The sequence below is a fragment of the Exiguobacterium sp. UBA1053 genome, assembly GCF_002316465.1.
GTDB lineage: Bacteria > Bacillota > Bacilli > Exiguobacteriales > Exiguobacteriaceae > Exiguobacterium_A > Exiguobacterium_A abrahamii.
Genome location: NZ_DCDO01000018.1, coordinates 268,361 through 322,688, shown reverse-complemented (window position 1 = coordinate 322,688; position 54,328 = coordinate 268,361). Strand labels below are relative to the sequence as shown.

The window sequence follows — 54,328 nt, the reverse complement described above, 5'->3', positions numbered from 1 at the left end:
AAGATGCTGTGCAACAGGAGACCGGCACAGCCATTCCCGACGAGAAAGATCGTCATCGCGGTCATGTCATTCGGTTGAACATGTTGAACGTATGGTAAACAGAGAATGAGTGCAATCGTGAAGATTATCGGAAACGAGATGAATCGATCCGGTGCTTCATTTTGTAAGTACAAGACAACGATGCTGACGATCAGATACGTACCGATCAGCCAATAGGCATGAGCGGAATCAAAAACGAACGTTTGAAGGGAAGCGAAGACGAGGGTCGTGATGAAGCCGCTACTGATGCCTCCATAAATGAAAGCGATGACGATCAAGGTAATCGACAAATCGAAACGGAATCCCTCATAGGTGATGGCATTATGGATGACCCAGTAGCCGGCACCTGTCGCAAGAGTCAGTACTAACAGATTTTTCTTCAGCCAGCTGTCGAACGTGTTTCGAAACTGAAATCGTTTAAAAAAGAACAGGGAGATGAGCACGAAGAAAAAGGTCAGAGCGACGTTGAGGATAAGATAGTTCAGCGTATTCCACATATTCGTGTTCCTCTCAAATGAGTTCTGAAAAATAACTACAAAAAAATGTTTCAGTCAATGAATATTTATTCTTTATAGCCAACGATACCCTAAAGATGTATAAAAATATCTTGATTTCCGTATATTTTAAAAAAGATTAGATTTCTTCAACTAAGTCAATAATACTCGGAGATTTTTTCACGTGAAGACTCGATTAGATAATCAAGTGAGACGAAATTACGAATGAATGCATACGAGCCGATTTCCTCGATCGATACTCCTAATCTCTCTGCCTGTTGATTGCGGTCATCTTCTTGCGATTGCAGAATCTCGAAGCCTGCTGCTTGCATCCGCTCCCCATCGAATTCGAGCGTAACGACATCTCCATCCTGCCACTCATTTTTTAATTGATGAAAGTGAGTTTGATACGCTGCGCTTGGAGAATCGACTTCAAAGGCGATCCATCCTGTTGGTGCATCGATTTGGAATGTCGGTGACAATCCACCGCGCGTCACGATTGATTTCATGTGATGCCGATGTGTCATATGACGTAATAGCATGGTCAGACCACTCCTTTTTTTATCTATTATTACGCGACAGCGTCAGAATATCGAGAAAAATTTTCAAAAGAGATGGAAGACTCTTGGATTTTTCTGATATACTACGTTTTCAGAAAGCGTTTGCACAAAAAGGGGGAGAATATATGCAACCATATGCCGTCAAAGCAACAGGACTAACGAAACACTATCAAATCCTCCAACGGGAACCGGGACTACGCGGAGCAATCAAAGCGTTGTTTCACCGAACATTTCGGACGAAAGAGGCGGTCAAAGCGATTGATTTGACGATTGCACCAGGAGAACGGGTCGGCTATATCGGTTTTAACGGTGCCGGGAAATCAACGACGATCAAGATGCTCGCTGGAGTCTTACGTCCGGACGCGGGGAACGTCCGGGTATTCGGACTTGATCCACATGCCGACCGCGTCAAGAACGCATCGCAAATTGGAGCCGTCTTCGGTCAGCGGACACAACTGTTCTGGGACATTCCGGTCCAAGAATCGTTTGAGCTGTTGAAGGAAATCTATCAAGTACCGACGTCAGAGTTTGCCGAGACACTCGCGTGGTTTCGGGAGAAGCTTGATCTGACACCGCTTCTAGACGTACCGGTCCGACAACTATCGCTCGGACAAAAGATGCGATGTGAACTAGCCGCAGCCTTCCTGCATCGACCAAAAGTCGTCTATCTCGACGAACCAACGATCGGGCTTGATATCGAGATCAAGGAGACGATCCGTCATTTCATCCGCGAGATGAGTGATCGCTGGGGGACGACCGTCATCTTGACGACGCACGACATGCAGGATATCGAGGAAGTCTGTGACCGTGTGATCGTCCTCGACGACGGTAAAATCATCTATGACGATACGATCGATCAGTTAAAGGCATCGTTCAGTCACGAGCGGACACTTCGAATCACGCTCGAAGAACCGGTGCCGTTCGCTTTACCGACAGTGTTGATCAATCGTGTGATCATGTTTGAGACGGATGAACTAACATATGAGCTCGCCTTCGACGACCGAGAACTGTCAAGCGGTCAAGTCATCAAGGAAATCGTTTCGCTGTACGCCGTTCGGGACGTCTCCGTGTCCGTACCGAAGATGGAGACGTTAATCCGCAAGCTCTACCAAGCGGGGATCAGTGCATGAGAATCCGTAAATATACCGCGTTGATGCGGTCCCAAATCAAAGTTGATCTCGCCTACACAGCCTGGTACTGGGCAAGCATGTTTAGCGTGACGATGCGTCTGTTCATCCTCTATTTCTTCTGGCAAGCCGTGTATGCCAATAAGACCGATGTTTCCGGTATCTCGCTGTCAACGATGCTGACGTATGCGGTGCTTGCGACGATGATCGATCAGTTCCGCGGGGGTGCCGGACGCGATCTCGCCCGGATGATCAAACAAGGGGCGATCGCAATCGAGTTACTCCGTCCGTATCACTTGCTCGATAAGTTACTCGCCCAAGACATCGGCTCAAAAGTCTCGGTGTTGTTCCGCTCGATCCTACCACTCGTCCTCGTCTCGATTTTGTTCATCGGCGTGGATCGACCACAGTCATGGCTAGCTGGCATTGCCTTCGTCGGTAGCGTGATTTGTGCCGTGTTGCTCGCGACATTGATTGATCTGCTCGTCGGCATCTTTGCCTTCTATACCGTCAACATTTGGGGACTGTCCGTCTTACAGGACGCCATCATCACGATCATGTCCGGTGCGATCGTCCCGTTGACGCTGTTTCCGGACTGGTTTCAGACGATCAGTCTGTACTTACCGTTTGCTTCACTCGTCTACGTCCCGGTTGCGATCTATACGGGAGAAATTGGCGCAAGCGGTATCCTGCAGGCGTTACTGATTCAAATCGGCTGGTTGATCGGATTCTTCGTCATCTTGCGGATCACGTTCGCGCTCGCAATCCGGAAAGTGACGGTGTTCGGCGGATGAAACGATACATAAAACTCTACTGGTTGTATGCCAAAAGTCATTTTAAGGTCATGATGGAATATCGGATCGATTTCCTGATTGGTGTCTTGTCGGTCTTCGGTCAACAGTTCGCCTCACTATTTTTCCTGTCGGTCGTCTTTCAGCATATCGAGACGCTAAACGGTTGGGACTTTTATGAGATCCTATTCATTTACGGGATTGCCTTTTTAGGGCGAGCCTTACACCATATCTTCTTTGATAACTTGTGGACGATCGGCTGGCAGTACATCCGGACCGGGAATCTGGATCGGTTGTTGATGCGCCCGGTCAATCCACTGTTTCAAATCGTCGCCGAGCGCGTTCAGCAAGACGGGTTCGGTCAACTATTGATTGGCGGGGGGGTGCTCTATGTTGCTTCCGATCACCTCGACATGATCTGGAGCTTCGGTGATGTCTTGATGTTGATCGTACTTGTTCTTTCGAGCGGATTGCTCTATATCGCGATCAACCTGTTTTTTGCGACGTTCTCGTTCTGGATGGTCGACAGTTTACCGGTCGTCTCAGCGGTCTTCAGTCTGAGTGATTTCGCCCGTTATCCGATGACGATCTACTCGAAGGTGTTGATGTTCGTCTTGACCTACATCATCCCGTTCGGCTTTACTGCCTTTTATCCGGCGATGTATTTCTTTGACGGAAGAGGCTATGGTGTAATAGCAGTCGCGACACCACTCGTCGCGATCATCGCCTGTTTGATTGCTTATCGGTTCTGGTTGTTTGGACTGAAGGCATTCGCGAGTACGGGATCTTGAAATAAGAAGAACCTTGAAGTGTTGCGACGCTTCAAGGTTCTTTTTGTTTCTAATCAATTTAGATATGGATTTCTTTATGTAAAATATGAAACTTTTGTTATTAAATGACAGTATAAAATATTGAGACGTGAATCTGAGGGAGGGGTTACATTGAAAAAGGGATGGCTCGTATTACTGTGTTTGGTCTTGGTTACCTTATCGGGGTGTACCGTTTGGGAAAGGACAGAAAACTTCTTTTCACCGAACGACGAAACGATTAAAAACAAGACGATCAAGATTGGTCAAGAGGATCAGGTCAAGATTGTTCCGCTCTATACGCAATACAATCAGTACTTAGAAGAAGCGATGCAGACAGGAAACTCAGACGACAACACGAACAGTTACCTAAAACATGTCTTAGGTTACATCGATGAAATCGGTGAGCAACAGAATCTCGATCTAACATATATGAAAAGTTACTTTATGCTACAAGCAACTGAGTATAAAGAACAATTACTAAGTCGGACGAAAGAGCTGATGAAACAAGATACAGAGATCAAAAAAATCATTGAAAAAAGTTACACTGCTTCACATCGGGCATTACCAAAACAAACGAATACGATATTCATCGTGCCTGTTAACTCGAAATTCATGGAGCGTATGGATGTCATGGGAGGGGTCGCAGGATTGGCAACTAGAGATTGCTTCATGCTATTCCTTACCGCTGACTACGATAAGAAAATGTTGGAATATGCAGTAGCCCATGAATATCACCACACTGCTTTATATGATCGGATGAAGCTAGATACTTCCTTAGGAGAGGAAGCTAGTCCACTGATCCATTCACTCCTCCTTGAAGGGAAAGCGGATCAGTTCGCGAAACGCGTCGTTAAAGGTGTGACACCAGCTTGGGTCGAGCCATTAGAAGAAGAGACGAAACAACGTGTTCTACGTTTAATGAAAAATGGTGAGTTAACGCAAGATGATATCATGGACGGCAATAAGGAACAGGATGTACCTATGTGGAGTATGTACCGATTAGGTAAAGATATCATGGACGCATATCTTGAAAAACATCCTTCAGAATCGATAGCAGATTGGACGACTAAAGACGCGGAAACGATTTTAAAGGATTACAAGTATAAAAATGATCTACTTTGATTCAAAAAATAGACCCGTCAGCATAAAGAAGCTGATGGGCATATTTTTGTACTTTTGAAATTTTTCGAAATTAAGTCGAACGCTTTTGAACGATGGATGAACAGAAATAAAACGGCGAACGTGTTTTTTAGGAAATATCAGTTCGGGCGAGTGAACGGATAGCGTTTGACATGGCAGGGGAGACAGGATGAATCTGTTCGATGTAATCGAGGATCACTAGTGCAGCCGTTTTATTATGTGAATAGCCTGGCATCATCTCTGAGAATCGGTTGACCATTTCTGGGAAACGTTGCTCAATCCGACGTTCCGGAGCAAACGGATCAACAGATGTCGTTTCCTCTTTTTCAAATGAGGACAGAACGTGTAACAATTGACCAACGGCAAATTGTTGAATCAAACGGAAGGCTGATAATGTTTCGCCACGTGCTTCGCGACAGAGCCCGACATATAGATTCGTCAGTGCTTCATGGATGGCGTAATCGACGGATGGATGTTCGCTCGAACTGTTACGTGGTTGTGGGACTAAGCGTTCAAACGCGTCGAAGGAAGGATCGCACCACACGATACGACCAGCGGAAAATGCAATTTCAGAAAGTTCATCTAGTTCGAAGATGGCGAATTCGGCATAGATACCGTCGTCAAACATGACTTTATGTCCATCCTGCGTATTTTGAAATTGAAAATGTAGAGGGTATGTGTTTTCTAACCAGTCGAGTTGCTCGATGAATCGAGCCTTTTTACCGGGCTTTGCGATGACGAAAAAGTCTAAGTCCGAATAGTCATCGAGTCGTTCAAGTTCTTGACCGACAGAACCGAGTCCGAGCAGGACATGCGCATCATCTGTTTGTGCAAGCGTTTGCCCAATTGCGTCTAATCGTTCCAATAATACGTCTCTATGTGTCATCTCTGTTGCTCCCTCTTTATGGTGTTTAAATGTAAGAATTGCGGACACCTCATTAGGGAAGCGTCCGCGAGTGTCGGTAGGGCGATCAAAAATGATCGCTTTGCATCTTATGGAGCAATTGATCGAACGTCTCGTGGTCCTTTGATGTAAAGGCACGGAAATAGCGATCATCAATCTCTTCGATCTCTGGAGCTGAGGTCTGAATCAGCGCTGCACCATCTTCCGTCAAGAGAATCCGTTTTTCCCGGTTGATTCGTTTTCGGATGACGAGGTGTTCCGCCAGCAACTTCTTGACCGTTTGCGAAATGGCACCGCTTGAGAGTTCGAGCGTGCGTTCAAGTGATTTTTGTGTCGCACTCTCTTGATGATACAGGGTCATCAATAAATCGAATTGGGATTTTGAGAGCCCTTTTGGTTTCAGTACATCGTTGACTTCTTTCGAATAGCGAGAATGGATTCGCTGAATGGCGTTCCAGTGTTGCATTGAAGATTCGAATGTGAAGGTCATGATTTTTCCTCCTCTTCTGTCACGCAGGGTTGAGCTTATCGAAGAAACGGATTAATTCTTCCTGTTGTCGCGCAGTCAAAGCAGCGAATTGTTCTTGTTGAAAACGTTCGTAGGCGGGCAACACTTCTTGCAGAATGGCTGCTCCTTTTTCCGTCAATAGCAGATAGTTCGTCTTCCATTTGCGCTTGCGGGTGATGAGTTGCCGATCAAATAAACGTTTGATTCCGTGTGAAATCGTGCCATCGGTCACTTGGATCCGTTCCGCGATTTCCTTCTGGCTCGTGCATGAGGTCGTTTGTAGGCAACGCAATACTTCAAGATTCGTATGGGAGAGATCCCATTGTTTCAAGAAAGCATTAACGCGCTTGATTTGTTGATTATGATACGTCGAAATCGTATGCCAGCATGTCATGGGATATGTCTCTGTCATTGTTGTCATGGGGAACCTCTTAAATGTAGAATGTACTGCTGATGAATTACTTTTACCATACCATATTAAAAATATGTAGTGCTACTAGTTTGAACGCAAACCCATCACTTCCCATCATTGCCTAGGAACTGTACAAAAAAGACCTGAACGTGTCAGGTCGGTTCAGGAAGGAATCCCATTCGAAAGCGTGAGATAGGAATCCGTTAACTGGAATCCATATTTCGTAAAACAATGATCTGAGACGCGTCCTTGTAAGGTGATCGTCGCATAATCGCCACGAATCGCGTAATGAGTGTACTTTTTTTCAATATCATGAATCAATGACTCAAGTAACAGACCACGCTCGCCGAGTCCTTCCTCGCGAACGTTGATCTCAAGTAAACAGAATGTACCGTATTCGGTGAGGGACGTGCGCTCCGTTTGTTCATGAAGCACGGTTAAGAACGAACGTTTTGAGATGAGAGATCGACTATTAGGTGGCTCAAGAATCGTAACGTAATAACTGAGCGCTGGTGGGCGTAAATTACGCGTGACTTCGACGACTTGCCGCTGATTGTTGTACGCGAGACCAACGATTTGTTCTTGCGGATGATGCGGCACGGTCAGTCCTTCTTGCTCACAAACGGTTTGCCACTCGGCTTCTGGAATCCAGACAGCCTCTTCGGTTTTCGCTAAAGCTTTAAAGAACTTCACGTTGAACGGATGACCTCCTATAGGGTATGTAAAATGACTATTCCCATCATGCCTGATGGCTAGACAAAAAACGAGTTACAATCTGACGACAAATGATCTTCCTTTGCTATAAGTATACCGTGAAATTTCGTTTTGAAACAGACTACACCTGAATGAATCGACTGTCTATACTAAATGTATCCAGTCAGGAGGCGAGCGTATGAAACCAGTCGAAGGTCCGTTTTTCCATGGCACGAAAGCCACGTTGCGAATCGGTGACGAATTGAAACCAGGGCACGCGTCGAATTTTCGTCAACGACCGCTCCAGCACGTCTATTTCACAGCAACACTTGATGCAGCGAAGTGGGGCGCGGAGCTCGCACAATCTGACGCTCCGGAGCACATCTATCTCGTCGAACCACTCGGAGCGTATGAGGATGATCCGAACTTGACGAACAAACGGTTCCCAGGCAATCCGACCCGGTCGTATCGTTCGACTGAACCCGTGAAGATCATCGCTGAACTCGGAACGTGGGAACGGCATACGGATGAAGAGATTGAGACGATGAAAGCATCCCTGCAGCGGTTACGCGTAGAAGGGAAGGATACGATCATCGACTAAACGAACGGGGGAGAAGACTTGCCTGTATATGATTTTAAATCGATCCAACCAACGAACGTGAACGTCATTGATCAATTATTAGTTAATCACTTGCATGCCATCCGCCTGAATCAACAGGACGAGCGATTGATCACGATTCTGGAAGATCCATGCGTTCCACCTGTTGAAACGATCGTTGGAGTCTATTGTGTCTACCGGAAATCAATTCTCGACCTGTTGCAAGGCAGGATTTCCTCCATCGATTCGTTTGACTTTCAGAAAGTATTTGTGAAAGACAAACTCCTGACAGCAGAAGGTGTCGAAGGAGTGCTTGATATGGCGACATTCGTCGTCATCGCTTCAGAAGACACCACCTATATGTCTCACTACTTCATCGGCGGTGAGGCAGAGAAACTCAATTCGATACTAAATGTATGCTTTGGTCATCCGAATTTGATTGACGATCAATCGACGAAGCGTTGCATCAAACGCTTCGAGCAGGATGTTTTGATCGTTGCAAAGATGGGATTCATGAAATTGCTTCGAAATGAATAGAGAAACTAATTGAATGTAAGATAAGCACTACCACGTATTTTTTTGTCAGAATGTACTGCAAGGTGAAGATGGGATGGTACAATATGTAAAAAGGGGGCGTTTATATGTCTCGCTTCAAACAAGAAAAGAAACAACCGCTCGATCATCTACGCGATGGTGTTGATCAAGGTCTTGGTAGTGCCGTACCTCGTGGACAAAACGACGGAATGCGCGGACTTGAGATGCTTGCAGTCGTCGTAATCCTTGGTGGAGGATATTTGCTATACCAATGGTTTTTCTAAAGTAAGAAGCATCATCCTTTCGAGGACGATGCTTCTTTTTGTTCGATTTCATTGACGATATCATCAAGCGTGACATGAGCCAGCACCTTCTCAAGAGCAGATTGCGCAAGCTCGAAGATTGGCGTGACCGTCGATTGGATGTTTCGTCCGACCGGGCAGTCTGGATTCGGTGCCGCATGGACGCTGAACAATTCCTTGTCCGGGACGACAGCGACAGCGTGATAAACGTCAAGCAGCGTGATGCTAGACAATGGACGAGCAAGCCGTGCACCGGCAACACCCGGACGAACTTCGATCAAACTGGCTTTTTTGAGCATGCTCATGATTTTACGGATGACAACCGGATTCGTATTGACGCTGCCGGCAATCAAGTCGGATGTCATTTTCTCGTCGGTCGCAATCAACGATAGAATGTGGATACCGACGGAAAAACGTGTACTGATGGCCAACGGATGACCCCTCCTTCTTAACAACAGTGTTCTCTCATTATACGTCGTATTGTTCATTTGGCAAGAAACGGGGAATAGAGACAATAATGTTGACAAACACTTCAATTGTAACTATGTTGATTACATGTAATCGAAGTAGTTACATATCAAAAGGAGGAATCATCATGAACATTGGAGTTATCGGTGCAACAGGAAAAGCAGGGCAATTGATTCTACAAGAAGCAATCGAGCGCGGGCATGACGTCACAGCAATCGTCCGTAATGCGGCAAAAGTGACGGCTAACGTCACGATTCTCGAGCGCGATGTCCTCGCGCTGACGAAAGACGACTTGAACGGGTTTGACGCAATCGTCAATGCGTTTAACGCAGCACCCGGTGAGGAGACGAAACATATCGAAGTCGGGCGTCACTTGATCAATCTGTTAGCAGGTAGTACGACGCGCCTATTCGTTGTCGGTGGTGCTGGTAGTCTATTCGTTGACGAGAGTCACTCGACACGCGTCATGGAAACACCTGATTTCCCGGAAGCGTATTATCCGACAGCCTCGAACATGGGGAAAAATCTGATCGAACTACAAGGACAGCAAGACGTGACGTGGACGTATCTCAGCCCCGCTGGATTCTTTGATCCGAGCGGTAAACGAACAGGAACGTATTCGGTCGGCGGCGAGCAGATGATTCTAAATGCAAAAGGGGAGAGCTATATCAGTTACGCGGATTATGCCATTGCTGTAGTGGATGAGCTTGAGAACGGACAACACCTCAACGAGCGGTTTTCCGTCGTTGGTGAACAAGGATAACGTTGTCAGACCGACGTATCTAGTCGGTCTTTTTTGATGGGCGGAGTGAGAGATACAGCGGAGGACGGATGGTGAATCAGCGCAGTTTGCTTAAAATGAGAAAAGAAATAACAAAAGGAGCATACATTATGATACGACGATATTTTAGTATCATCAGTCTGTTAGCTGTCTTGATCGTCTGTACGACGTCAACGCAACCGTCTCGGTTCGAACGTTCTGAACCAATCGCGACAATTGAAGATCATTACGCAGGACAAATCAATTGGCCGAGTGACACCGATCCGTTGCTAGAGCTTCATGCCAAACCGTGATCTACATATGACCGATCAAAGCCCGTCTCCTTAAAGAAGACGGGCTTTTTGGTGACGTTAAATGACAGTCATTGCGCTCAAGAAGACGAAGAAGAACGTGATGCCGCTCGTCAAAATCAAAAAGGGAAGGACGATCAGTAATTCGAGATGCGGACGAAGACCGTAGTAAAGCAGAAAGAACAAAGTTAAACAGGCGGTCGTGATCGTCAACGCAAGAGAAGTCATCAAAAGATGAAGGGGTTCGAAAAACGGAAGGTGAGACGATCCTGTGATCGTATCGAAAGCTAAACCAAAGGACAGAAAAATGAGTAAATACAGAAGCGATTTTTGACGAAACATGTGGCATGTCTCCTTTTACTAAACGATACATTTAGTATAAAGCTTAGGTCTTCTTGTTTTACCTAACAAAAATGTAAGAAAGTGGCTGATTTCAAACAGCTGAATCTTTCTTGTATAACAATGTCAAACGCGTCATCAAAAAGTAGAGGAAAGCAGCGCTACTCGCGATTGCCTGAAAATAGATCGGTTGAAACAGACCTTTGAATACAAGTAACAGTACGCCACCGAGTAATAAGGCGATGCCTTGATTCAGGAGGAGGTGTGTTATCCAAGGTAGTGGACGTGAGCGAAATCGGAAGTAACGAATCGCGTCAGTCAGGATGCCACCGACCGTGATGACGATCGCAAACGACAGCAAGGTTTCGAAGACACCTGGATAATAGCCGACGTCCGGATCGGGCTTGAGACGTGGTGACGACAGGAGGTGTTGATAAAGCATCAAAAAAATCCAATTACTCATCAGTAGTCGAAATGACAGACGCATCATGGTACTCCTCCTTCCCGGTTTTCATGACGATGAATAGACGGGTGATCATTACATATAAACAGGCAGCGACTACGTTTCCGATGAAAAATAGCGCGGGAAGTGAACTGAACAAGATGAACACACCGGCAAACACGAAGACCGTACCTTGATGAACGAGGAGATGCGTCATCCACGGTAGCGAACGTTTCGTGAAGCGGACAGCTACTAGCATGTCAGCAATCACGGTACCGCTGAAGAATAATAGCATCACAGCATCCAACTGTTCATTGACGAGCTGCACCGCGTGAGACAAACACGGAACAATCATCGTCATCGAGCCAAACAATTGGAGAAACAGAAAAAAGCTGAAGACGGTCCGACCGAACCACCCGAACAGATAGGGGAGGAATGACGGATACTTTCGCGCCGACTCGGAGACGATGAAATAGAGCAACGCTACACCAGAACAGAATAAGATGAGAACGAGCGAAAACGAATTTGGTTGCATGAGCAGATAGAGGACGATGCTTGCGAATAACGCGATGATTTGATTGAGGATGATCCGTTTTACGAAAGAAATATTCGAACGAAATAACAGGCGTGGAAGTCCTTCTGTCAAGAGTGCGCCGGTCAGAATGGCGGGACCGGCAAACAATAGACCAATCATAAAGAAGTCAGTTAAGGAAGTGCCGTATATTGCTGGATCACCCATCTCAAACCCAGCAATGAGTGCATACAAGAAAGCGAACAATATCGCGGAAATGAAACTGTTCTTTACGATAGATAACATGAGATAAGCCCTTTCCGACTGACGTTCAAAATAGTTTATACCAATACAATGTCAGGTCAATATGTGGATTGGCGAATTGTTTTAAACTATCGACACCGCCGAGCACGAAACCTTCTCGTTCGTAAAAACGGCAAGCAATCAAGTTATCGTCCTGTGCTTCGAGTGACAGACCACTCAACTCACGTTGCTGTGCCCATTTTGACGCAGCGACAAGCAATTGGTGTCCGACGCCTAGTTTACGAAACGCTTGTTTGACCGCGATGTTTTCGATGTAGGCGAAACGGTTCCAGTCACGAACAAGACGAATCTGTCCGACACAAGAAGTGCCGGAAAAGGCGAGGAGGACGATTCGATTCTCGTTTTCGATATACGTCGCCCAATCGAGTCGATCGTCAGGGAAACGGGTTTCAGTAGCGGTTTCATAGAGTTCTTCCGTATAAGACCATGCGGTACCAGAAAACTGCGGAACGATGCGTCCGATGATCGGGAATGGATCGTTGGCATGATTGACGAATGGAATGCTCTCGAACGATAGCGGTTGAATCGTCAGCTTTTCAGTCTCTTTCATTGTCATCCTCCTTCTTTCTATAGAGATCTACTTCACACTATTCATCATCTCCTACAGACTGAGCATTGTCACGAGGAGAGATGCGAGAACAGGTCAATTTTCGAATGAACCAGGTTTTAATTTTTCTAAAAAAGGAATTGCTTCATCAGGAACGAATACATAGTCAGAAGACGTTGAAACAGTACAGAAAGACAGCAGTAGAGGACGTGACAACATGAATATGGATACGGTCAATCAGTATCTCGATGCCTATGGATATGGCGTTATTTTCATTTTTTTATTTTTTGGCATTGTCGGGATTCCAGCACCGGAAGAATCCTTACTCGTCCTGATTGGTATCTTAAGTGGTCAAAACGAAGAACGTTTAATTTATTCAATCTTGACCGCGTATGCTGGGACGTTCGTCGGTATGCTGACGGCATATGGAGCGGGGCGCTTCTTCGGACCGACCGTCCTACGGTACGGTCGATTCCTCGGATTGACGAAGGAACGCTGGGAGCGGGTGTCAAACGGCTACATGGAACGAATCAATCGAACGATCATCGGCGGTCTTTACATTCCGGGGGTGCGGCAGATCAATCCGTATTTTGCAGGCATGAAGCGGATTTCGTTCGGTCGGTACTTCTTTGTGTCAGCAATCGGTTCCGCGCTGTGGGTCGTCCCCTTTGTCTTACTCGGTCACTTTGCAGGAAAGACATTTCATATCAAGCCGGAAGTCGTACCGTATTTCGGACTTGCCTTACTCGTATTGTTCCTGCTCGGAGTGCTCGTGAAATGGCTCAAGCGGAAGCGACTTGAGAAACGCGTCGTTTCAGGGAAAAACGAAGCGGGAAAAGAAGACTAAACGTTACTTCTTTTTTGAAGGATCGTCGGAACAGTTTGAAGGAGTGGACAAACGATGCAAAAAATAGTGATCTTTCCTTTTTTAAGGATGCGATCCGGTCATCATCTGGTTGCCGAAGCGATCGCCGAACGACTGCAAGGTCCAGGGGTTGAAGTCAAGGAAGTAGAATTGCTCAGTACGATCAGCCCGTTTGCGGAATGGGTGACATCGAAGTTTTACCTGAACTGGATCCGACACTTCTCAAACGGCTATAGCCGTTTTTATCACCAGCATATTGCCGGACGTTCGAGCAATGCGCGGTCGACAGGGTGGACGTCGCATTATTTCCAACAACAGATGTTACGGATCATCCAGACGGAACAACCGGACGTCATCATCTGTACACATGCGTTTCCCTCCTATCTCTTGAATCAATTAAAGGAACGAAACCTTTGTGACGTACCGGTCATCAATGCCTATACCGATTTATTCGTCAGCCGCGTCTGGGGAAAGACGCATATCGAGTATCATCTGTTGCCGAATCGTGAGGCAAGGCAAGAATTGCACGAGCATCATGCTGTACCCATTGAGCGCTTGTTCGTGACGGGTATCCCCGTCCATCCAGCAATCGCTGGCGGTTCCATTTTTCGCTCGACGCAGTCACGCAAACAAATTCTTGTCGCAGGTGGAAACGGTGGACTAGGTCAACTCGAGACCTTACTGACGCAGATCGAACAATGTCCAGAAGCAGATTTCCATGTCTTATGTGGGAAGAACCAAACATTGTACAAACGACTAGCTTCGCGACGTCATCCACATATCCATCCGCTCACCTATATCGATTCACGGGATGAGATGAATCAGCTGTATGAACGAATGAATGCGATCGTTACGAAACCGGGTGGCGTGACGGTCAGTGAAGCATTCGAAAAACGTGTACCGTTGTTCATTCAGCACGTCCTACCGGGACAAGAAGAGATCAATCGTACGTATTTGATGGAGAAAGGACTTGCGTTCGCATTTCATCAAACGGATACACTCGCGGACGTCATCCGTCGGACGCTTGAGAACCCAGACGTCATGCATGCTTGGCAACAAGCAGTCACAGTGTATCAAAATGATCGCGTCATGGCCGATCAGCGGTTCTTCGCGGAACGGATTGCGGGTTGCCTGCAAGACCGTCGCCGAAAAGTAAATGAATAAAAGGGAGTTAGTTTCTATGCGTTCACGTCTTATCACAGCAGGAATTCTCGCGACACTCGCCTATACGGTCGTCCCGTACGTGGCATCACGCGTCTTTGGATGGCGCGTGACAAAATCACTGAACTCACGATACGTCGCCTTAACGTTCGATGATGGTCCAGATCCCGTCTATACGGCAGAACTGCTCGATCTCTTAAAACAAGAAGGCATTCAGGCGACGTTTTTTGTCGTTGGTCATAAAGCAGAAGCACATCCGGACCTCATTCGCCGGATACACGACGAAGGGCATCAACTCGGTATCCACAATTACGTCCATCGACCGAACTGGTCGATGCGACCGTCGACGGTCCGGTCAGGAATCGAGCGGACGGCTATGATCATTGAACGGATCACCGGTGAACGTCCGACGGTCTATCGTCCACCGTGGGGTGCACTCAATGCCGGAGATGTCCTCTGTCCAACCGCTTACAAGATGATTCTCTGGTCGAAGATGGCGGAAGACTGGAAGGTAGAAGGCGGGACAGTAAAAATCAAGAGGCTACTATCGAATGTGTCAGAAGGAGATATCATCTTGCTCCACGATAACGGGGATACGTTCGGCGCGGACCCACAAGCACCTGTGCAGACGATTGAAGCGCTTCGTGAACTCTTGCCGAACTGGAAAGCACGCGGCTTACAGTTTCGTCGCATTGATCAAACGTAAAAAAAGAGGAGCTATCCGGTGCCGGATAGCTCCTCTTTTGCATGGATTATGCTTCGCGTGACAAGTCCTCATCTTCTTGACTATGATGGAGAATCAAGCGCCGCACGACGAACGAGCGTAAGAATAGGATGAAGGTGATGACCGGAAGCAGTAACCACCAAGATTGCGTCAAAAATAAGTCATCGAACGTCGTGATCATGACGAAATGACGACCAATGTAAAGCCACATGAAAAAGGAACTGACGAATAGAATTGCTTCCGATGTCGTCATGAACTCAAACTCATTTTTCATTGAACTACTCCTTATGGATGGATTTGGTTTGTTTTACACTATCCACCATATCACAAGACCGATACCAATGCCCCAACAACCTAATACGAACGCTAGACCATAACGTCGGAGCAATGGAAAGGAACGCGTTCCTCGTTGTTCAAGTCGTCGTTGTGCTTGTGTCAAGATCTCTTTAGGAATCGAACGGATGATGAAGTAGATACCGAGTGGAACGAGTAAGAGATCGTCGAGAAGACCGATGACAGGCAGAAAATCTGGTATCAAGTCGATCGGACTGACAGTATAGGCGATTAAGGCGATGATTCCCCATTTGATATGACGAGGTAAACGAGGATGTTCGATGGCATAAGAGAGGACTGATAATTGTTGCTTCATCCGTCTAGCGATGCGTTTCATTCGCTCTAACATAGGCGAGTACTCCTTTCTTATGAGCGAACCGGTTCCCGTTCGTTTGTCGTGACGGCTGCCTCGTCATCCGCTTCATACAGAATGACACGATTTCGTCCTTGTTCCTTTGAGGCATATAATGCGTCGTCCGCAAGAATATTCATTCGTTGAATGGCGATATGTTTTCCGTGAGCGATCCCGACGGATGCCGTGATGGCAATCGACGGGGATCCGTCGAGCTGAAAGTGTGTGTTCGCGATCCGTTCTCGAATCCGGTTAGCGACTTTCGTGACTTTTGGAGGCGTGAGATCATAGATGAGGACCATGAATTCTTCGCCGCCAATTCGAGCAGTGATATCATGCGGACGTGTCTCTTCCTGCAAGATTCGTGCAAACTGTTGCAAGACGAGGTCACCGTTCGCATGACCGTACGTATCGTTGACATGCTTGAAATGATCGATATCGAGCGCGAGCACATTGTAGACGCGTCCTTCTGCTTCAAGCAATGTCGTCCGTTCGTCCCAGACACGCCGATTGTACAGTCCTGTCAAGTGATCGAGTTCTGCTGATTGTTTATAACGCTGGACCTGTTCGTTGAGCAACTGAAAGTCGATCGTCAAGAGACTCGATAACAGTCCAACTGCAAGTCCGATCGTCCACGTTGAAGCAAGTAAACGAAGAGCGGCGTCACTGAAGCCGAGATTGATCGAGACAGCGATCGAGATCATAAACAATGACCAGACGTTCATGATCAGGTTTTGCAAGAGCGGTCGATGGAGTAACCGCTTATGAATGAAGTACATCCCGGTGCTGATGCCGAGGACTGCGAGAAAGGCGACGATTGATTGCGGGGTCCAGCCGAAGTAAAATCGAGAACAACCGATGATCAGCGTCGCAATGATGAGAGGCGAACGAACGCCATAAAAAGCGAGCAGGACGAGCGGTAAATGACGTAAGTCCATCCGTAACGATTCATTGACTGCAATTCCTTTAAACATCAATAGCACACCGAGTAGTCCGGTCGCAAGACCAACGATGAGAGACTTCATTCTGCTCGATGCGAGGCGTTGACTATAGATGATTTTAGCGATTAAATAAAAGCCGGTGAAGGCGATACAAGCATTCAATAACAACTCGGCAATGAACATGAGTTCCACATCCTTGAGTATGATACTTTCACGATAGCAGTTTGATAAGGGATGTCAACGAGAGAGACTCAAAATTTTAAAGATTCAGGAAAAGTCTTTCTTGATTGAAAGTATTTGGTAAAATAAGAGAGCTTCAGGAAAAGGGAGGGATGAAGTGAAATTAAAACGTCTTATGATTGAGGCACGGAAACTCGACGGACGTCCGCACTATTCGTGGGATGGATATGTCCTAAAGCAGACAAAAGACTATCTACTCGTCGCGAATATTCCAGGGCGGACGCTTCATCATCATCGTCGCGCAACCGTTTATACATACGACAACTATAGTCTCGAATTCTATCCGTTTGAAGCTGATTTCACGGTTGGTCTCGATATAGAACGGACGGGAGAGATGAGCTATTACTGCAATATCTGTCTTCCGTCAGTCCTTCAAGATGAAACATTATCGTTCATCGATCTGGATCTTGATCTCGTCTATCGAAACGGAGTGTGGCAAGTCGTCGACGAGGACGAATTTATGGAGAACCAACGGCTCTATCACTATCCGGTCGAATTGATTGAACGAACCCGTGCGTCATTGCTGAACCTTCAAGAACGGATCGCGCAGCAACAGTTTCCGTTTGACGGCTATTTAGATGCTTTCATCCCGACCGTCATGAACATGAATGATGGAAAGGATACCCAATAAAAAACCACGATATCACGCATTTAGTCTGTTCGCTTTTTGTCGCAAGACGTTTGAGTCAGTCTATACGTTGACTCTCTTGATCCTATCATTAAAGCTTAAAGCTAGGGGTCCTCCTGTATGTCTCGTCTTAGTAGAGTAATCCGGTGTAGTTCAATGAAACATCCTGCAGTGAGATTAACGTCGTCTACTTAATAATATGGAAGTCGCTGAACCTTCGTTTGTGATCCAAGCGTACTTTAAACAGCGTACTTTAAACAACGAACAAACGGCTTGAGTCCGGTAAAGTACCGAATTCAAGCCGTTTTAAGAGACATTCGTTCATCTGTTAACGATTCATTCATGAAGTAACAATATGTTTCTTCATCATGTATTGCATGCAATTAAAAAAGGCACTGATGGCTAGTGGGATGATGACGATACTTATTCCTACAAGCACTAATCCAGGAGCATCATCTAACTGACCTATATAAAAGAATACGGGAAGAATAGAAATCGCTAAAACAGCAATCACGAGGAATGCCTTTTTAATGCTATTCGACGATGAAGAAATACGAATAGCCGCGTCCTGACTTTTTGTAAAGGCGCTTAAAATGCGGAAACCGTGAAAAATAGAAGCCAATAGCGGTATAAGAGCAATATAAGCAACGATCAATACGACATATCCTGGTTTTTCAAAAATGATTGAACTCTTGATTCCGTTCAGCAATGTAGGGATTGCATAGCCCGCTAAACCCAGTAGACCAAGAGATAGTACAAATAGGCATGACTTTAGTAAAAAAACACTTAACTTTGGGGGATTCATGGTAGCAATCCTTCTTTCCATATGACTTTTCATTTAATGATCTATGTAAAGTGTATGATGAAATACGAACTATTACGTAAGCCTTTAGACTGATTTTGTAACGATTAATATAAAGCTAACCGCATTACCGCGTTCTTTAGATATCAATATGTTTAAGTGTCATTGTGATAAAAAATAAAAAATGTAAAAGAGAAGTAAAGGGAGGTATGATGAATGAAAACGATTCGTTGTCACCGTGCATTTGGAGTCTATGGCTTATTAATGAAAGAGGATGCTTTACTCGTAATCGATAAAAATGGTGGACCGTACATCAATCGCTATGATTTACCAGGGGGTAGCCTAGAAGAAGGGGAGACACTCGCTACGGCGATGCGCCGTGAGTTCACAGAAGAGACAGGGCTTGAGGTAGAGCTCGAACGACAGATCGGCGTCGCTGACTTCAAGCTCCCGTGGGACTGGCGGGAGTTCGATGAAGTCCATCATATCGCCGTCTTTTATCTCGTTCGACAGACCGGTGGAACGCTTGGCATTCCCGAGCAATTCGTCGGACAAGACTCACTCGGTGCGCGTTGGGTCAAGGCGAGTGAAGTTTCAATCGACAATGCGTCACCGCTCGTACTTGAAGCATTCCGCTGGATTGAGGAACAACAACTCGATCTTGAGGTACGACACTTTTCGAATTGGGATGTCTTAAAATGAATCGAAGCGCTCTTCGCATGCGGAGAGCGCTTTTTCATGTTCAATTGGCTAGCGCAGCGTCGAGTCGTCGTTTTTGATGCCGGTGATGCGCGAGATGGTACGAGACGAGGGCATACCACTCGGCAGCGTTCAACCAGCCCATCCCACCGTGTTGCGTCTTTTGATCAACGGGTGTCGCCTGAGCAATCGTTGCTAGCGTTACGTGACGATCAATCAGTTGCAACCAACGTGTCCTTATTTGTTCAACCTGATCCGTCTCATCCGGTGGTGCGTTCATCGCATCCGGTAACCGGATCGGTGTCGCCGGAAATGCACCGACAGCAAATAACTGTTCGCCGAACGGTGACTTTCCGGACGTGGTCACGGGTGCGAACCGGCACGACTCGACTTCATCCAAATACTCATGACTGACGACGATCAAATGATCGTACATTTGACTAATCGACCACGTGTCATGATCGAGATGATGAATCAACGCCTCCGGCTCATAGCGATCAAGTTCTTGTAGATAATAGGTGAATAGTTCGTTCATCCTGTCACTCCTCTCAAAAAATATCTTCTTCACTCTTTTCGAACAATCTTCGACTTCTTCCTGTCATATTTCCTAGAAAGGAGGAATCACCATGCAAGCTCCATATCTTCCGGTTCCCCATACGCTCTTACGGAGCGGGACGGCATTCGCGTCCGTCCATGAAAAAATGATCTACCTGATCCTTGAAAGCTTCAGTGGTCAAGATGGTCAAGCATTTCCGTCCTATCAGACGATCGCCGATGCTGTTCCGTGCAGTAAATCGACAGTCAAGTCGTGTATACAGTCCTTGATCGCAAGTGGTCGGATCGAGAAAGTCGAACGGTTCACGAAACACGGAGGACAGACCTCAAATGCTTACCGTGTCCTGCCCCGTGTTGACACACCGTCCCCGGCGAGTCACGAGACGACTGCCTCCGAGGTTTCTGCTGACTCCGAAGAAGAAGTCTTGAAGAAAACGACTTTAAAAAAGGAACTGGTGCAGCAGTACGAAACGAATCTAGGTAAAGCGACACCACGAATCGAGCAGGAATTGCTACAGCTTGCATCAGAGCATCCGATTGAGCGAATCCAGTATGCGATCGAAGAGGCAGCGCGAGCGAACAGTCGTCATTTCGGTTACATCGAACAAGTCATCAAGCGTCTCGCGACCGGATTACCAGCTGAACGACGGAAACGAATAACCAAACGTTCAAGAAGAGAAACTTCATTATTTCAATTACCGAATTGGATAGAACAAGAAAGAACAGCGCAACGAGCATATGAAGCACACCAGAAGGAGAACCAGATCATACCTGACGACGTCGAAATTGCTGAACTATTACAAGGACTGACAAGGGAGGGAGCCTGATGCAACTGGAAGAAATACTCCGACGTGCCAATCAAAAACTATCCGTTCCGGGCATGCATCCGTCTGTCGTCCGGATCGCGCGTGACGCGATTCGAGAGCTGTATCCGCATGGGATCAAACTCGGTATAGCACAAAGCTTTCGAAGCATCGCGGAACAGAATGCGTTGTATGCAAAAGGACGGACGACACCAGGACCCATCGTGACGCAAGCCCGCGGAGGACAATCGAACCATAACTTCGGTGTAGCAATCGATGTCTTTCTCTATCAGGATGGGGCAATTTTCCTTTCTCCGCCAGACGCGCGACTCCGGCGGATCGTTGTAGCGATGAAACGACGCGGAATGGACTGGGGAGGTGATTGGTCTCGTTTTCCTGATTACCCACATTTTGAACTGTACGATCATGTCAGTCTTGCCCGCCATCATGTGCCAAAACCGGGACACTATCTACGGGAGCGCATCCAAGCACCGGAACTCGTCCGAGCCATCGAAAAACGCTTGGGTCTTGTGGTGACAGGAATCTTTGATGCCCGATTGACGCACGCCGTTCGAACGTTCCAACAGACATGTCGTCTAGTCGCTGACGGGATTGTTGGTCCGCAAACATGGCGTCGTCTCTTTCCAGTGTCACCATGATTCGTCTTCAGGCGTGGATCCGCCTCTTGATTCCGCTCTATGTCTTCCTTGAGTTACTCTTACCGACGCTCGGTTTTACAGCATTGCCAGTGTCGTCAAGTGACGTCGAACGGTTCGTGACGGGTCTGATCGGACTGGTTGGTCTACTCGTCGCTTGGTGGAAGAACAATGACGTGACTGAGCGGGCAATGAGACGAAGGCAGGCACAGGAACAGTTGGAAAACACATCCTTGACCGATTAAGAAAGCTGGAAGCGTTTGGAATGTGTCGGCAACGGGCATTATTTCATACAAACGACTAACAGTTTGATTTCAAGACACCGATAGAAGGGATAGACTTTAGTCAATTAGAAAGAGAAAGAAAGGTCGGTCTTTTTGTGAAATGGTCAACGTTGCAGCGCTATTTGTTTTTGGCACTCTGTGCGCTTTTGTTTACAAGCGTTTGGAGCTATCAAGCTTTCCTGAAAATCGAACGAGAGAATGCACGCATCTTAAACGAGGCGATTCCGATCTCGACGGAAGCAGCGGAGTTGTTTCCGGCGTTGCTAAATCTTGAACTGGTCGTTCGCAGTTACATCCTCACACCGAACGAAGCGGATTTAGCCCAGTATGATCGGACGATTGATCGGCTTGATCAAACGGTCAAGCGACTCAATCAACTCGATGAGAATCATCCAATCATGCGAAAACTCGTCCGGACGGAAGTGATTCCCCGGATCGAGACGGCAGTCCGATTTTATGATGCCCAACTGGCACTCGTTCGAAGCGGGGATCAATCAGCCGCTGAGGCAAAGCGCTATCAAGGGATGCAGTTCATCGAGACGTTTCGCCCGATCGATGCCCGTCTACGGACGGACGTCAACCGAATCATTGCTGAAGCAACGAATCGTTCCGAACAAGCATCGAGTGCTGCGAAATGGGTCATCGTTGTTGTCGCAAGCATTGCCGTTCTTGTCTTGATTGCCTTCATCCAGACGTTTCGGATGGAACGCAGTAAACAAGCCTTGATTCATCGTTCGCTTCACGACGCCTTGACCGGCATCCCGAATCGACGGGCGTTCGATGAACGATTGGAGCAACTCCTCGAAGAAGCCAAACAACAGCAGACACCACTCTCCCTGATTTTGATCGATGTCGATGCCTTTAAGTCGTATAATGATACGTATGGTCATTTAAAAGGGGATGAATGTTTAAAAGAAGTCGCCCGCGTCTTGAAGCGTCAAGCACGGCATGGGCAAGTCGCACGGTACGGTGGGGAGGAGTTCACGGTCTTGTTGTCGCGTGGAGCAGAAGAAACCCGGCACATTGCAGAACGAATTCGTCAGGACATTCTCGATTTGAATATCGTACATGAACGCTATGAACCACTTTGTCGGGTCAGTGTCAGTCTTGGCTTGACGTCGCTTGTACCCGGAGCAGAAACGACGGAAAAAGAGGTGATCGACCAAGCCGATCAAGCGTTATATCGGGCGAAAGAGAATGGTCGGAACCAAATCAGTGACATGGCAGGGTAATGCATAATCAGATGGGAATGAAGAATGCTGATACAGGTAGGATTTGTTTTTGAAAAAACGCAAGATATGGAACACGCTGTTCGAATGGTCTTGGATGCATTTCATTCAGATATACGATGTCTTAGATACAGTTACGCGACGGATATCGATGGATCACATTGGAATGAGGAAAAGGGTCTTCCGAAAGACTGGCGTCCATTACTGAATCATCATTACGGGAATGCCTCGCTCGTCTTCTTAGCGTATCATGGTTTAATAACAGTACCGGTTCGAATGACGATTGAAAAAGAGCCTGACTGCTTTGGTTTTCGATTCGGTTTTCAAGAAGAGAAGTTAATTCCGTTGACGACCGACCAGCAAGAATTGATGTTCATGGAGGACATGCAAAGGATTGCTGACAGGTCAAGCGCTCTGTATGCCTTTTGTGATTTTGATGCGGAAATCGAGCATGCGATAACAGAACGGGAACACATCAATCGAGAATATGCGATTGTCTATTGGTCGCAGCAACAGACTTTTTTGAAGAATTCTTGGAAAATCGATGGTTTTACCAGCCGATGAACATAAAAATACCCCGCATGAGAGTGTACTTCTCATGCGGGGTATTTTTATGTTCATTGTAAAATAACGCAATACGATCGATCGGAAATGAGAGGCGCCGATATGACATAGACCGCTTTGACAGGAACACCACCGACACGTGCATCGAGTTGTTTGAGCTGGGACCGAATCTTGCGGCTTAAGCCATAGCGTGTTTCAGTACTGAGCTCATCGACATCTTCTTGGACGTGCAAGAGAAGTTGGAACGGTTCAAGTGAAAAGATTGAAAAATCACAGGAAATCCGCGGATCCTCGAATTTTTCATTCAATTCCTTCTTGATGTAATAGGCTTCTTGTGCACTGATCATCTTCTCTCACCTCACTCTCCTGGTTAAACGACTTTTTCTCTACTATAGTCTATATTACCCAGTTTTCTGGCAACTAATCGTCTGATTTTGAAAAATAGTCAATCCAAATCTTAAAAACCTTTGGAACCTTCTTTCAAGATGTCATCCTACTCGACAGCAAAAGAAAAACCGCCGAGCTTCAATGAGCAGGGCGGCAGGATTCAAGAGATCGATGATTGAACTTGGCATGTCCGAAGATACTGCTCCATCGCTTGGGCGAAGAAGGTCAATTGATGCGTCGAGATGACCGGTACCTTCCCATACCGCACTTCAAAGTAGAGCGGATCAACAGGAGATGGGAACGCAATCCGATCAAACCATTCCGTTACCGTCTCGTGGGTCCGGCGTTGTAAGAACAGTGGCAATTGTGCATTAAAGTGAGCGAGTTGTTTTCGAATTGAGTCAGCAGGCAGGTCTTTTGTCTCATAAATGAAGATTGGAAATCGTGGCGGAAGCACGTACCCTGATGGATTGATACGAGGTCGACGCAACCACTGGAGATAATGCCAGAAAAACCAGCTACAAAACAGGAGAATGAGACATAGTATGAGAAGATAAGGAGGTGTAGTCACCGAAGAATCGAACCCTGTCCGGAACCATGGAGCTGGTGGATCGACTTCGCTCATCGTGACCGTGCTCTCGCCATAAGACGTTCCTTCTTCGATCGTATCGAAGATCGATTCCTTTGGACCGCAACGGTCGACGCAATATGTATTCGTTGCTGGATCAATTCCTCCAAGCAGTGACGTATAGAGCGACGGGACAAATTGTTGCATGATAAGTAGTAGTAGACAGACAAGTGGAATAAGAAGCAATAGGCGAGTGCGAAGCGTTTGCACGATAGGGACACCTCCTTTGACGAGTACGTTTAACAGACTTTCGCTACACAGTATAGCAAAAGTAGAGAGGGAATATTTTGATTTTTTCAAAAAATAGTCATTGATTTAGAAAGGAATGAACGAGATGGATTTACGATCGAGTTACCAAGAAACGACGAAACGTTTAGATGGACATGGTAGTCGGACGGTCGGCGTGTTACAAGAAGCGCTACGAACTGTCTCGGCTGATCAACCAAGTGACATCTATGGCAATGGCGAATTAATCAAGACGTTCGAGCGCAAGATGATAGACTTACTCGGGCACGACGATGCGGTCTTTTTCCCGAGTGGCACGATGGCGCAACAGATTGCGCTACGTATCTGGTCGGATGAACAGGACAATCGTAAGGTCGCGTATCACCCGCTCTGTCATCTCGAAATCCATGAACAGGACGGCTTAAAGAAATTGCACGGGATCGAACCAGTACTAGTCGGAGAAGCGGATCGGTTGATGACGATAGACGACGTCAAAGCTTTGCCGGACGTCAGTTGTCTGTTACTCGAACTGCCGCAACGCGAACTCGGCGGATTGCTTCCGTCGCGTGAAGAACTCGAAGTGATCTGTGCGTATGCCCGTGAACGAGGAATCCGTCTTCACTTGGACGGTGCCCGTTTACTTGAGGTCTTACCGTATTATGAGGCAGAAGCAAAGGACATCGCGCAACTGTTTGACAGTGTCTACATCTCTTTTTATAAGGGACTCGGCGGCGTCGCAGGAGCAATCTTAGCTGGACCAGAAACGTTTTGCCAAGAGGCACGGATCTGGAAACGTCGCTACGGCGGTGACTTGATTAGTCTATATCCGTATATTCTGTCTGCCGATCATTATTATGAACAACGAAAAGACGACATGGCAGAGTACCATGCAGCCGCAAAGGAGCTTGCGAGCAGTTTGAATGCGATTTCGGGCATCTCGACTCGTCCCCTAGAGCCAGTCTCGAACATGTTTCATCTCTACTTCAAGGCAGAAAAAGCAGTCGTCGAAGAAAAATTGATTGAAATCCAGTCGAACGGAAAAGTTGGTATCGCTGGTTATCTCGTTGAGAAAGATAGCGGCTGTGCGACGGAAATCAACATCGGCGACAGTTTTCTTGCGTTGACGCCTGACGAGCGTGAAACAGTCTATCGTCAATTGACGGAGGCGTTCTCAGAGGATTGAACAACATCAGGAGAGGGAATCGTAGGATGAAGGAGACGATAGGTGTCGACTTTTTCTGCGATCATTCGCTCCGTTTCTTGTAATGCTGCTAGTTGTGCTAAGACGTTCGCATGGTGGGCTTCAAGCAATGCGAGCCGTTCTTGCGTCGTATCCTGCTCGCCGTGAGCAAGAAACAGCGTCACGTAAGAACGGATTTGCTCGATCGGCATATGCGTTACGCGCAAGCGAAGGACGAACCGAAGCCACGTCACATCTTGGTCGTCGTATCGACGTTGACCGTTCTGGCGCTTCGGAAACAGTAGCTCTTCTTTCTCGTAATAGCGAATCGTATGGGCACTCGTATCGGTCAATCGACTGATTTCAGAAATCGTATACATACATCTCACCTTTCTGCTTGACTTAGAGTTCACTCTAAGGATTAGACTCTCACTATACCAAATCAAAAAGGGGATATGCTACATGAAGTACACGGTCATTACAGGAGCAAGTTCGGGGATTGGATATGAGACGGCAAAACTACTCGCAGGAAAAGGGAAATCACTCGTTCTCGTCGCGCGACGGACGTCTGAGCTCGAAAAACTTCGGGATGAAGTCAAACAAATCTCACCAGATAGTGATGTCATCCTCAAGTCGGTCGATCTCGCAGATAACCAAAATGTCCATGATTTATATGAGGGACTAAAGGAACTCGACATCGAGACGTGGATCAACAATGCTGGATTCGGCGATTTTGATCTCGTCCAGGACATTGAGCTCGGGAAAATCGAGAAAATGCTTCGCTTGAACATCGAGGCGCTGACGATTCTATCGAGTCTGTTCGTCCGCGATCATCATGACGTTGAAGGAACGACACTCGTCAATATCTCGTCAGCAGGTGGCTACCGGATCGTTCCGAACGCGGTCACGTATTGCGCGACGAAGTTCTATGTCAGTGCCTATACGGAAGGGCTAGCGCAAGAACTGCAAAAAGGTGGGGCAAAACTGCGGGCGAAAGTACTGGCACCAGCTGCGACAGAGACAGAGTTTGCGGATCGTTCGCGCGGCGAAGCAGGGTTCGACTACAGCAAGAACGTCAAAAAGTACCATACGGCGGCTGAGATGGCAGGCTTCCTGCATCAGTTGATCGAAAGTGACGCGATCGTCGGCATCGTCGACGGTGAGACGTATGAGTTTGAATTGCGTGGTCCGTTGTTCAACTACGCAGGATAAAATAGAACAAGGTCCCTTTTTCGAATGAGAAAGGGACCTTGCTTATGTAATCATGATCGATACGAATTTCAAGAATGAATCAAAAAAGGAAATCCATCATTTATTTTTTAAAGAGTTTTTTTGCTAATTTCCATACGACATAGACGACTGCGCCAATGATCAGAAGATTCATCAAGGCACCAAAAATCATGAATTGTCCCACGAGTTAACCACCTTTACATACTTTTTTTGGAGCGATAAGTATTCTATTTACGTTTTCGCTTTGAAAACCTCAAACTGATAAAAAATAACGCCATCAGCACGATAGCGATGTTCACGGCTAACGTTAATCGCTCATTTTCAATCACTCGACCATTCAAGAGATTCAAGATGATAACAAGCAACATAAATGACAATAAAAAGTATGTTATGGATTTATTTATCATGAACGACTTCCTTTTTTTGTGTTCTTGTATTAGTTTAAATATATCGCGGATTTTAAAACAAGGGGAATCAAGTTGTACGAAACATGTCAAAACAATGAAAGTAACGTCAAATGACCATTGGAAAAGAGGTGATCGAATGAAAAACATGATGTTCTTAGGACTCGTCGTTTTCTTACTCACGACGCTCTTTTCACTGCATTACGGGCTACAGCTCATCAGTGATACGACGCTGAAAATATCTTTGTTGGCTTGACTGATCGTAGTATTGATTGCGCGGAAAAAATGGAAGATTACGTTCTCTACGGCGGAATGATCTAAAGAACGTATGAAGAATCGGTAGAGAGAGAATGAGCGTCAATAAATTTTTTGACTGGAAAATCAACTTAGATGATGAACTGTATGCTGTCATTGATGAGAAGGCGAGAAAAATGGTAGTGATGGGGGACTTCATCGAACTGACTGCGGTCTTGTGGTTGGATCGAAATGATGTCCTTCAGTTAAAGCCGACATGGGATTGTGTCATATCCATCGATGATGCTACAAAACAAATTACGATTCGCTCGGCAGAATCACTGAACATGAAAGAAGAATGTTAAGAGGTACATAAATCGAGTCCATTCGTGCAATCGCTGAATGGGATCGATTGTTATTTAAAGTACGATGTCTACTTTAATTCATGTTGAACGGAGCCAGTCACTTCAACATGATGCTGGTCGTATACAGTCGTCAGTACATGATCTTCGACGATTTCATAGTTGTATGTATAGTCTGGTTCATTCGTGTATTTGATTTCCAGCACGTATCTTCCGGTCTTAGACTCAAAGACCGTTTCCTTTTTTGAAATATCTTGTTCGTATCCTGATTCAACTAACATTCGTTCAATCTTGATTTCGGTCATCGTTTTAGAAACGAAGAGGTAAGTCGGATAGGCAGCTATCAAGATGACGAGGACGATAAGTGTATAGATGAGTGGACGTACTTCTTTTTTCATACAATCACATCCGTTCCGATGAAATGAATAGAGAAGCTAGGTATTCTATATTGAAGATGAGGAGAGATGTGTGATGGGAAAAAACAAAGACGAGATACCGTACTATATGAGGAACGTTCCGTTCTTCTTCCTAACGGCACTCCTCGCACCCATCGCGGTACTACTTGTACTGCTCAATTGGGATAAGCTCTCTACACAATTGAGAAATAACCATTTAACGTTCTCAATCCTAATGACCATGTTATATATCTCAAAAATACTGCCTGACGGTTTATTTAAAATCATATTCGCGGTTTTTACGTGGACGTTGATTCTTTTCGTGACATACATCTACTTCGGTGGCTGTAGAAAAGGAGGGAAACCATGAGTAAGTATCATTTATCGAGCATTCGGTTAGTTCTCATTGTCGTCATCACATCGTCAATCTTGTATTTTGGATTCGATTGGGAACTCGGGTATGGCATTATCTGGTTGATTGGTTTAGTAGGATTTACGATTTATCGCAACTTTGAGGCTGCTCGGAACGAGAGAATCGAAGCGCAAACGAAGAACGATTGATTTAATCTGAAGTCCATCGTTCTTTTTAAATATGACCCCACAGAATTAAATCTTCGAAGTGCTCATTATCTTCTTCACCGACACACTAAAATTCATCTGCTTTTACGACAAATAGACCGTTGGATGAGTCCGACGGTCTACGCTCGTTATTTGTCGTACTATAAAATACATATTATCGTGTTAGAACATCTTATATCCCATCCGTTTTGCCTCGATGAAAGCAACAGCAAGAAAGGCGAAGACCCCCCGAAGAATCCATGCTGCACCATGTCCGACGAGTAAGGGATCCGTTCCATACAGAGATGTGCCCCACGTTAGAACGATTCCGTCTAAGAACGTAGCCACTAACAGTCCGAGACTGACATCCGGCACCATCTGTTCAGCACTTAAACGAGCGACTTTTTTTATGATGATGACGGAAATCCACGAGACTGCTAAACCAATCAGGAAGGCAATCACGTTTCCAGCGTTTTCGAACATACCGATTCCAGATCCGAATCTGACTGACAGGGCACCGACGAACCAAAACGCTACACCAAGTACGACCAAGACGATAGCTTGTTCTTTCGAAAATAGAGGGGGATTATTATGTGTCATTTTTATTTCCTCCTTAAAATTGTAGTATTTACTACATAAACAAATGTAGCATCTACTACGCTTTTTGACAATGCCGTAGTGTATCGTTTGTAAATGTCATAATATTTTGATTGAAATGATCTCGTTTTAGCGAAAAATCAACTTGGATAATCGCTGATTCATCTATAAAAAAGGTCAATTGATGACGATAGATAGGTACAGATTGTTCTCTTGAAAAACTGTCTTAGTACATGAATGATACATAGAAGGAGTTAATGACACTATGAATGAAATTTTACCGAGACCGCTACGCTCGCCAGCGATTTTGTCGAGCCTGGAAGCAAACGTCGCGATGATTTATTTTGATCGCCAACGACGTGTCGTCGACGTCAATGACTTGTTTGCGAAAACGATGAAGTATAAGCGGGACGAGATGATTGGCCTACAGCACCATACGTTTTGTACACCAGAATTCGCGAACAGCCGTGAGTATCAAGACTTTTGGACACGCCTGTTTTCGGGATTCAGTACAGCGGATAAAATCAAACGAGTCGATGCCCGGGGCGACATCTTATGGCTTGAAGCAACCTACATGCCGATCTTTGAGGGAGAAGAAGTCGTCGGCGTCGTCAAGATCGCGAGTAACATCACGGACCGGATCGATCGTGTACAAGGATATGCGAAAAGCTTCCAGACGCTTGCTGAGGGGTTGAATTTGCAATCGGTTCAAGGATCGAAAGAGGGCACCCAGCTTCAAGAGACGATGACCACGATCGCGAGTGAAACGGCAGTAAACCAACAGACGTTCGAAACGCTGTATGACCAAGCCATCGAGATCACGAAGATTGCTGATACGATCAAGGAGATTGCGGCCCGGACGAACCTGTTGTCTCTGAACGCGGCAATCGAAGCGGCACGGGCTGGGGAACACGGTAAAGGCTTTACCGTTGTTGCCAGTGAAGTCAAAAACTTATCGGATTTAGTCGGCAGTGCAGTTGTCGAAGTACGCACGAATACGGAAACGATGAACCGTCAAATCATGGCGATGATGAAAAAGATTGAAGCGTCCCATCTCGAAGTTGCGTCGAGCCTTGCGACGGTAAAAGAAACGATGCAACGCTTTACTGCGATCGAAGAGGTCGAACGACAACTCGAGCAGCAAACAGAGGATTTTCGGTCGTTTATTTAAAAAAGGATATGGAAAAAGCGATGGCAGTGGGTCATCGTTTTTTTTGTTTAGTCAGATGAGTCGTTTTAGGAGAGTAAAGGCGTGGGATATAACAGATGAGCCCGTTGACCACAGAACGGAGGCATGTTATAATTCAAATAGACGTTTGAATGTAAGGTAAAAGGAGGCAACGTCATGGCACATGATCATCATCACCACCATCATCATACCGACAATAAAAAGGTACTGGGCCTGTCGTTCCTGATCATCACCGCGTTCATGATCGTCGAGGTCATCGGCGGAATTTGGACGAATAGTCTCGCGTTGTTATCGGACGCAGGGCATATGCTCAGTGATTCGATTTCACTTGCGATCGCTTTGTTAGCCTTCCAGTTCTCGAGTCAAGCACCGGATGCGAATAAGACGTTCGGTTCAAAACGCTTTGAAATCTTAGCCGCCATCATAAATGGTGTGACGCTGATCGTCATCGCCCTCTATATTTTCATTGAAGCCATTCAACGCTTCATCGATCCACCCGCTGTCGCAACGACCGGGATGCTGATCATCAGTGTCCTCGGGTTGCTCGTCAACATTCTCGTTGCTTGGATCATGACACGCGGCGGAGGGCATGAGCACAACCTCAACATGCGTGGTGCCTATCTGCATGTCTTAAGCGACATGCTCGGATCGGTCGGTGCGATTGCAGCTGCTCTTCTGATCATGTTCTTCGGTTGGGGATGGGCGGATCCACTGGCAAGTGTCATCGTGGCGATCCTCGTCTTACGGAGCGGCTATTACGTGACGAAGGCATCCGTTCACGTCTTGATGGAAGGAACGCCGAGCGACGTCGACATCGATGAGGTCGTTTCGACGATTCAGACGAACGAAGCCGTCCTCGGTCTGCATGATCTACACATCTGGTCGATCACGAGTGGTTATAACGCATTATCGTGTCACGTCGTCGTCAAGGAGGACATGACCGTCCGGGAGTCGGAGTCGATTCGCGAACAGATTGATCACGATTTAAAACACGTCGGGATTAATCACGCGACGATCCAGGTCGAGACGGATCAGCATGCGCACGGCAATACGTTGTATTGTGACGGTAAACACGAATCGCATACGCATTAAAAAAACGAGCACGCGTCCAAGTCGGACGGGTGCTCGTTTGCTTATGCTCAAATGATCGGCACCGTTGGTAGAAACAGCGTCGCGAACAGACTGATACTCAAGAACATCGAGTATCCGAAAAAGGTCGTTTTGGCATTTCCAGCCGCTCGGTTACCTAAGTACATGAAAAAGACGATGGATAAGAACGTCAAACCCGTCAATACGGACGAGTGGTGTTGATCCGGCGAAGGAGCAAGCGACTGGACAAGATGCGCGAGACCAAGCGGCAGGACGATTAAAAGAAAATAGTAGCCTAGACGTGCCTCGGATGGGACGTCGACCTGTTCCTGTTCGGTTTCATAGTCATAACGCGTTTGCGTTTTCATGGATCTTCACCTCCCTATGCGTTTTAGTATAGCGAATGAACATGTCGGCTCTGTTACAGACGGGTAAGAATGCCTTAACAGACGATGACGATGTGATGACGAAAAAAGAATGGGCAGCAATTGAGAAAAATTGTAAGATAGACAAGAAGTCGTTTTAGGAAAGGAATAAAGCATCATGTCACGTGCGTTTCGTTTTATGTATGTCTCGGATTTGTTATCGACCGTCGGGACGAGTTTCGTCTATATCGCAATCTACTGGTTGAGCGCGGAAGAGATCAGTGCTTCTGGCGTCGCCCTGATTGCGACTGGTGTATTCTTGATTCGTTTTCTCGTTTCAACGTTCGTCGGACCATGGATCGACCGGTTCGTCAGTGCATCGTTGTACCAAATGTCGTTGCTCATTCGATTGCTTGCACTTGGTATTACGTTAGCAGGAATCGGGATGACGGACGTCGTCCTGCCGTGGTTACTCGGCTTACTCGTCGTTCAGACGATTTTACAAATCATTGGTGGCAATGCCGTCTTCACATGGGTCGTAGATTTAGTCGAAGATGATCAATTACCGCAAGCAAATGCGTATCTCGCAACGATTGAACGAATCGGGACGTTAAGCGGATTCTTGCTTGGTGGGATGATGATCGCCCGTTTTTCGATTGCGAGTATCTTATGGCTTGATCTTGGTCTGCATCTCGTCGCATGGTTACTCGTTCGACATATGTCAGGGCAAGTCGCAGAAGGGGCGCGTCAAGGATCGTACCGCGAAGCGTTGCTCGAAGGGATCAGTCACGTCGTCCGTGACGGTCGCCTGAAATGGATCCTCGGTTGTGCGATCCTCGCAAACTGGATGATCACACCAATGAATACCTTACTTGCACCATATGCGAAGAATGTCTTGTCGGGAAATGCCCAGACGTTTTCTGCACTCGAACTGGCGACGGTGATCGGGGGAATCGCGATGTCGCTCCTTTACGGAAAATGGGTCGCCTCCGTACGACAAGATAAGCTGTTTCGTTTTGCCGTCGTCTTGCAAGGTCTTGCGATTGCGATCGTTGCTTATGTCTCATTCGTTCCAGTGGCTGTTGGTGGGTTCGTCTTACTCGGGATGGCGCTGACGCTGTTCGGGATACCGTTTGCGACATTATTGCAACGCTCGACCCCTACGCATTTGCTCGGCCGGGTCCGGACGGCGATGGTCGCTGCATCAACGGCATGTTCCGCGCTCTGTTACGGATTGTCGTCGTACTTGACGTCGTTCTTTAGCATCTCGTTCGTTTTCCTGTTCTTTGCCTTAAGTGGTCTTGTGATGACCAGTATCTGGTTGCTCCTTCATCGTACCGTTTCCTTTACTGAGGTACGACAGGACAAGGTCGGATGAAATATCCGCCTTGAGGTGGAGGTAAGCGGTTTCGCACTCTTATACACTAGAGATAGAAATGAACGATGAGGAGTGGAGTCGATGGAGAGTTTATGGATCACAGCGTTATTGTTTTTGATTCCGATCAGTGGGATGACGGTCTTCTTGAATGTACTGTGGCGCCGAATGGAAACGGAAGGCGTTTCGGAGTAATCATGAACTAAATAGTGCGTCTGCTTACCGATGTTAGATCGGACAGCGGACGCTTTTTTCATTTGAGGCACAAATGGTCGTAGGAGAATAACCTCAGATTCGTTAAATCAACACTTCCCGTGTAAACTGATGTAGTAAGTAGTTTTATAATGTTTCGATTGAACATAAGGGGGATGAATCACCATGAAAGCAATCATTACAGGTATGAACGGAACGGTAGCACCTGTCGTTGCGGACGTCTTAGCAAAGCACGACATCGATACAGTCGCTTGGGATCGGACGAAAGTCTCGACGACTGACGAATCCGCGATGCGAACGTTTTTAGAAACGGAACGACCGGATTATTTCTTGCATATCGGGATGGGGTCTGTCAGTTGGACGGAAGCGCTCGTCCGCCTGTGCCAAGAGTATAAGATTCCGTTTTTCTTCACGAGTACGGTGTCTGTATTCTCAGACGACGTGCCGGCACCAATCGACAAGGGCGCTGTTCCGGATGCGACCGACGAGTATGGCGTATACAAGATTGCCTGCGAACAAGCGATTCAAGCAATCGATCCACATGCGAAGATCGTCCGAATCGGCTGGCAGATCGGGACGGAAGCTGGTTCGAACAATATGGTCGACTTCTTCACGAACGAGATGAAGCAGCACGGAGTCATTCGGGCGAGTCGGAATTGGTATCCGTCGAGTTCGGTGCTTGAAGATACGGCTGAAGCGCTCGTTACGATTTTACTCGAACAAGAAGCAGGGCTCTATCAATTGAATGGTAACAATCGCTATTCGATGTACGACTTAGCGCGTGCCTTGAATACGCTTCATGCGAAAAACTGGACGATCGAACCGGTCGACGAACCACGCCGCGATAACCGGATGGCGACGGACGTCGTTTTGGTTCGTCCTTTGTCAGAACGATTGCCACTATAATCAAACATCCCGTTCTCCTTGATGCGTGTCAAAGTGAACGGGATGTTTTTTATTGAGCAACTGGAGTTTCTGCTGAAAAGGCAAGCGTTGGTCCAAAGATTTCGTAATGCAGTTTGTCTGGTGACGCCGTGAAGTGTTCAATCACATATTGAATCATCGCTTCCGGACCGCAGACGTATGTCGGATCTGTGATGCTTGCGATAACGTCTTTCGGCAGGCGACCTGCTTGATCCGTCGCCTGATGCTCCGCGTAACGAATGACTCGCGCGCCGCGCTCCTCAAGCAAGGCAAGTTGCTCGTTAAATGGACGATTGCGTTCGTCTTGGACGGCATGATGTAACGTTACCTGTCGACCAGCAGCTAACGCTTCGTCAGCCATCGCAAGCATCGGTGTAATCCCGATACCACCGGCAATCAGCACGACGGGTTCGCCTGATGCATCAAGAGTGAAGGCACCCGCTGGCGCACTGATCAATACCGTGTCACCGACTTGCGCTGCATGTAAATAGTCCGAGACGATGCCTTCTCGTTTGACACCAATCGTATATGTCTCCGTGTTCGATGCCGTCGTCAGACTGTATTGACGATTGTGCCATAAGCCATCTTTGTCTTGAATCCGCACCGTAATGTATTGTCCGGCTCGATAAGCGGGGAGTGGACCGTCCTTGCGGAAGGTCAAGACGCGAATCCCATCCACTTGCTCCTCGACATCCGAAATCTCGACTGTCTGATATCCGGAAAAACCTTTTGCTTGTTCATCCTGTGCGTACAGTTCGGCTTCAAGCGTGATGAACAGATTGGCAATCTCACTATAGGCTTCTCCCCACGCGCGCAAGATGTCTGGCGTTGCGGCTTCTCCTATGACATCTTGCATCGCCCCGAGTAATTCGTGTCCGACGATGGGATACATCTCCGGTTTGATTTGTAGACTACGGTGTTTATGGAGCACCGGTAATAAGACCGGCTTTAACGTCTCGAGTCGATCGATGTGAGCAGCAGCGGCATACACGGCGGTCGCGAGTGCTTGCGATTGGCGGTCGCTTCGTTGATTCGATTGATTGAAGACATGTTTCAGTTCCGGATGAGCCTGAAACAAGCGCTGATAAAAGACTTTCGTGATCGCGGCACCGTGCGACGCAAGGACGGGAACAGTCGATTGAACGATTTGAATGGTAGAGGTTGATAACATAAGACCACTTCCTTTTCACTAAGTAATAAAGACAGTCTTAGTATTTCGCAACCTCACCTTTAATACAACATTCAAAATACTAGATTAAAGAATACCGTGCGTTTTGTCACAAGCAGGTCAAGATTTCGTCAACGATTCGTCACGATTGATTGGAAATCCAGAGCTTCGAGAAATCAAAGTAACCGAACGAGTCGATCGTGATGTTTCGCAGTTCGATCGGATACGGAATCAGCCGCGTATCGTGATAGAACGGGATGAAATACGATTCGTCGATCAAGTAACGCTCGATCGATTGGTGGATCGGGAGCCAGTCTTCGAACGGTGTCGCATCGTATTGTTCGATCCAGGTCAGCATCTCTGGCATCTGCTGAAACAGTCGGATCGGTGGTGAGAACGTGTTCGTCATGAACTGATAAAAGGCGTACTGGACATTTCGCTCGAACACTTCGGCATGGATGGCGAGATCGATTGTATCGTAGGCATGAAAATCCGTGATGCTCTCTTCAAATCCGACCTCGACGAACTCATACGGAATTCTGTCCTGATCAAATCGCTGACAGAGCCAGCGTGTCACCTTGTCCGTAAAGTCAGTTAGCTTGATTCGGATCGGTTGCGTGAACAAGACTGCAGGACCATCCGGGACAGTATACGGTTGACTATAGGACTCAAGAAAACCACAGTCGTTCGGTTGTGCCCGTTCATGGAAGTCATGAATGCCATTACGGACTTCCGCGACGAGCCGATGGACATAATGTCGCGCGGCTTTGGATTCAAACGGACCACCAGCACGTGGATGAAGCAAGACAAGACCAAATCCGGATTGCGTGGCAATCGTATCAATCGGACTGGAGTCAGACGCCGATGTCCGGTAGACCGGGTCATATTGCTCCGGCATCTGGATGAACTCGATCCGGTCGAGCAGGGCACGGATGCCAAAGTAATTCGGGAACGCTGTCAGAACGGTCTTCTTGTCGTCATGTTGCGTCAGTTGGAACGGTCCCGTTCCAATGCCGTCCTTGATGATGCTCGTATGAATCGAGGCAAGTTGCGGCAAAATCGAACTTCGACGTTGATCGAGTGTGAGGTCGACCCGGTACGGACCGTTCGAGACGATCTGTTTTACGTGCCGGTAGGAATAAGCGTAAGCCGGATATTTAATCAAAGCACGCAAGCTCTTCGTCACTTCCTTACTCGTCAGGAGCGAACCGTCATGAAAGCGGACGTCCTTCCGTAAGAAGAGACTGAGCGTCGCCCTGTTCCAGACAAAGTGATGGGCGAGTTCACCCTGAATGTTGCCGTCGCCATCGATCGTAAACAGCCGGTTGAAGACGTTCTGGACGAGATGGGCACTATGGATATCCGCTGCTTCTAACGGGTGTGTCGTCAGGAAATTCCGTTTTCGCGGAATCAATAACGCGTCAGCCGTCGTCTGTGTATAGCCGAATTTTCGTTCGAGTTGCCGCATGAAGCGTCCTGCTTGTGCTGGCGACCAGTCCCACGTCAGTTCCTCCGTCACTGATTCGATCGAGTCACGGTCGATCCGCTCGAGCATCCGTTTCGCATATTCCCTTTCAACGTGGCGCAACCAGACAAGTTCACTTAAGTTGCCTCGTCCGCGACCGCTCGTGTAACCAATCCAGCCGTCTTCCTGCCATTTATTGAGATATCGTTTCGTTTGTTTAGGACTGAGATGGATGGCGTCGGCAAGCGTCGCAATCGAGTAGTGTCCATTTCGGCAAGTCTTCCATAACATAAAAAGATAAGCATCCATCGTCCTTCTCCTCCTTAAAAGGGGACATCTTTTTTAAATGACGTCCATTTTTCCTGTGTCTTGTCTTGTTTATGATAAAGGTAGAGAATGGAAGGTGACAATATGAAATGGAAAGAAATACCGAAACCAATTAAAGTACGTCTCATCACATCGTTTTTCAACCGGGCTGTCTCGTTCTCCATCATGCCGTTCATGGCCCTCTTGTTCGTCCGGGCATTCAACGAAGTCATCGCCGGTGCATTTTTGATCGCGATGGTCTTCGTCAGCTTCATCACGAATCTACTCGGCGGATATCTTGCCGACCGCTTTTCCCGCAAACGTCTGCTCGTCACGACTTCTGCGCTCACGGCGCTGACATTCATCACGATGACGATCTCATTGACATTCGATTGGATGCTGTTGTTCATGGTCATCTACGTTGTCTTCTCGGTGACAAGTAATCTTGGTCGACCAGCAATGGGGGCGATCATCATCGATGCAACGACGAAGGAAAATCGCCAAGCGGTTTATGCGCTTGACTACTGGCTGATCAATCTCTCGATCGCCATCGGTACGGCGCTCGGGGGCTGGCTCTACGTCAGTAACCAACTGCTGTTGTTCGGGATCTTAAGCTTCACGTCGTCCGTTTTACCGATTGCCTATTATCTGTTTCTTGACGACACGTCACGGACATGGCAGCGTCAAAAACTACGTGGTGTCCTCACGGATATTTTCACGAGCTATCAACTCGCTTGGCGGGACCGTCCGTTCGTTAAGGTCGTCTTCGGTTCGATGTGTATCTTAGCGGCTGAGTTTTCGATGGGCAGTTATGTCGCCGTCCGACTCGCCGATTCGTTTGAACCGTTATCATTTGCCGGGTGGTCGATCAACGGGGTTCGGATGATGAGTATCATCAACATCGAAAATACGTTACTCGTCGTCACGTTGACGTTCATCGTCCAGCGACTAGCGAAGCACTTGTCGCCGCGTCGGACGCTCGCTGTGGGTCTCATGCTGTACACGATCGGCTACGTCGTCGTGACGAGTGCCAACAGTATGACGGCACTGATGGTCTTCATCTTCATCGCGACGATTGGCGAGTTGCTCTACTCTCCGGTCTTGAACACACAAAAAGCAAACATGATGCCAGCCGATCAACGTGGGGCGTACTCAGCGTTCGCGGGAACGTCGTTTGCTGGAGCGGACTTACTTTCTCGGTCGACGATTCTCGTCGGGACCTTCTTGATCCCATCGATGATGAGTGTATACATCGGATTGATCCTCTTAACGGGCTTTGGATTAGTCTATACGAGTCTGTTCGTGAAGGAATCTGTCGAACGAGAGCGAAACGTATCTTAATAAGGGGGAATACAGATGAACTTACCAGATACTATCGAAACGCCACGGCACCTGTTACGCCGTTGGCAGGATGAGGATGCAGCCGCATTGTATGCTTACGCGAAGGATCCAAATGTTGGACCAAAAGCAGGTTGGGCGCCGCACGCGTCACTTGACGAAAGCCGAGAAGTGATCGGCATTTTCCAAGCGTCACCTGGTGAGTATGCCGTTACCGATAAGGAGACGGGGGCAGTCATCGGGAGCTTCGGACTTCACTTCAATCGTCGGCCGGACGATTCGATTACCCATGACCGTCAAGTCGAGATCGGCTATGTCCTCGCGCCTAACTACTGGGGAGAAGGGCGGATGCCGGAAATCGTTGAAGCAATACTTGATTTCATCTTCCGGGAACTACCGATCGATGTCGTCTGGTGTGGTCACTTTGATTTCAATGACCAATCACGCCGTGTCGTTGAGAAACTCGGGTTTACGCCTATTCTTGACCGACCATTCGTCTTAGAACGAATCGACGGACGGATCGTGACGAGCCATGTCTACAACTGGACGCGTGAGCGGTATGAAGCAAAGAACGGGATGAAGAATACGTAATACATCAAAAACGACCTCAGCGCTGAGGTCGTTTTTTGGTATCAGAATTAAATAGATTCTTTAGAGTTTGTATTTTTTGACTGATCTTGCTTAGATTTTCGGAGAAAGATAACTGCAATCGTAATCGAGGTCAAAACATAACTCACGAGGACGGCGGTAATCTCTGAAAAATTAAATACAAACAAAAGCAGCAGTTGAGGCACGAAAAAGACGGACACTGCAATCGGTAAAATCCATGTCTTCGTCTTCCATGCCGTGATTAGAATCCAGGCAATTAGAAGGGCGCCAATTAACCAACCGACACTCGGAGATAACGTGATTTTGGGCGAATCAATGAGTCCGTTGACGATCAATAGTCCAATGATCAGGAGAATATGAACACTTCCATGAATACCATAACGCATGATGCGAGGGCGAGCGCCATCACGTAATGCATCTTGACGGAATAAAAACGCCAGGGTCGTCAAATAAACAGCGCTAATCAGCAGGAAGCCACCAACTAGCAAGATACTGAATGTCGTTGTTCCATTCAGCAGGTTTTGGAGATAGAGAAAACTCGATGCACCGAGAAAGACTTGCATGACGATCCAAAATGCTTCTATCGGATCGAACGCCATCTCTTTAGAAATCGACTGGATGTAGTCAGCCGGACTGTCACCCGTGATCGCGCGAACCGATTTGCCATCCGCTTCCGCTTCAATCAGATGGTCTTCGAGTTCAAGGACGATTTCGTTCGTCGCTTGTTCATTTTTTCCCGAAGCAAGCAGGTAGACCTTCAAGTCTTCCAAAAATCGGGTTGATTCCGTTGATAGGGTCATCTCAATCATCCTCCTTTAAAATACTTTCAACACTTGTCGAAAGATGTTGCCATCTTTCCTTGAATGCGGTGAGTTCTTCTGCACCGCTCGTCGTGATCGAATAATACTTCCGTTTTGGACCGGACGGAGAGACGCGTGAAGTCGCTTCGATCCAGCCCAGTTTCTGCATTCGGATCAATAATGGATAGATTGTTCCTTCGCTGATGTCAGCGAAACCGTATGCTTTGAGTTTCGTCGCCAGTTCGTAGCCATAAATCTCTTCTTCCGCGATCAGTGCAAGTAAACAACCGTCGAGAATCCCCTTTAACATTTGCGTCGATGACATCCGCATCATCCTTTCGCTACTTGGTATTACAAGGTAATGATATACCAAGCTATTGTGTATTGCAAGGTAGCTGGAGGAAAAAGATTCATTTCCCTGAAAAAAAGGTAAACAAATCATAAAGTAGATACGTCGCTTGTTTAGAAAAGGTAGGTATTGATCGTAGATAAGCGGAATACTATCGTCTCGGCGACCGTCGTCTTCATCATCATGGGTATCGTCATGGCTGTCTCTGCGTTTGGTTTCGGCATTCGTTAAGGTGAACCGGAGTTGTTACGTATCGCAATCTTCGGTGAAGTCGCAACAGCGATTTTTCTCGTCTGGTACATTCGTCGTCATGCCACGTTTGCTGCCGTCGGGTTTTCGAAATTGCAGTCGCGGGGTCTAATCTGGTACATTCCGTTACTGCTGATCGTTCTCGTTCAAGTCGGATTGATCGTCAATGCGTTGTTCACGTCCTCGATATCATCATCGGCACTTCAACTTGTCGGAATCGTCTTCCTGACGACCTTATTCGTCGGTTTTAATGAGGAAGTCTTGTTTCGGGGCATCATCTTACGCTATCTCAAACCGAACGAACATCCGTATCGTGCCGTCCTCATCAGTGCGCTTCTGTTCTCATCTTTCCACTTGCTTAATTTGATCGCCTTGATTCCGCCGGCAGCGATGTTGTTCCGACTTGCGAACACATTCGTCTTTGGTGTGTTCTTAGTGATCATCGCACTGAAGCTGAATAACCTCTGGCCATTAATCATTTTCCATGCGCTGTGGGATTTCGCGAGCATCGCAGCGGATGTCGTGAACGTCAATTTAGGCATCACTCCTCTTTTGACACAAGCTTATCTACTCTTCGCGATTGTCATTCAATTGATCTTGTTGAAACGGAACGATCTCAGTCACCTGAATGGACCGATGAATCCACGTAACGTTTGAATAGCTGACTCTCCGTTGTTTGACGGGGAGTTTTTATTTTTGAATAAAGCTAGTATCAATGATTAATATGTAATATATTACTTGTATGAAACCTACAGATGATTTAGCCATTGCACGACTTCCTCTCAGTGAGGAAGTATATCGACGTTTACAGCATCACATCATCACTTTACGCCTCGCCCCAGGCGAGAAGGTGAACGATCAAGCGCTCGCGGAAATGTTCGGAGTCAGCCGAACACCGGTCCGCGAAGCCTTGAAACGACTCGAGGAGGAAGGATTGATTTTTGCGAAACGGGGCTCGCGGACGATCGTGACAGAGCTTGACGCTGAACAGGCACAGCAAACCTATCCGATCATCGCGACGCTGCACGGACTAGCAGCGCGTCTAGCGGGACCGCTATTGACGGAAGACGATTTGACGGAGCTTCAGACGATTCACCAACAGTTCACGACGGCAATCGATCAGCAGGAGACGGAGACGGCACTGACGCTTGACGATGCCTTTCACGATGTCTTCGTACAGCGCAGTCAAAACGCACAACTACGAGAAACAATCCGCCGATTGACGCCGCTGATCCGCCGGCTCGAATATGCTCAGTTCGATCGACTCGGACGTCAATCGATTGCCGATCATGCGGCGATTTTGATCGCGTGTCAACAACGGGATGTCGAGCAGCTCGTCCAGGCGACGGAACATAACTGGAACGGGCTCGGACGTTTACTCGTCTCGACACTAAAGGAGGAGCGCTGATGCGACCAATCATTTATGGGATCTTGGCGGCGATGTTCTTTGCCGTCACCTTCATCTTGAATCAATCGATGCAAGGAGCAGGGGGGCACTGGATCTACAGTGCGTCGCTTCGCTTCTTCTTGATGTTGCCGTTCTTCGTCGTCATCGTCTTGATGCGTCGGGGAATCGGTCGCGTCTTACAGGCACTGCGAGCCGATTTCGGTTTTTGGTTACTGTACGGTACAATCGGTTTCGGACTGTTTTACGGTAGCATCTGTCTTGCTGCCGATCATGCGCCAGGCTGGTTGATTGCCGGAACGTGGCAATTGACGATCCTAGCCGGACCGCTCCTTGCACCGTTGTTCAAGCAACGGATTCCGTGGTCAGCACTGAAGTATTCCGTCCTGATCGTCCTCGGTGTCGTCGTCATGCAACTATCGGTCGCGGGAAGCCTATCGCTGCAGTCACTGTTGTTCGGTGCCTTACCGGTCCTCGTCGCGGCAATTGCCTATCCACTCGGGAACCGGAAGATGATGGAACGCTATGGGAACGGGCTCGATGTGTTTGAACGGATTCTCGGAATGACACTTGCCAGTCTACCGTTTTGGATCGTTCTTTCCATGATTGCCTACATACAGGTCGGATTGCCGAGTGTCAATCAAGTCACCCAATCCGGCTTCGTCGCTTTATTCTCAGGCGTCATCGCGACATCGCTCTTCTTCTACGCGACGTCACTCGTCCGGACGGAACCGGTCCGGTTAGCCGCGATCGAGGCGACCCAGTCGTTTGAGATCGTCTTCACCGTTCTCGGGGAGATTTTGTTTCTCCATGCGGCACTACCGACGGGACTCGCGACATTCGGGATCATCCTCGTCATGCTCGGGATGACGTTGCATAGCTTGAATCAGGCGGAGCGGACGGTCGTCCGTCCCGCTAAAAGAAAAATCAATTGAGAAAGTAGGCTGTCAGATGGTTTTAACAGGTACACTCGTCAATACCGTCCTGATCATCGTCGGGACGTTGCTCGGATTGATGTTCCACCGGATTCCGGAACGGATGAAGGAGACGGTCTTGCAGGCGATTGGTCTAGCCGTCGTCGTGCTCGGGATCCAGATGGGGATGAAGAGCACGAACTTTTTGATCGTCATCGGTAGTCTTGTTCTCGGAGGTGCGATCGGGGAATGGTTCCGTCTCGATGAGAAGCTCGACCGGATGGGGGCATGGCTCGAACGTAAGATCAGTCGCGGTCGTCCATCGAATATCGCGGAAGGATTCGTCACCGCGACGTTGATTTTCGTCATCGGAGCGATGGGGGTCCTCGGTGCGCTCGATGGTGGACTGCGTCAGGATCACGACGTCCTCTATACGAAGGGGCTGATTGATGGTTTCACGGCGCTTGTCCTCAGTTCAACGCTCGGGATCGGCGTCATGTTCTCAGCGATTCCCGTTTTCCTCTATCAAGGGGCGATCGCACTGAGTGCCGTTGCCATCACGAAGTTCATTCCCGATGCCGCGTTGCAAGAATTCATCTTAGAGATGACGGCGACCGGTGGAGTGATGATTGCAGCGATTGGTCTCAATCTAGCCGGAATCACGAAGATCCGCGTCGCGAACTTGTTACCGGGCATCGTCATCGTCGCTGTCATCGTGACGGGCTTACATCTATTCTAACGAGACATCCCCGCCTGTCCGAAAGGACGAGCGGGGATGTTGTGTTATGACTCGATCAATTCATGTGTCTCGTATGCCGTGATTGTATGTCCATCGTAATGGAAGTCATGCAGTAATGGATGCTCGGTCGAAAGCACGACCGGTAAGTAGTGCCGGAGGTTGCTGATGATGCCCATGTTATCGTCGTCTAGAATCCAGTCGAGTGCTTTCCAATCGAGGATTCCTTCAACTGTCATGACCGGTGTTGGAAATGGACGATCTTCTAAATCAGCCAGGTAGAGGTACATGCCAGATGTCTCTTTCCCGTGCAAGCGGACGATTCCTTTTGGTGTCACTGAGGTGAGCGTGATGCCTGTCTCTTCGAATGTCTCGCGGATGACGGCGGCTTCCGGTGTTTCGCACGGTTCGATCTTACCACCGACACCGTTCCACATGCCCATCGCTGGACGTTTTTGTCGATTGACGAGTAAAAAGTGGTCTGCGTGGCGGATTAAACAAAGCGTATAACGATCCATGGTTTACGACTCCCGTCCTAAAAAGTGTGTGTTGTACAGCATCTCGAATTGGGCGGGACCTGCGACCGGTAACTCGGTCGTCGTCGTTTCTTCAATCCGTAACGTCCGCTCAGTCAACGTCTTTTGTCCGGTTGGCGTCCGCATCGCGACGAGGCGACCTTTATTGAACGGCGAAGCGTCGCTCTGCTGGATGATCTGTTCCATTTTCGATAAGTCATCTGTTGTAATGGATGTCTCGCGGTCGAACCGGTATCCAGTCACAAACTCCGCTTGTCCCGTTCGCTTCATCTCAAGTGTGTCATTATTGATGATCCGGTAACTGCCGCTCGCGGAATGAACGGTCTCCCCACTCAACGGAACAGGAACGAGCGGTAAATTAACGCCGAAGCCGGTATCAAGCAGGTGTGTTTCATTCCAAATGATCGCGACATGGGTCGGTCCGGTCGCTGACCAGGCGTCCGACTTCGTATCGTAAACAGTCGCTTGAACGAGTCGAACAGGACAGTTCAGTTCTTGCAGGACTCGGTGTAGCAGTCCGTTCAGGTCGTAACAGACACCACCGCGTCGCTCTGTCAGAAATGTCTCGATGAAGCGCTCGTCGCTAAACGGACGGATGCGTTTCTCAAGGACGGTCGTATTCTCGAACGGTAACTGGTAGGCGAAGGCTTCGAGTAAGTCAGGTAACTGATCAAACGTGATGGCATCGAGCGGAAACGCAATTCGCTGTTCTAAGTCTTTCATCCAATCCATCTTTAGTCCCTCCTTTGTTCACTACCTGATTATCCCATATTGCTTCAGAAAATGTGAATGTTAGTCTATATTATCTGAAAATAAGGATTTCCCTTTTGTTCAATGGAAATCTTTGATATGCTGAGACAGGATTAATTAAGAATGATTCTCAGTGTCGAATCACGAATTAAAGGAGGTCTCACCATGAGACGGAAAACTTGGATGACAGCGTTGACGCTCCTCGTGTTGAGCAGTTTGATGCTTGCAGCTTGTTCAGGTCAAGCAGAGCAAAAGAACGAAAAGACGCGGACGATTTCGCACGAAGCAGGAAAAACGAAAGTACCGGAACAACCGAAGAAGGTCGTCGCGCTCGAATTCTCGTTCGTTGATGCGTTAGACGAACTCGGCATCACACCGGTCGGGATTGCACAAGAAAACAAGACCGATGTCTCTGGATTACTCGGAAAAGACATCGAGTTCACGGAAGTCGGTACACGCCAACAACCGAATCTTGAAGTGATCAGTTCCTTGCAACCGGATTTGATCATCGGCGACTTCAACCGTCATAAAGGAATTTACAAGCAATTGCAAGAAATCGCACCGACGATCATCTTGAAGAGTCGCAATGCGACGTATGAAGAGAACATCGATTCGTTCAAGACGATTGCGGAAGCGGTCGGCAAAACGAAACAGATGGACGATCGCCTTGCCCTGCATGAAGAGCGCTTGCAGGCAGCGAAGAAGAAGGTTGATCCAAAAGATGACCGGAAAGTCATGGTCGGTGTCTTCCGCGCCGATTCACTGACAGCACACGGTGAGACGTCGTTTGACGGTGAGTTGCTCGAGAAGATCGGTATCGAGAATGCCGTTACGAAAACAGCGGAACCGACTGTGACGATCACGTTAGAGCAGATGGTCAAGTGGGATCCGGACGTCATCTTCATGGCGGAAGCCGATCCGAAGTTACTGAAAGAGTGGAAGGATAATCCGCTCTGGAATCAGATCACAGCGGTCAAAAACGGAGAAGTCTACGAAGTCAATCGTGACCTCTGGACACGTTACCGTGGTCTGGACGCTGCTGAACAAATCGTTGACGAAGCAATTCAATTGCTCAAACAGAAATAACGAACGACAAAAAGCCGGAGCAATCTGGCTTTTCGTCTTGATGAAAGGGGAAAGATCCGGTGCAGCGGAAACGTCTGATTTTCGTACTTATCTTACTCAGTGGCTTGGCTGTTTATAGTAGCTTGTTCTTTGGTATCACACAGATGAATCCGGTTCACTTAGTGCAGGAGTGGATCAGCGGCACGACCTCTAAAGCGGGACTCGTCTTGACGAATCTGCGCCTGCCGCGTCTCTTACTCGGACTGTTGCTCGGAGCAAACCTTGCCGTCGCTGGAGCGATCATGCAAGCTGTGACACGGAATCCGCTCGCTTCACCACAAGTCTTTGGGGTCAATGCCGGTGCGTCGTTTCTCGTCGTCTTAAGCCTGCTCATCTTTCCGTCACTCGGAACGGCGAACTTGCTTTACTTCGCTTTTGCCGGTGCCATGCTTGGTGGCGTGCTCGTCTTTTCGTTCGCTTCGATTCGCGGGATGACGGCGTTAAAACTCGCCCTCGTCGGGATGGCGATCCATCTCTTGTTGACGTCGCTAACGAAAGGCTTGATTTTGTTCAATGATCGAATCACGAACGTGTTGTACTGGTTGTCTGGTTCGCTCAGTGATGCAAGCTGGCTCGAGCTCCGGATCGTCTTACCGTGGTCGCTTGTCGGTTTGATTCTTGCGGCAAGTCTCGCGAAGTCGCTCGCCGTTTTCCAACTCGGGCAAGACGTCGCGGTCGGACTCGGACAAAAAGTGACACGGATCCGTCTGCTTGCCGGCATCAGTGTCGTGTTACTCGCAGGGGTGACGGTTGCCGTTGCCGGAGCAATTGGCTTCATCGGTCTGATGGTGCCGCATATCACGCGTCGCCTTGTTGGTGAGGACTACCGAATCGTCTTACCCGTCTCTGCCGTCATCGGTGGTCTGTTGTTGACGTACGCCGATGTCCTGGCGCGCTTCATTGCCTATCCGTATGAATCACCAGTCGGCATCGTGACGTCATTGCTCGGGGCACCTTTCTTCCTTATCTTGGCACGCCGCCAGATGAAAGGGGGATTACGATGAGAGACATGCGTCGGATTTTACTTGTCGCAGTTTTAGTTCTTGTCACGAGCTTCGCCTTACTGTCGGTCGGTTCGATTCAGTTGTCGGTAACGGAACTCTGGCAGTCGTTCTTTGGTGGAAAGGATGCCTTCATCGTCCAAAATTACCGCTTACCGCGAACGGTCCTTGCCTTTTTAGCAGGTGCGAGTTTCGCTCTTGCTGGAGTCATCTTACAAAGTGTCATCCGTAATCCATTGATCTCACCGGACGTGATCGGAGTGACGAACGGAGCGTCTCTGTTCGCTGTTTTGACGATCGCCCTCGTGCCGGATGGTCCGCTCTTGTTGACACCGATCGCCGCCTTCATCGGAGCAGCACTCGTCATGTTAGCGTTGATGATGCTAGAGCGGGGTGGAAACGTCTCCCGCAGTTCGTTTGCGTTACTTGGTATCGCCGTTAGTGCGATCTGTGCATCGGGAACAGAATATCTATTGATCAAATTTCCACTTCAGACGAACGATTCACTCGTCTGGCTTGCTGGAAGTCTGTTCGGAAAAGGGTGGCAGGAAGTGTTGATCTTAGCGCCGGTGCTCGTCGTGATCGGTGCGATCCTCTTCTATCGCCATCGTCAACTCGATGTCTTATCACTTAGTGAGGAAGTCAGCATCGGTCTCGGCTTACCAATTCAGCGGACACGGCACATCTTCTTGGCGCTCGCTGTCGTCCTAGCCGGTGTTGCCGTCGCAACAGTTGGTGCAATCGGCTTCATCGGTCTGATTGCTCCACATATGGCACGGCGTCTCGTCGGACATAAACACCTCGCCGTCTTACCGATGGCGCTATTGCTCGGCGGTGGGTTACTCGTCGTCGCTGATGCGCTCGGTCGCGGCATTCATCCGCCGCTTGAAGTGCCAGCCGGATTGATCACAGCAATCATCGGTGTACCGTACTTCCTGTATCTCTTACGAAGGGAACGGACGGCTTAAACGGATGAAACAAAACAAAACAATCCCCCTCATTTCATAATTGGAATGGGGGGATTATTGTATAGAAGTTTTTATTAGAAGGAACACGAGACATGTTTTTCACTTTATGCCGAGCGGATTTCTGAACCTAAGTTCAAGAAAATCTCTTCCAAAGAAGCTTCCTCTACTTCGAGTCGATACACGTTAACGTGTATCGAGACGAGGTAGCTATTGATTGTAGCAATATCGTGTTCACTTTGGACGATGAACGTCGAGTGAGTGGAGGAGACGTTGACGTCTTTCGCAAGTGTCGACAACTTGGTCTGCAGATGTTGTTGTGTATCATTGTCGAGCAACGCATGTTTTACGTGAACGGTGATGTTCTTCTCATGTTGTTCCCGTAACTCCTCCATTGTGCCTTGCGTCTGAATCGTTCCGTCCTGCATGATCGCGATCTCCGTACACAGTTTTTCGACCTCGTCCAAGTTATGAGACGTTAAGAAAATCGTCGTTCCGTCTGCTGCGATCTTGCGAATCAACGTATGAATCCCGAGAATCGAGTTGGCATCAACGCCAGACGTCGGTTCATCTAAAAACAGGATTTCCGGTCGATTAATCAGGGCTTGGGCGATCCCGAGCTTTTTTTTCATCCCAAAGGAGTAGTTCTTCGTTTTCACATCGATGGCGTCTTCGAGTTGGACATCACGGAGGAGTTGTTTTAACTCTTCCGTCGTCGTCTTCAGACCGAGGACTTTGCTGAAATACTTCAAGTGATCGAGCGCTGTGAAGTTTTCGTAAAAGGTCGAGTAATCCGGCAGAACGCCGATTCGGGTCCGGACGTCCTTCAAAGAATCGTTCGGTGCTCCGAGTAACTCGAACGTTCCGGATGTCGGACGGACAAGACCTGTGATCATGTTAATGAATGTTGATTTACCGGCGCCATTTTGACCAAGGAAGCCGAAGATGGCCCCTTGTTTGATTTCGAGATTCAACTGGTTGACGACGGTCTTATTGCCGTACTGTTTCGTTAGATTGGTTGCGCGAAGGGCTAGCATCATAAATCTCTCCTTTTAAAGATCATCAAGCTCGCGATGACGAAGACGGCGATATGGATCAAGACAAGATACGTGTACGCAGTGTTTTCTTGCGTATAGTAATAATAGGGCGTCAAGTAAGACAACGTATCAACGATGACATTCTTCGAAATAAGACTCCACATCCCAATGACCGGAAGCGCGATCGAGATGAAGATGCCGACGAACATCGTCATTGCAGAGCTGTTGACGACTGTCGAAAGAAACAGCGACAGACCGATGAAGTAAGAGACGAAGATGATGCTTTGGATCAAATCGACGATCGGGAACGATTTTGAAAACGGAACGATCAACAAGAGGGCAACTGTCAGACAGAGGACCCAGAACGAAACGTTACCTAAAAACTTCCCGAAAATGATGTTCTCACGAGATGTTTTCGTCGCAAGAAAACGAATCGTTTTCGATTCAATCTCTTTGTTGACGCTACTATGAGAAATACTCGTTACGAATAAAGGAGATGCTAAGAACAGAAGCAACATCAAACCGATGATATAGGCGTTGTCACCTAGACCGAGATCACTGAGTTGTCCTTTGAACTGGCTGACGAGTTTAGCAGAACCAATCGTCACACCGAACAAGACGACGATGATCAGGATGGCTCGAATACTTTGGAAAAGCGATTTAAATTCTCGAAGTGTAATCGCGAACATATCGACACACCTTTCTGTTTGAGTTTAGTATTGCCGTGCTATCTTTTTATTCTTCGTGACGTTAGTGATACCGGCGATCAAATAAGCGATTGAACCAAAGACACCGGCGAGTAATGTGAAGATCCCACCGAGAATTGCAGTAATGATCAACATCTTTCCTGCTGAACCGTTTTTGCGAATCCGGACGATTGAGACGATTCCGCCTATCGTACATAAAAGAGAGACGGCACCAAGGTACAAGAAGAATTGTTGGAAGGATGTGAGGATTTGGGTAGACGTGACATCCGTAATGTTCTCATCCTGGATGAATTGATCGACCAAATCCTTCATGCCAGCGTGATCCGCAATCGATCCAGACAATAGAAACCCACCTAAACATAATGATCCAAACAAGACGATACCGATGACAGCAAATATGTATTCCGTTGTTCTTTTCAAGTAGAACACTCCTTTTCCTTATTTTTCCGATTTGACAATCCTAAACTACCATGACTCGAATCACTATGACAAGCGAAATAATGAATATATTTTAATTAATTATTGGTTAAATGTTTAATAAATATCAAAAATACTTTAATTTTATTTAATTGGATGCTATTATGGTGGCATGGGAGGGAAATGGTAAATGAAAAAAGATGATGTTCCAGATTGGGTTTTATCTCTAGAATTGGAAGAGATGGAATTCGTTAAAAAATTCATCATAAGCTCGGGTTCTTTGAAAGAACTGGCGAAACATTATGATGTCTCCTATCCCACAGTCCGGATTCGCGTCGATCGAATCATTCAGAAAATCGAAGTGAATGAGAAAATCGAGAATGAACCGTTCATCGCATACATTAAACAAATGGCTATCGAAGACCGGATCACGATTGAAGATGCCAAAAAAATCATCGAAAAATATCGACTTGAGAGGGGTAACAATCAATGAACTTTTTCATTTCTGCTTTATTTATCACCGTCGGATTAGGATTACAGCAGCTATTATCAAGCCGAAACAATCCATATCTCGGCATCATTATGCCAATTTTATTGACAATCGTCATGACATGGCGATACCTCAATGGTGGATACAGTAGTTTTCTTGCCTATGCTTTAATTTTGGGATTCGGTTGGATTGTACTTTCAGTTGAATGGTCAAATGGTCGGAAATCTTTTAAAAAGAACCAAGAAAAAGAACTAGAACGGATGCGCGTCCACGATACATTGTGAGTTACAACCATACATAGCGTTTTTTAGAGAAAAATGAGAGTCGCCTCGGTTTCGATGATGAAACCGAGGCGACTCTCATTTATGTGATCCGGGCTAGATTCATATTACGTCATTTTAATCGAGTTCAATCTTCACTGTCGTATCCTTTGGAAACGCATCATCCGCAGCAAAGAGAACGAATACCTTCTGGTCATCAGGAACTTGATAGACTAAATCAACGGTTGACTTATATGGTGGGAGATACTGATAACTGTTTCTGAATGCTTTCTTATTATGATTGACGTAATCAACGGTTTCATATTCTTTTCCGTCGAGCGACGTCAATGTAAAGGTGCCTGGTCGGTAAATAGCATAAGCACCTTTTACTCTATTGTCGGGATCGTACATGACAACAGGAACCGTAACGAACCGATAACCGCTCTTTTCCTTTAGAGCGAGTTCTTTCGGTGTTGGAATGAGTGATTTAGCATAGAACAGTTCAGAGGTGGCTTCCGGATCGCCTGGATAGGTTTGGATGACTCCTTTCTTCATCAGTTTTTTTAGTGCTTTTGGATTTCCTGTTTTCTTGTCAGCAGATGTTTTTGGATCAGTGGTCAAATCCTTTAATTTTTGTCCGCTTGTCTGTTGCTGAGGAGCACTCTGTGTTGTAGTCGTCGAGGATTCCGTTGAGGCGAACAAGAATAGGCTTGCCACTCCGATACACAAGGAAGCGGCGATGGATCCAAGTGCCCATTTGAAACGCCGTTCTGTTGCTTGCGTATTTTCGACGATACTGCCGAGTGCAGCATTCGGTGTGATGCGGACGGCACGTTCGGCAGGGAGCAATGCACCTAACACGCCAGTGATCACCGGAATCAAGAGCATGATGCTGAGGAAACCAAGCTCTTGGACCGGGAATTGCCCGTAAACGAAGCCGATCATCCCAAGTGCTGTCAGAAGACCAATCACGCCAGCGCAGAGTCCTGTCATCATGCCTTCACTTAGCACGAGTAAACGAACTTGACCGTCTTGCCACCCCGTCGCTTTAAGGACGGCGAGCTGACTTTTCCGTTCATTGACGTTTTGCCACATGATTTCTGTCGTCGTCAGGATGGCAATCAGTAAAGCGACACCCATCGCGACGTAATGCATCGTCCCCACTTCAAGCGCGACATATTCACCGAGCCACGTTGCGTACAAGACGCCTTTCAGTCGGAACGTGATGAAGAGGAAGAAGATGAACAGACTCGTCGGTAAGGCGATCGCAACGACCGAAAGCAATGTCCGTTGCCAGTACGTGACGAGCTGATTGATGCTCATCCCGAGGGCGCTACGCGCACGAACGAAACGGCGACCTTTTGAGACTTCACCGGAGCGCATGCTTTCGTACGGTTTGATCCGACGGATGAGCGTCATCGGCACGATCGTTCCACCCCAGTAAATAAGTAAACCAGCAAGACCAATCAATAAAATTCGACCGATCGCAATCGGGTTGTCCGTCGTGACCCAGAACGAACCGAGAATCGTCCAGGCAATCAAGACGACGAGTGTTCCGAGCAGCGTGGCCTCGAGGAACAATAGTTTCGACAGCTGGCGCGGACGCCAACCGAGTGATAGTAAAATCGCGAATTCTTTCTTTCGTGCATACAGCAGGATGATGTTCGAGCTGAAGACATAGACGAGCGCGACAGCGATGACACTTGCGATGATGCCGCTCATCCCGACTTTTGCTTCCTGGAAGATCGCAATCGAAGAGCCGAGCTTGATCCACGGTTGTTGAACCCAGCCGAGCGCTGATTCGTCTTTTAGACCCGGTAAATAGGTCAAGGCGAGCTGCGGTGACGAGCCGAGGGTCACGTCCGTGATTAGACCTGTCTTCTGTTCGATTTCTGCTGCCACCTGTTGGAGCTTTTTCTCGCTAGCAGCATTCATCGTCTCGACACCTTTGACGTTGACGCGGATGGCAGAAATCGCTTTGGCACCACGAATTTTAAACGCAGCATCGAGCGTCGTCAGCATCGACGGTGGTTTCGTCAGGAAATCATATGGATCATTTGTTGGTTTAACGTCTCGAACCGGATTGACGGGACGTTCATTTTTATCCATGACCCACTGGGCTTTTGACGGGAAGTACGTCTCCATCGGCAGTTCTGTCAGCGGGTCTTTCGAGATATTCAATTTCTTCGGATCGAAGACCCCGATATAGTTTAAGTTGACTTTGGGCCAATCCACGCTATCTTTTCCGAACATGCGCGCTTCCCGGTACATGCTGCGTTTAGCGAGCAAGGAATCTTGGTCGACTTGTTTCGGTTGGACTTGATAGGTGAACGGCCAACGTGATGCGTACGGACTTTTGATTGAGCGGTAGTCGATCGGAGACGGTTTTAAGGCAATCCACGTAAAGGAATTGCTGTTCGTCTCTTCAGCGGTCGGTAACGTGTGTTTCAAAATATCATTGACGAGCTTCTTCTGGACATCTTGTGTCGTGATCGTATAACGTTTCGCACCACTTGTCGGTAAGGACTGTAAGTATTTTTTTCCGCCTTTTTGTTCGACCTGTTGTACCAGATCGTTAATGGATGTCTCTTTAGACGGCAGCTCCACTTTTTCGTACGTGTAGATGCGCGACGCATCGACATATTCACGATTGTTCAACAGAATCGGAATTTGAACACCGTCTTCACCAAACGAGGTGACCTGATCATCTTTTGAAAAATAGTTACTATAGGTTCCTTTGGTCGTCGCTTGATCCAAACCGACGAGTGCGGCTTCCGCCTCAGGATCAACCCCTGCAATCATGACTTGACTCCCATACTCAAAAAGAGGCTGCTTTCCAAGTGGGAGGGGGGACACACCTGATTTTTTGGCATCCCCTGTAGGTTCCCATCCTGCTG

70 protein-coding genes (1 of these 70 only partly in view) are annotated in these 54,328 nt (G+C 47.6%); 38 read left to right on the top strand and 32 right to left on the bottom strand.

Annotated elements, in window-relative coordinates:
* Together B3G15_RS15490 and B3G15_RS15485 are read right to left on the bottom strand one after the other, a co-directional pair.
* Positions 1-536: the 5' portion of a diguanylate cyclase gene (locus B3G15_RS15490; protein WP_290722240.1), read on the bottom strand. Its footprint begins 547 nt before the window's first position; the window shows 536 of its 1,083 coding nt (coding positions 1-536); its start codon is at positions 534-536; its stop codon lies off the left edge, out of view.
* A 155-nt stretch (positions 537-691) separates the two neighbouring features.
* Positions 692-1,075, bottom strand: coding sequence for a hypothetical protein (locus B3G15_RS15485; RefSeq protein WP_290722238.1), 384 nt, complete (start codon positions 1,073-1,075; stop codon positions 692-694).
* Positions 1,076-1,218: 143 nt separating this feature from the next.
* Here B3G15_RS15485 and B3G15_RS15480 point away from each other — a divergent pair, with 143 nt between their 5' ends.
* From B3G15_RS15480 to B3G15_RS15465, 4 genes are all read left to right on the top strand, one after another.
* Positions 1,219-2,223, top strand: coding sequence for an ABC transporter ATP-binding protein (locus tag B3G15_RS15480; RefSeq protein WP_290722237.1), 1,005 nt, complete (start codon positions 1,219-1,221; stop codon positions 2,221-2,223).
* Entirely contained in the window at positions 2,220-3,014 is a 795-nt protein-coding gene (locus tag B3G15_RS15475) for an ABC transporter permease (protein ID WP_208796383.1), read from the top strand. Before B3G15_RS15480 ends, B3G15_RS15475 begins: the two co-directional genes overlap by 4 nt.
* A complete protein-coding gene (locus B3G15_RS15470) occupies positions 3,011-3,802 on the top strand; it encodes an ABC transporter permease (protein ID WP_069940579.1) in 792 nt (263 codons plus the stop codon). The genes B3G15_RS15475 and B3G15_RS15470 overlap by 4 nt, the downstream gene beginning before the upstream one ends.
* Before the next feature lie 150 nt (positions 3,803-3,952).
* Positions 3,953-4,942, top strand: coding sequence for a DUF2268 domain-containing protein (locus tag B3G15_RS15465; RefSeq protein ID WP_290722235.1), 990 nt, complete (start codon positions 3,953-3,955; stop codon positions 4,940-4,942).
* Positions 4,943-5,069: 127 nt separating this feature from the next.
* Here B3G15_RS15465 and B3G15_RS15460 read toward each other — a convergent pair whose 3' ends face one another.
* The 4 genes from B3G15_RS15460 to B3G15_RS15445 form a co-directional block, all read right to left on the bottom strand.
* Positions 5,070-5,846 (bottom strand): hypothetical protein, encoded by a 777-nt coding sequence (locus B3G15_RS15460; protein WP_290722233.1) that lies wholly within the window; start codon positions 5,844-5,846, stop codon positions 5,070-5,072.
* An 85-nt stretch (positions 5,847-5,931) separates the two neighbouring features.
* Positions 5,932-6,354: a MarR family winged helix-turn-helix transcriptional regulator gene (locus tag B3G15_RS15455; RefSeq protein ID WP_023468160.1), complete on the bottom strand. Its 423-nt coding sequence runs from the start codon at positions 6,352-6,354 to the stop codon at positions 5,932-5,934.
* Positions 6,355-6,373: 19 nt separating this feature from the next.
* The gene (locus B3G15_RS15450; protein WP_133208694.1) at positions 6,374-6,793 is read right to left on the bottom strand and encodes a MarR family winged helix-turn-helix transcriptional regulator; all 420 of its coding nucleotides are present in this window, start codon (positions 6,791-6,793) and stop codon (positions 6,374-6,376) included.
* A 153-nt stretch (positions 6,794-6,946) separates the two neighbouring features.
* On the bottom strand, positions 6,947-7,477 hold the full coding sequence (locus B3G15_RS15445) for a hypothetical protein (RefSeq protein ID WP_290722230.1): 531 nt from the start codon (positions 7,475-7,477) through the stop codon (positions 6,947-6,949).
* A 199-nt stretch (positions 7,478-7,676) separates the two neighbouring features.
* Between B3G15_RS15445 and arr the strand changes: the two genes are divergently transcribed.
* The 3 genes from arr to B3G15_RS15430 all read left to right on the top strand — a co-directional run bounded on the left by arr (position 7,677) and on the right by B3G15_RS15430 (position 8,893).
* Positions 7,677-8,078, top strand: coding sequence for an NAD(+)--rifampin ADP-ribosyltransferase (arr, locus tag B3G15_RS15440; protein ID WP_290722229.1), 402 nt, complete (start codon positions 7,677-7,679; stop codon positions 8,076-8,078).
* 18 nt (positions 8,079-8,096) lie between these two features.
* Positions 8,097-8,612, top strand: coding sequence for a hypothetical protein (locus B3G15_RS15435; RefSeq protein ID WP_290722227.1), 516 nt, complete (start codon positions 8,097-8,099; stop codon positions 8,610-8,612).
* Between the two features lie 104 nt (positions 8,613-8,716).
* A complete protein-coding gene (locus tag B3G15_RS15430; protein WP_156772505.1) occupies positions 8,717-8,893 on the top strand; it encodes a hypothetical protein in 177 nt (58 codons plus the stop codon).
* An 11-nt stretch (positions 8,894-8,904) separates the two neighbouring features.
* Here the strand turns inward: B3G15_RS15430 and B3G15_RS15425 are convergent, their stop codons facing one another.
* Positions 8,905-9,342 (bottom strand): Rrf2 family transcriptional regulator, encoded by a 438-nt coding sequence (locus B3G15_RS15425; protein WP_290722225.1) that lies wholly within the window; start codon positions 9,340-9,342, stop codon positions 8,905-8,907.
* A 164-nt stretch (positions 9,343-9,506) separates the two neighbouring features.
* On the opposite strand from B3G15_RS15425, the gene B3G15_RS15420 reads away from it, so the two are divergent.
* Together B3G15_RS15420 and B3G15_RS15415 are read left to right on the top strand one after the other, a co-directional pair.
* Positions 9,507-10,142 carry an NAD(P)-dependent oxidoreductase gene (locus B3G15_RS15420; RefSeq protein ID WP_290722224.1) on the top strand — a complete coding sequence of 212 codons (636 nt, stop codon included), beginning with the start codon at positions 9,507-9,509 and terminating at the stop codon, positions 10,140-10,142.
* Between the two features lie 128 nt (positions 10,143-10,270).
* Positions 10,271-10,453, top strand: a complete 183-nt coding sequence (locus tag B3G15_RS15415; RefSeq protein WP_290722223.1) for a hypothetical protein — start codon at positions 10,271-10,273, stop codon at positions 10,451-10,453.
* A gap of 57 nt (positions 10,454-10,510) precedes the next feature.
* Here the strand turns inward: B3G15_RS15415 and B3G15_RS15410 are convergent, their stop codons facing one another.
* From B3G15_RS15410 to B3G15_RS15395, 4 genes are all read right to left on the bottom strand, one after another.
* Positions 10,511-10,792: a hypothetical protein gene (locus B3G15_RS15410; RefSeq protein WP_035408189.1), complete on the bottom strand. Its 282-nt coding sequence runs from the start codon at positions 10,790-10,792 to the stop codon at positions 10,511-10,513.
* 91 nt (positions 10,793-10,883) lie between these two features.
* Complete coding sequence (locus tag B3G15_RS15405; protein WP_156772506.1) at positions 10,884-11,279, bottom strand: hypothetical protein; 396 nt, start codon at positions 11,277-11,279, stop codon at positions 10,884-10,886.
* Entirely contained in the window at positions 11,245-12,048 is an 804-nt protein-coding gene (locus B3G15_RS15400) for a hypothetical protein (protein WP_290722219.1), read from the bottom strand. The genes B3G15_RS15405 and B3G15_RS15400 overlap by 35 nt, the downstream gene beginning before the upstream one ends.
* A 25-nt stretch (positions 12,049-12,073) precedes the next feature.
* Complete coding sequence (locus B3G15_RS15395; RefSeq protein WP_290722218.1) at positions 12,074-12,616, bottom strand: GNAT family N-acetyltransferase; 543 nt, start codon at positions 12,614-12,616, stop codon at positions 12,074-12,076.
* A gap of 214 nt (positions 12,617-12,830) precedes the next feature.
* On the opposite strand from B3G15_RS15395, the gene B3G15_RS15390 reads away from it, so the two are divergent.
* The 3 genes from B3G15_RS15390 to B3G15_RS15380 are packed head-to-tail and all read left to right on the top strand — an operon-like array spanning position 12,831 to position 15,345.
* Positions 12,831-13,460, top strand: a complete 630-nt coding sequence (locus B3G15_RS15390; RefSeq protein WP_035408181.1) for a DedA family protein — start codon at positions 12,831-12,833, stop codon at positions 13,458-13,460.
* A gap of 54 nt (positions 13,461-13,514) precedes the next feature.
* The gene (locus B3G15_RS15385) at positions 13,515-14,642 is read left to right on the top strand and encodes an MGDG synthase family glycosyltransferase (protein ID WP_290722215.1); all 1,128 of its coding nucleotides are present in this window, start codon (positions 13,515-13,517) and stop codon (positions 14,640-14,642) included.
* 16 nt (positions 14,643-14,658) lie between these two features.
* The gene (locus tag B3G15_RS15380; RefSeq protein WP_290722213.1) at positions 14,659-15,345 is read left to right on the top strand and encodes a polysaccharide deacetylase family protein; all 687 of its coding nucleotides are present in this window, start codon (positions 14,659-14,661) and stop codon (positions 15,343-15,345) included.
* Positions 15,346-15,391: 46 nt separating this feature from the next.
* Here the strand turns inward: B3G15_RS15380 and B3G15_RS15375 are convergent, their stop codons facing one another.
* The 3 genes from B3G15_RS15375 to B3G15_RS15365 are packed head-to-tail and all read right to left on the bottom strand — an operon-like array spanning position 15,392 to position 17,172.
* Positions 15,392-15,637 (bottom strand): hypothetical protein, encoded by a 246-nt coding sequence (locus B3G15_RS15375; RefSeq protein ID WP_290722212.1) that lies wholly within the window; start codon positions 15,635-15,637, stop codon positions 15,392-15,394.
* 33 nt (positions 15,638-15,670) lie between these two features.
* Positions 15,671-16,045 (bottom strand): YkvA family protein, encoded by a 375-nt coding sequence (locus B3G15_RS16020; RefSeq protein WP_414651125.1) that lies wholly within the window; start codon positions 16,043-16,045, stop codon positions 15,671-15,673.
* 17 nt (positions 16,046-16,062) lie between these two features.
* A complete protein-coding gene (locus B3G15_RS15365; protein WP_056061157.1) occupies positions 16,063-17,172 on the bottom strand; it encodes a GGDEF domain-containing protein in 1,110 nt (369 codons plus the stop codon).
* A gap of 154 nt (positions 17,173-17,326) precedes the next feature.
* Between B3G15_RS15365 and B3G15_RS15360 the strand changes: the two genes are divergently transcribed.
* The gene (locus tag B3G15_RS15360) at positions 17,327-17,860 is read left to right on the top strand and encodes a DUF402 domain-containing protein (RefSeq protein ID WP_056061160.1); all 534 of its coding nucleotides are present in this window, start codon (positions 17,327-17,329) and stop codon (positions 17,858-17,860) included.
* Positions 17,861-18,197: 337 nt separating this feature from the next.
* On the opposite strand, the gene B3G15_RS15355 is transcribed toward B3G15_RS15360, so the two are convergent.
* Positions 18,198-18,662 carry a hypothetical protein gene (locus tag B3G15_RS15355; RefSeq protein WP_035408172.1) on the bottom strand — a complete coding sequence of 155 codons (465 nt, stop codon included), beginning with the start codon at positions 18,660-18,662 and terminating at the stop codon, positions 18,198-18,200.
* Positions 18,663-18,875: 213 nt separating this feature from the next.
* On the opposite strand from B3G15_RS15355, the gene B3G15_RS15350 reads away from it, so the two are divergent.
* On the top strand, positions 18,876-19,361 hold the full coding sequence (locus B3G15_RS15350; protein ID WP_069940596.1) for an NUDIX hydrolase: 486 nt from the start codon (positions 18,876-18,878) through the stop codon (positions 19,359-19,361).
* A gap of 40 nt (positions 19,362-19,401) precedes the next feature.
* Here the strand turns inward: B3G15_RS15350 and B3G15_RS15345 are convergent, their stop codons facing one another.
* A complete protein-coding gene (locus tag B3G15_RS15345) occupies positions 19,402-19,893 on the bottom strand; it encodes a DinB family protein (RefSeq protein WP_290722207.1) in 492 nt (163 codons plus the stop codon).
* A 91-nt stretch (positions 19,894-19,984) separates the two neighbouring features.
* Between B3G15_RS15345 and B3G15_RS15340 the strand changes: the two genes are divergently transcribed.
* The 5 genes from B3G15_RS15340 to B3G15_RS15320 all read left to right on the top strand — a co-directional run bounded on the left by B3G15_RS15340 (position 19,985) and on the right by B3G15_RS15320 (position 23,449).
* On the top strand, positions 19,985-20,740 hold the full coding sequence (locus B3G15_RS15340) for a helix-turn-helix domain-containing protein (RefSeq protein WP_069940598.1): 756 nt from the start codon (positions 19,985-19,987) through the stop codon (positions 20,738-20,740).
* Positions 20,740-21,375 (top strand): M15 family metallopeptidase, encoded by a 636-nt coding sequence (locus tag B3G15_RS15335; RefSeq protein WP_069940599.1) that lies wholly within the window; start codon positions 20,740-20,742, stop codon positions 21,373-21,375. Before B3G15_RS15340 ends, B3G15_RS15335 begins: the two co-directional genes overlap by 1 nt.
* Positions 21,372-21,617, top strand: a complete 246-nt coding sequence (locus tag B3G15_RS15330) for a phage holin (protein WP_069940600.1) — start codon at positions 21,372-21,374, stop codon at positions 21,615-21,617. The genes B3G15_RS15335 and B3G15_RS15330 overlap by 4 nt, the downstream gene beginning before the upstream one ends.
* A 134-nt stretch (positions 21,618-21,751) precedes the next feature.
* Positions 21,752-22,888 carry a GGDEF domain-containing protein gene (locus B3G15_RS15325; RefSeq protein ID WP_069940601.1) on the top strand — a complete coding sequence of 379 codons (1,137 nt, stop codon included), beginning with the start codon at positions 21,752-21,754 and terminating at the stop codon, positions 22,886-22,888.
* A gap of 24 nt (positions 22,889-22,912) precedes the next feature.
* The gene (locus B3G15_RS15320) at positions 22,913-23,449 is read left to right on the top strand and encodes an Imm64 family immunity protein (protein ID WP_069940602.1); all 537 of its coding nucleotides are present in this window, start codon (positions 22,913-22,915) and stop codon (positions 23,447-23,449) included.
* A 53-nt stretch (positions 23,450-23,502) separates the two neighbouring features.
* Here the strand turns inward: B3G15_RS15320 and B3G15_RS15315 are convergent, their stop codons facing one another.
* Both B3G15_RS15315 and B3G15_RS15310 read right to left on the bottom strand, forming a co-directional pair.
* Positions 23,503-23,796, bottom strand: a complete 294-nt coding sequence (locus tag B3G15_RS15315; protein WP_029341604.1) for a hypothetical protein — start codon at positions 23,794-23,796, stop codon at positions 23,503-23,505.
* 200 nt (positions 23,797-23,996) lie between these two features.
* Positions 23,997-24,674 carry a hypothetical protein gene (locus B3G15_RS15310; protein WP_069940603.1) on the bottom strand — a complete coding sequence of 226 codons (678 nt, stop codon included), beginning with the start codon at positions 24,672-24,674 and terminating at the stop codon, positions 23,997-23,999.
* A gap of 124 nt (positions 24,675-24,798) precedes the next feature.
* On the opposite strand from B3G15_RS15310, the gene B3G15_RS15305 reads away from it, so the two are divergent.
* Positions 24,799-25,872, top strand: coding sequence for a threonine aldolase family protein (locus B3G15_RS15305; protein WP_069940604.1), 1,074 nt, complete (start codon positions 24,799-24,801; stop codon positions 25,870-25,872).
* On the opposite strand, the gene B3G15_RS15300 is transcribed toward B3G15_RS15305, so the two are convergent.
* A complete protein-coding gene (locus tag B3G15_RS15300; protein ID WP_069940605.1) occupies positions 25,842-26,249 on the bottom strand; it encodes a MerR family transcriptional regulator in 408 nt (135 codons plus the stop codon). The two genes, B3G15_RS15305 and B3G15_RS15300, sit on opposite strands and share 31 nt — an antisense overlap.
* A gap of 82 nt (positions 26,250-26,331) precedes the next feature.
* On the opposite strand from B3G15_RS15300, the gene B3G15_RS15295 reads away from it, so the two are divergent.
* Both B3G15_RS15295 and B3G15_RS15290 read left to right on the top strand, forming a co-directional pair.
* Positions 26,332-27,081: an SDR family NAD(P)-dependent oxidoreductase gene (locus B3G15_RS15295; protein WP_064300902.1), complete on the top strand. Its 750-nt coding sequence runs from the start codon at positions 26,332-26,334 to the stop codon at positions 27,079-27,081.
* Between the two features lie 853 nt (positions 27,082-27,934).
* Entirely contained in the window at positions 27,935-28,102 is a 168-nt protein-coding gene (locus tag B3G15_RS15290; protein ID WP_290722201.1) for a hypothetical protein, read from the top strand.
* A gap of 68 nt (positions 28,103-28,170) precedes the next feature.
* Here the strand turns inward: B3G15_RS15290 and B3G15_RS15285 are convergent, their stop codons facing one another.
* The gene (locus B3G15_RS15285) at positions 28,171-28,497 is read right to left on the bottom strand and encodes a DUF3139 domain-containing protein (protein WP_069940608.1); all 327 of its coding nucleotides are present in this window, start codon (positions 28,495-28,497) and stop codon (positions 28,171-28,173) included.
* A gap of 363 nt (positions 28,498-28,860) precedes the next feature.
* Here B3G15_RS15285 and B3G15_RS15280 point away from each other — a divergent pair, with 363 nt between their 5' ends.
* Positions 28,861-29,055 (top strand): hypothetical protein, encoded by a 195-nt coding sequence (locus B3G15_RS15280; RefSeq protein ID WP_069940610.1) that lies wholly within the window; start codon positions 28,861-28,863, stop codon positions 29,053-29,055.
* Positions 29,056-29,235: 180 nt separating this feature from the next.
* On the opposite strand, the gene B3G15_RS15275 is transcribed toward B3G15_RS15280, so the two are convergent.
* Complete coding sequence (locus B3G15_RS15275; protein WP_069940611.1) at positions 29,236-29,652, bottom strand: hypothetical protein; 417 nt, start codon at positions 29,650-29,652, stop codon at positions 29,236-29,238.
* A gap of 262 nt (positions 29,653-29,914) precedes the next feature.
* Here B3G15_RS15275 and B3G15_RS15270 point away from each other — a divergent pair, with 262 nt between their 5' ends.
* Positions 29,915-30,820 carry a methyl-accepting chemotaxis protein gene (locus B3G15_RS15270; protein ID WP_069940612.1) on the top strand — a complete coding sequence of 302 codons (906 nt, stop codon included), beginning with the start codon at positions 29,915-29,917 and terminating at the stop codon, positions 30,818-30,820.
* A 174-nt stretch (positions 30,821-30,994) separates the two neighbouring features.
* The gene (locus B3G15_RS15265; protein WP_058705061.1) at positions 30,995-31,930 is read left to right on the top strand and encodes a cation diffusion facilitator family transporter; all 936 of its coding nucleotides are present in this window, start codon (positions 30,995-30,997) and stop codon (positions 31,928-31,930) included.
* A gap of 47 nt (positions 31,931-31,977) precedes the next feature.
* Here B3G15_RS15265 and B3G15_RS15260 read toward each other — a convergent pair whose 3' ends face one another.
* Positions 31,978-32,295: a hypothetical protein gene (locus tag B3G15_RS15260; protein WP_023468204.1), complete on the bottom strand. Its 318-nt coding sequence runs from the start codon at positions 32,293-32,295 to the stop codon at positions 31,978-31,980.
* Between the two features lie 175 nt (positions 32,296-32,470).
* On the opposite strand from B3G15_RS15260, the gene B3G15_RS15255 reads away from it, so the two are divergent.
* Together B3G15_RS15255 and B3G15_RS15250 are read left to right on the top strand one after the other, a co-directional pair.
* The gene (locus B3G15_RS15255) at positions 32,471-33,670 is read left to right on the top strand and encodes an MFS transporter (RefSeq protein WP_069940613.1); all 1,200 of its coding nucleotides are present in this window, start codon (positions 32,471-32,473) and stop codon (positions 33,668-33,670) included.
* Positions 33,671-34,045: 375 nt separating this feature from the next.
* Positions 34,046-34,786: a sugar nucleotide-binding protein gene (locus B3G15_RS15250; RefSeq protein ID WP_069940614.1), complete on the top strand. Its 741-nt coding sequence runs from the start codon at positions 34,046-34,048 to the stop codon at positions 34,784-34,786.
* Positions 34,787-34,835: 49 nt separating this feature from the next.
* Here B3G15_RS15250 and B3G15_RS15245 read toward each other — a convergent pair whose 3' ends face one another.
* Complete coding sequence (locus B3G15_RS15245; protein WP_069940615.1) at positions 34,836-35,975, bottom strand: globin domain-containing protein; 1,140 nt, start codon at positions 35,973-35,975, stop codon at positions 34,836-34,838.
* Between the two features lie 139 nt (positions 35,976-36,114).
* Complete coding sequence (locus B3G15_RS15240) at positions 36,115-37,746, bottom strand: ABC transporter substrate-binding protein (RefSeq protein WP_069940616.1); 1,632 nt, start codon at positions 37,744-37,746, stop codon at positions 36,115-36,117.
* A 102-nt stretch (positions 37,747-37,848) separates the two neighbouring features.
* Between B3G15_RS15240 and B3G15_RS15235 the strand changes: the two genes are divergently transcribed.
* A complete protein-coding gene (locus B3G15_RS15235; protein WP_069940617.1) occupies positions 37,849-39,084 on the top strand; it encodes an MDR family MFS transporter in 1,236 nt (411 codons plus the stop codon).
* A gap of 15 nt (positions 39,085-39,099) precedes the next feature.
* Positions 39,100-39,672, top strand: a complete 573-nt coding sequence (locus B3G15_RS15230) for a GNAT family N-acetyltransferase (protein ID WP_069940618.1) — start codon at positions 39,100-39,102, stop codon at positions 39,670-39,672.
* A 47-nt stretch (positions 39,673-39,719) separates the two neighbouring features.
* Here B3G15_RS15230 and B3G15_RS15225 read toward each other — a convergent pair whose 3' ends face one another.
* Both B3G15_RS15225 and B3G15_RS15220 read right to left on the bottom strand, forming a co-directional pair.
* Positions 39,720-40,490 (bottom strand): hypothetical protein, encoded by a 771-nt coding sequence (locus tag B3G15_RS15225; protein ID WP_069940619.1) that lies wholly within the window; start codon positions 40,488-40,490, stop codon positions 39,720-39,722.
* A 1-nt stretch (position 40,491) separates the two neighbouring features.
* Complete coding sequence (locus tag B3G15_RS15220) at positions 40,492-40,815, bottom strand: PadR family transcriptional regulator (RefSeq protein ID WP_035397512.1); 324 nt, start codon at positions 40,813-40,815, stop codon at positions 40,492-40,494.
* 267 nt (positions 40,816-41,082) lie between these two features.
* Between B3G15_RS15220 and B3G15_RS15215 the strand changes: the two genes are divergently transcribed.
* The 4 genes from B3G15_RS15215 (at position 41,083) to B3G15_RS15200 (ending at position 44,146) form a co-directional block, all read left to right on the top strand.
* A complete protein-coding gene (locus tag B3G15_RS15215) occupies positions 41,083-41,745 on the top strand; it encodes a CPBP family intramembrane glutamic endopeptidase (RefSeq protein WP_069940620.1) in 663 nt (220 codons plus the stop codon).
* Positions 41,746-41,830: 85 nt separating this feature from the next.
* Positions 41,831-42,496, top strand: coding sequence for a GntR family transcriptional regulator (locus B3G15_RS15210; protein ID WP_069940621.1), 666 nt, complete (start codon positions 41,831-41,833; stop codon positions 42,494-42,496).
* Positions 42,496-43,428 carry a multidrug resistance efflux transporter family protein gene (locus B3G15_RS15205; RefSeq protein WP_290722189.1) on the top strand — a complete coding sequence of 311 codons (933 nt, stop codon included), beginning with the start codon at positions 42,496-42,498 and terminating at the stop codon, positions 43,426-43,428. The genes B3G15_RS15210 and B3G15_RS15205 overlap by 1 nt, the downstream gene beginning before the upstream one ends.
* A 16-nt stretch (positions 43,429-43,444) precedes the next feature.
* Positions 43,445-44,146, top strand: coding sequence for a DUF554 domain-containing protein (locus B3G15_RS15200; protein ID WP_035397505.1), 702 nt, complete (start codon positions 43,445-43,447; stop codon positions 44,144-44,146).
* 44 nt (positions 44,147-44,190) lie between these two features.
* Here B3G15_RS15200 and B3G15_RS15195 read toward each other — a convergent pair whose 3' ends face one another.
* Both B3G15_RS15195 and B3G15_RS15190 read right to left on the bottom strand, forming a co-directional pair.
* A complete protein-coding gene (locus B3G15_RS15195; RefSeq protein ID WP_069940623.1) occupies positions 44,191-44,661 on the bottom strand; it encodes an NUDIX hydrolase in 471 nt (156 codons plus the stop codon).
* Positions 44,662-44,664: 3 nt separating this feature from the next.
* Positions 44,665-45,411, bottom strand: coding sequence for an arylamine N-acetyltransferase family protein (locus B3G15_RS15190; protein ID WP_083254796.1), 747 nt, complete (start codon positions 45,409-45,411; stop codon positions 44,665-44,667).
* Between the two features lie 183 nt (positions 45,412-45,594).
* Here B3G15_RS15190 and B3G15_RS15185 point away from each other — a divergent pair, with 183 nt between their 5' ends.
* From B3G15_RS15185 to B3G15_RS15175, 3 genes are read left to right on the top strand one after another with little or no spacing between them, the layout of a single operon-like run.
* The gene (locus B3G15_RS15185) at positions 45,595-46,515 is read left to right on the top strand and encodes an ABC transporter substrate-binding protein (RefSeq protein WP_290722187.1); all 921 of its coding nucleotides are present in this window, start codon (positions 45,595-45,597) and stop codon (positions 46,513-46,515) included.
* A gap of 59 nt (positions 46,516-46,574) precedes the next feature.
* Positions 46,575-47,558 (top strand): FecCD family ABC transporter permease, encoded by a 984-nt coding sequence (locus tag B3G15_RS15180; protein WP_290722185.1) that lies wholly within the window; start codon positions 46,575-46,577, stop codon positions 47,556-47,558.
* Positions 47,559-47,563: 5 nt separating this feature from the next.
* Positions 47,564-48,523 carry a FecCD family ABC transporter permease gene (locus tag B3G15_RS15175; RefSeq protein ID WP_290722325.1) on the top strand — a complete coding sequence of 320 codons (960 nt, stop codon included), beginning with the start codon at positions 47,564-47,566 and terminating at the stop codon, positions 48,521-48,523.
* A 104-nt stretch (positions 48,524-48,627) separates the two neighbouring features.
* Here B3G15_RS15175 and B3G15_RS15170 read toward each other — a convergent pair whose 3' ends face one another.
* Genes B3G15_RS15170 through B3G15_RS15160 form a run of 3 tightly spaced genes read right to left on the bottom strand, consistent with a single transcriptional unit; the run spans position 48,628 to position 50,684 of the window.
* A complete protein-coding gene (locus B3G15_RS15170; protein ID WP_290722183.1) occupies positions 48,628-49,557 on the bottom strand; it encodes an ABC transporter ATP-binding protein in 930 nt (309 codons plus the stop codon).
* Positions 49,557-50,246 carry an ABC transporter permease gene (locus B3G15_RS15165; RefSeq protein WP_149427320.1) on the bottom strand — a complete coding sequence of 230 codons (690 nt, stop codon included), beginning with the start codon at positions 50,244-50,246 and terminating at the stop codon, positions 49,557-49,559. The genes B3G15_RS15170 and B3G15_RS15165 overlap by 1 nt, the downstream gene beginning before the upstream one ends.
* Positions 50,247-50,270: 24 nt before the next feature.
* A complete protein-coding gene (locus B3G15_RS15160; protein ID WP_047395297.1) occupies positions 50,271-50,684 on the bottom strand; it encodes a DUF4064 domain-containing protein in 414 nt (137 codons plus the stop codon).
* A gap of 187 nt (positions 50,685-50,871) precedes the next feature.
* On the opposite strand from B3G15_RS15160, the gene B3G15_RS15155 reads away from it, so the two are divergent.
* Together B3G15_RS15155 and B3G15_RS15150 are read left to right on the top strand one after the other, a co-directional pair.
* Positions 50,872-51,174, top strand: a complete 303-nt coding sequence (locus tag B3G15_RS15155) for a DUF2089 family protein (protein ID WP_064300933.1) — start codon at positions 50,872-50,874, stop codon at positions 51,172-51,174.
* Positions 51,171-51,455, top strand: coding sequence for a hypothetical protein (locus B3G15_RS15150; protein ID WP_290722179.1), 285 nt, complete (start codon positions 51,171-51,173; stop codon positions 51,453-51,455). Before B3G15_RS15155 ends, B3G15_RS15150 begins: the two co-directional genes overlap by 4 nt.
* A gap of 114 nt (positions 51,456-51,569) precedes the next feature.
* Here B3G15_RS15150 and B3G15_RS15145 read toward each other — a convergent pair whose 3' ends face one another.
* Positions 51,570-54,233, bottom strand: a complete 2,664-nt coding sequence (locus tag B3G15_RS15145; protein ID WP_290722177.1) for an ABC transporter permease — start codon at positions 54,231-54,233, stop codon at positions 51,570-51,572.
* Positions 54,234-54,328: the final 95 nt, after the last annotated feature.

Coding starts and splice junctions, on each gene's coding strand:
- B3G15_RS15485 (WP_290722238.1), bottom strand. CDS start 1,075: ATGCTATTACGTCATATGACACATCGGCATCACATGAAATCAATCGTG.
- B3G15_RS15480 (WP_290722237.1), top strand. CDS start 1,219: ATGCAACCATATGCCGTCAAAGCAACAGGACTAACGAAACACTATCAA.
- B3G15_RS15475 (WP_208796383.1), top strand. CDS start 2,220: ATGAGAATCCGTAAATATACCGCGTTGATGCGGTCCCAAATCAAAGTT.
- B3G15_RS15470 (WP_069940579.1), top strand. CDS start 3,011: ATGAAACGATACATAAAACTCTACTGGTTGTATGCCAAAAGTCATTTT.
- B3G15_RS15460 (WP_290722233.1), bottom strand. CDS start 5,846: ATGACACATAGAGACGTATTATTGGAACGATTAGACGCAATTGGGCAA.
- B3G15_RS15455 (WP_023468160.1), bottom strand. CDS start 6,354: ATGACCTTCACATTCGAATCTTCAATGCAACACTGGAACGCCATTCAG.
- B3G15_RS15450 (WP_133208694.1), bottom strand. CDS start 6,793: ATGACAACAATGACAGAGACATATCCCATGACATGCTGGCATACGATT.
- arr (WP_290722229.1), top strand. CDS start 7,677: ATGAAACCAGTCGAAGGTCCGTTTTTCCATGGCACGAAAGCCACGTTG.
- B3G15_RS15430 (WP_156772505.1), top strand. CDS start 8,717: ATGTCTCGCTTCAAACAAGAAAAGAAACAACCGCTCGATCATCTACGC.
- B3G15_RS15420 (WP_290722224.1), top strand. CDS start 9,507: ATGAACATTGGAGTTATCGGTGCAACAGGAAAAGCAGGGCAATTGATT.
- B3G15_RS15415 (WP_290722223.1), top strand. CDS start 10,271: ATGATACGACGATATTTTAGTATCATCAGTCTGTTAGCTGTCTTGATC.
- B3G15_RS15410 (WP_035408189.1), bottom strand. CDS start 10,792: ATGTTTCGTCAAAAATCGCTTCTGTATTTACTCATTTTTCTGTCCTTT.
- B3G15_RS15405 (WP_156772506.1), bottom strand. CDS start 11,279: ATGATGCGTCTGTCATTTCGACTACTGATGAGTAATTGGATTTTTTTG.
- B3G15_RS15400 (WP_290722219.1), bottom strand. CDS start 12,048: ATGTTATCTATCGTAAAGAACAGTTTCATTTCCGCGATATTGTTCGCT.
- B3G15_RS15395 (WP_290722218.1), bottom strand. CDS start 12,616: ATGAAAGAGACTGAAAAGCTGACGATTCAACCGCTATCGTTCGAGAGC.
- B3G15_RS15390 (WP_035408181.1), top strand. CDS start 12,831: ATGAATATGGATACGGTCAATCAGTATCTCGATGCCTATGGATATGGC.
- B3G15_RS15385 (WP_290722215.1), top strand. CDS start 13,515: ATGCAAAAAATAGTGATCTTTCCTTTTTTAAGGATGCGATCCGGTCAT.
- B3G15_RS15380 (WP_290722213.1), top strand. CDS start 14,659: ATGCGTTCACGTCTTATCACAGCAGGAATTCTCGCGACACTCGCCTAT.
- B3G15_RS15375 (WP_290722212.1), bottom strand. CDS start 15,637: ATGAAAAATGAGTTTGAGTTCATGACGACATCGGAAGCAATTCTATTC.
- B3G15_RS16020 (WP_414651125.1), bottom strand. CDS start 16,045: ATGTTAGAGCGAATGAAACGCATCGCTAGACGGATGAAGCAACAATTA.
- B3G15_RS15365 (WP_056061157.1), bottom strand. CDS start 17,172: ATGTTCATTGCCGAGTTGTTATTGAATGCTTGTATCGCCTTCACCGGC.
- B3G15_RS15355 (WP_035408172.1), bottom strand. CDS start 18,662: ATGAATCCCCCAAAGTTAAGTGTTTTTTTACTAAAGTCATGCCTATTT.
- B3G15_RS15350 (WP_069940596.1), top strand. CDS start 18,876: ATGAAAACGATTCGTTGTCACCGTGCATTTGGAGTCTATGGCTTATTA.
- B3G15_RS15345 (WP_290722207.1), bottom strand. CDS start 19,893: ATGAACGAACTATTCACCTATTATCTACAAGAACTTGATCGCTATGAG.
- B3G15_RS15340 (WP_069940598.1), top strand. CDS start 19,985: ATGCAAGCTCCATATCTTCCGGTTCCCCATACGCTCTTACGGAGCGGG.
- B3G15_RS15335 (WP_069940599.1), top strand. CDS start 20,740: ATGCAACTGGAAGAAATACTCCGACGTGCCAATCAAAAACTATCCGTT.
- B3G15_RS15330 (WP_069940600.1), top strand. CDS start 21,372: ATGATTCGTCTTCAGGCGTGGATCCGCCTCTTGATTCCGCTCTATGTC.
- B3G15_RS15320 (WP_069940602.1), top strand. CDS start 22,913: ATGCTGATACAGGTAGGATTTGTTTTTGAAAAAACGCAAGATATGGAA.
- B3G15_RS15315 (WP_029341604.1), bottom strand. CDS start 23,796: ATGATCAGTGCACAAGAAGCCTATTACATCAAGAAGGAATTGAATGAA.
- B3G15_RS15305 (WP_069940604.1), top strand. CDS start 24,799: ATGGATTTACGATCGAGTTACCAAGAAACGACGAAACGTTTAGATGGA.
- B3G15_RS15300 (WP_069940605.1), bottom strand. CDS start 26,249: ATGTATACGATTTCTGAAATCAGTCGATTGACCGATACGAGTGCCCAT.
- B3G15_RS15295 (WP_064300902.1), top strand. CDS start 26,332: ATGAAGTACACGGTCATTACAGGAGCAAGTTCGGGGATTGGATATGAG.
- B3G15_RS15290 (WP_290722201.1), top strand. CDS start 27,935: ATGGTAGTGATGGGGGACTTCATCGAACTGACTGCGGTCTTGTGGTTG.
- B3G15_RS15285 (WP_069940608.1), bottom strand. CDS start 28,497: ATGAAAAAAGAAGTACGTCCACTCATCTATACACTTATCGTCCTCGTC.
- B3G15_RS15280 (WP_069940610.1), top strand. CDS start 28,861: ATGAGTAAGTATCATTTATCGAGCATTCGGTTAGTTCTCATTGTCGTC.
- B3G15_RS15275 (WP_069940611.1), bottom strand. CDS start 29,652: ATGACACATAATAATCCCCCTCTATTTTCGAAAGAACAAGCTATCGTC.
- B3G15_RS15270 (WP_069940612.1), top strand. CDS start 29,915: ATGAATGAAATTTTACCGAGACCGCTACGCTCGCCAGCGATTTTGTCG.
- B3G15_RS15265 (WP_058705061.1), top strand. CDS start 30,995: ATGGCACATGATCATCATCACCACCATCATCATACCGACAATAAAAAG.
- B3G15_RS15260 (WP_023468204.1), bottom strand. CDS start 32,295: ATGAAAACGCAAACGCGTTATGACTATGAAACCGAACAGGAACAGGTC.
- B3G15_RS15255 (WP_069940613.1), top strand. CDS start 32,471: ATGTCACGTGCGTTTCGTTTTATGTATGTCTCGGATTTGTTATCGACC.
- B3G15_RS15250 (WP_069940614.1), top strand. CDS start 34,046: ATGAAAGCAATCATTACAGGTATGAACGGAACGGTAGCACCTGTCGTT.
- B3G15_RS15245 (WP_069940615.1), bottom strand. CDS start 35,975: ATGTTATCAACCTCTACCATTCAAATCGTTCAATCGACTGTTCCCGTC.
- B3G15_RS15240 (WP_069940616.1), bottom strand. CDS start 37,746: ATGGATGCTTATCTTTTTATGTTATGGAAGACTTGCCGAAATGGACAC.
- B3G15_RS15235 (WP_069940617.1), top strand. CDS start 37,849: ATGAAATGGAAAGAAATACCGAAACCAATTAAAGTACGTCTCATCACA.
- B3G15_RS15230 (WP_069940618.1), top strand. CDS start 39,100: ATGAACTTACCAGATACTATCGAAACGCCACGGCACCTGTTACGCCGT.
- B3G15_RS15225 (WP_069940619.1), bottom strand. CDS start 40,490: ATGACCCTATCAACGGAATCAACCCGATTTTTGGAAGACTTGAAGGTC.
- B3G15_RS15220 (WP_035397512.1), bottom strand. CDS start 40,815: ATGTCATCGACGCAAATGTTAAAGGGGATTCTCGACGGTTGTTTACTT.
- B3G15_RS15210 (WP_069940621.1), top strand. CDS start 41,831: ATGAAACCTACAGATGATTTAGCCATTGCACGACTTCCTCTCAGTGAG.
- B3G15_RS15205 (WP_290722189.1), top strand. CDS start 42,496: ATGCGACCAATCATTTATGGGATCTTGGCGGCGATGTTCTTTGCCGTC.
- B3G15_RS15200 (WP_035397505.1), top strand. CDS start 43,445: ATGGTTTTAACAGGTACACTCGTCAATACCGTCCTGATCATCGTCGGG.
- B3G15_RS15195 (WP_069940623.1), bottom strand. CDS start 44,661: ATGGATCGTTATACGCTTTGTTTAATCCGCCACGCAGACCACTTTTTA.
- B3G15_RS15190 (WP_083254796.1), bottom strand. CDS start 45,411: ATGGATTGGATGAAAGACTTAGAACAGCGAATTGCGTTTCCGCTCGAT.
- B3G15_RS15185 (WP_290722187.1), top strand. CDS start 45,595: ATGAGACGGAAAACTTGGATGACAGCGTTGACGCTCCTCGTGTTGAGC.
- B3G15_RS15175 (WP_290722325.1), top strand. CDS start 47,564: ATGCGTCGGATTTTACTTGTCGCAGTTTTAGTTCTTGTCACGAGCTTC.
- B3G15_RS15170 (WP_290722183.1), bottom strand. CDS start 49,557: ATGCTAGCCCTTCGCGCAACCAATCTAACGAAACAGTACGGCAATAAG.
- B3G15_RS15165 (WP_149427320.1), bottom strand. CDS start 50,246: ATGTTCGCGATTACACTTCGAGAATTTAAATCGCTTTTCCAAAGTATT.
- B3G15_RS15155 (WP_064300933.1), top strand. CDS start 50,872: ATGAAAAAAGATGATGTTCCAGATTGGGTTTTATCTCTAGAATTGGAA.
- B3G15_RS15150 (WP_290722179.1), top strand. CDS start 51,171: ATGAACTTTTTCATTTCTGCTTTATTTATCACCGTCGGATTAGGATTA.
- B3G15_RS15145 (WP_290722177.1), bottom strand. CDS start 54,233: ATGATTGCAGGGGTTGATCCTGAGGCGGAAGCCGCACTCGTCGGTTTG.